General features: G+C 30.7%; 59 protein-coding genes, 1 other RNA gene and 1 riboswitch (1 of these 61 running past the window's edge). Of the genes, 23 read left to right on the top strand and 37 right to left on the bottom strand.

Features of this window, described 5'->3' with window-relative positions:
* Positions 1-46, bottom strand: partial view of a tRNA pseudouridine(55) synthase TruB gene (gene truB, locus Q0V67_RS01640; RefSeq protein ID WP_297596398.1) — the 5' portion only. The gene continues 812 nt to the left of window position 1, outside the view; only the first 46 of its 858 coding nucleotides appear in the window; the start codon lies at positions 44-46; its stop codon lies beyond the left edge, outside the window.
* Positions 47-113: 67 nt separating this feature from the next.
* Positions 114-1,685, bottom strand: a complete 1,572-nt coding sequence (locus tag Q0V67_RS01635) for a putative glycoside hydrolase (protein WP_297596396.1) — start codon at positions 1,683-1,685, stop codon at positions 114-116.
* A 130-nt stretch (positions 1,686-1,815) separates the two neighbouring features.
* Between Q0V67_RS01635 and Q0V67_RS01630 the strand changes: the two genes are divergently transcribed.
* Genes Q0V67_RS01630 through Q0V67_RS01615 form a run of 4 tightly spaced genes read left to right on the top strand, consistent with a single transcriptional unit; the run spans position 1,816 to position 6,230 of the window.
* Entirely contained in the window at positions 1,816-4,593 is a 2,778-nt protein-coding gene (locus tag Q0V67_RS01630) for a pitrilysin family protein (RefSeq protein WP_297596394.1), read from the top strand.
* A gap of 2 nt (positions 4,594-4,595) precedes the next feature.
* Positions 4,596-4,925: a DUF1904 domain-containing protein gene (locus Q0V67_RS01625; protein WP_297596392.1), complete on the top strand. Its 330-nt coding sequence runs from the start codon at positions 4,596-4,598 to the stop codon at positions 4,923-4,925.
* A 5-nt stretch (positions 4,926-4,930) separates the two neighbouring features.
* On the top strand, positions 4,931-5,449 hold the full coding sequence (locus Q0V67_RS01620) for a shikimate kinase (RefSeq protein ID WP_297596391.1): 519 nt from the start codon (positions 4,931-4,933) through the stop codon (positions 5,447-5,449).
* A 10-nt stretch (positions 5,450-5,459) separates the two neighbouring features.
* Positions 5,460-6,230, top strand: a complete 771-nt coding sequence (locus Q0V67_RS01615) for an SDR family NAD(P)-dependent oxidoreductase (RefSeq protein WP_297596390.1) — start codon at positions 5,460-5,462, stop codon at positions 6,228-6,230.
* A 43-nt stretch (positions 6,231-6,273) separates the two neighbouring features.
* Here the strand turns inward: Q0V67_RS01615 and Q0V67_RS01610 are convergent, their stop codons facing one another.
* The 4 genes from Q0V67_RS01610 to Q0V67_RS01595 all read right to left on the bottom strand — a co-directional run bounded on the left by Q0V67_RS01610 (position 6,274) and on the right by Q0V67_RS01595 (position 10,788).
* Positions 6,274-7,035 (bottom strand): formate/nitrite transporter family protein, encoded by a 762-nt coding sequence (locus Q0V67_RS01610; protein ID WP_297596389.1) that lies wholly within the window; start codon positions 7,033-7,035, stop codon positions 6,274-6,276.
* A gap of 138 nt (positions 7,036-7,173) precedes the next feature.
* Complete coding sequence (gene brnQ / locus Q0V67_RS01605; RefSeq protein WP_297596388.1) at positions 7,174-8,409, bottom strand: branched-chain amino acid transport system II carrier protein; 1,236 nt, start codon at positions 8,407-8,409, stop codon at positions 7,174-7,176.
* 161 nt (positions 8,410-8,570) lie between these two features.
* The gene (locus tag Q0V67_RS01600) at positions 8,571-9,416 is read right to left on the bottom strand and encodes a WYL domain-containing protein (protein ID WP_297596386.1); all 846 of its coding nucleotides are present in this window, start codon (positions 9,414-9,416) and stop codon (positions 8,571-8,573) included.
* A 22-nt stretch (positions 9,417-9,438) separates the two neighbouring features.
* The gene (locus Q0V67_RS01595; protein WP_297596384.1) at positions 9,439-10,788 is read right to left on the bottom strand and encodes a sodium:alanine symporter family protein; all 1,350 of its coding nucleotides are present in this window, start codon (positions 10,786-10,788) and stop codon (positions 9,439-9,441) included.
* 302 nt (positions 10,789-11,090) lie between these two features.
* On the opposite strand from Q0V67_RS01595, the gene brnQ (Q0V67_RS01590) reads away from it, so the two are divergent.
* Positions 11,091-12,347 carry a branched-chain amino acid transport system II carrier protein gene (gene brnQ / locus Q0V67_RS01590; RefSeq protein WP_297596383.1) on the top strand — a complete coding sequence of 419 codons (1,257 nt, stop codon included), beginning with the start codon at positions 11,091-11,093 and terminating at the stop codon, positions 12,345-12,347.
* A 34-nt stretch (positions 12,348-12,381) separates the two neighbouring features.
* Here the strand turns inward: brnQ (Q0V67_RS01590) and Q0V67_RS01585 are convergent, their stop codons facing one another.
* A complete protein-coding gene (locus Q0V67_RS01585; protein ID WP_297596381.1) occupies positions 12,382-13,668 on the bottom strand; it encodes an NCS2 family permease in 1,287 nt (428 codons plus the stop codon).
* A gap of 86 nt (positions 13,669-13,754) precedes the next feature.
* A riboswitch (purine riboswitch) is annotated at positions 13,755-13,851 on the bottom strand.
* A gap of 117 nt (positions 13,852-13,968) precedes the next feature.
* Here Q0V67_RS01585 and Q0V67_RS01580 point away from each other — a divergent pair.
* From Q0V67_RS01580 to Q0V67_RS01560, 5 genes are all read left to right on the top strand, one after another.
* Complete coding sequence (locus tag Q0V67_RS01580) at positions 13,969-14,991, top strand: low specificity L-threonine aldolase (protein WP_297596379.1); 1,023 nt, start codon at positions 13,969-13,971, stop codon at positions 14,989-14,991.
* 149 nt (positions 14,992-15,140) lie between these two features.
* Positions 15,141-15,638, top strand: a complete 498-nt coding sequence (locus Q0V67_RS01575; RefSeq protein ID WP_297596377.1) for a PTS glucose transporter subunit IIA — start codon at positions 15,141-15,143, stop codon at positions 15,636-15,638.
* A 90-nt stretch (positions 15,639-15,728) separates the two neighbouring features.
* The gene (locus Q0V67_RS01570; protein WP_297596375.1) at positions 15,729-16,571 is read left to right on the top strand and encodes a fumarate hydratase; all 843 of its coding nucleotides are present in this window, start codon (positions 15,729-15,731) and stop codon (positions 16,569-16,571) included.
* Entirely contained in the window at positions 16,565-17,110 is a 546-nt protein-coding gene (locus Q0V67_RS01565) for a Fe-S-containing hydro-lyase (protein WP_297596520.1), read from the top strand. Before Q0V67_RS01570 ends, Q0V67_RS01565 begins: the two co-directional genes overlap by 7 nt.
* A 25-nt stretch (positions 17,111-17,135) precedes the next feature.
* On the top strand, positions 17,136-18,311 hold the full coding sequence (locus Q0V67_RS01560; RefSeq protein WP_297596373.1) for a malic enzyme-like NAD(P)-binding protein: 1,176 nt from the start codon (positions 17,136-17,138) through the stop codon (positions 18,309-18,311).
* A 30-nt stretch (positions 18,312-18,341) separates the two neighbouring features.
* Here Q0V67_RS01560 and Q0V67_RS01555 read toward each other — a convergent pair whose 3' ends face one another.
* Positions 18,342-19,646, bottom strand: coding sequence for a hemolysin family protein (locus Q0V67_RS01555; protein ID WP_297596371.1), 1,305 nt, complete (start codon positions 19,644-19,646; stop codon positions 18,342-18,344).
* Positions 19,637-20,470, bottom strand: a complete 834-nt coding sequence (gene dapF, locus Q0V67_RS01550; protein ID WP_297596369.1) for a diaminopimelate epimerase — start codon at positions 20,468-20,470, stop codon at positions 19,637-19,639. The genes Q0V67_RS01555 and dapF overlap by 10 nt, the downstream gene beginning before the upstream one ends.
* Before the next feature lie 173 nt (positions 20,471-20,643).
* Here dapF and Q0V67_RS01545 point away from each other — a divergent pair, with 173 nt between their 5' ends.
* The 4 genes from Q0V67_RS01545 (at position 20,644) to ffs (ending at position 24,527) form a co-directional block, all read left to right on the top strand.
* A complete protein-coding gene (locus tag Q0V67_RS01545; RefSeq protein WP_297596367.1) occupies positions 20,644-22,233 on the top strand; it encodes a ClC family H(+)/Cl(-) exchange transporter in 1,590 nt (529 codons plus the stop codon).
* A gap of 78 nt (positions 22,234-22,311) precedes the next feature.
* Positions 22,312-23,037 (top strand): 3-oxoacyl-[acyl-carrier-protein] reductase, encoded by a 726-nt coding sequence (fabG, locus tag Q0V67_RS01540; protein ID WP_297596366.1) that lies wholly within the window; start codon positions 22,312-22,314, stop codon positions 23,035-23,037.
* A gap of 63 nt (positions 23,038-23,100) precedes the next feature.
* Positions 23,101-24,369, top strand: a complete 1,269-nt coding sequence (locus Q0V67_RS01535; RefSeq protein ID WP_297596364.1) for a hypothetical protein — start codon at positions 23,101-23,103, stop codon at positions 24,367-24,369.
* Positions 24,370-24,427: 58 nt separating this feature from the next.
* Positions 24,428-24,527: signal recognition particle sRNA small type (gene ffs, locus Q0V67_RS01530), an RNA gene on the top strand.
* A gap of 91 nt (positions 24,528-24,618) precedes the next feature.
* Here the strand turns inward: ffs and efp are convergent.
* From efp to Q0V67_RS01515, 3 genes are read right to left on the bottom strand one after another with little or no spacing between them, the layout of a single operon-like run.
* The gene (efp, locus tag Q0V67_RS01525; RefSeq protein WP_297596362.1) at positions 24,619-25,182 is read right to left on the bottom strand and encodes an elongation factor P; all 564 of its coding nucleotides are present in this window, start codon (positions 25,180-25,182) and stop codon (positions 24,619-24,621) included.
* Positions 25,183-25,193: 11 nt separating this feature from the next.
* Positions 25,194-26,357 carry an elongation factor P maturation arginine rhamnosyltransferase EarP gene (earP, locus tag Q0V67_RS01520; protein ID WP_297596360.1) on the bottom strand — a complete coding sequence of 388 codons (1,164 nt, stop codon included), beginning with the start codon at positions 26,355-26,357 and terminating at the stop codon, positions 25,194-25,196.
* On the bottom strand, positions 26,357-27,316 hold the full coding sequence (locus Q0V67_RS01515) for an NADH:flavin oxidoreductase (RefSeq protein WP_297596358.1): 960 nt from the start codon (positions 27,314-27,316) through the stop codon (positions 26,357-26,359). The genes earP and Q0V67_RS01515 overlap by 1 nt, the downstream gene beginning before the upstream one ends.
* 178 nt (positions 27,317-27,494) lie before the next feature.
* Between Q0V67_RS01515 and Q0V67_RS01510 the strand changes: the two genes are divergently transcribed.
* From Q0V67_RS01510 to Q0V67_RS01495, 4 genes are read left to right on the top strand one after another with little or no spacing between them, the layout of a single operon-like run.
* Entirely contained in the window at positions 27,495-29,117 is a 1,623-nt protein-coding gene (locus Q0V67_RS01510) for an ATP-binding cassette domain-containing protein (protein ID WP_297596356.1), read from the top strand.
* Positions 29,118-29,173: 56 nt separating this feature from the next.
* The gene (locus tag Q0V67_RS01505; protein WP_297596355.1) at positions 29,174-29,707 is read left to right on the top strand and encodes a chromate transporter; all 534 of its coding nucleotides are present in this window, start codon (positions 29,174-29,176) and stop codon (positions 29,705-29,707) included.
* Complete coding sequence (locus Q0V67_RS01500) at positions 29,704-30,237, top strand: chromate transporter (RefSeq protein ID WP_297596354.1); 534 nt, start codon at positions 29,704-29,706, stop codon at positions 30,235-30,237. The genes Q0V67_RS01505 and Q0V67_RS01500 overlap by 4 nt, the downstream gene beginning before the upstream one ends.
* 25 nt (positions 30,238-30,262) lie before the next feature.
* The gene (locus Q0V67_RS01495) at positions 30,263-31,027 is read left to right on the top strand and encodes a sulfite exporter TauE/SafE family protein (protein ID WP_297596353.1); all 765 of its coding nucleotides are present in this window, start codon (positions 30,263-30,265) and stop codon (positions 31,025-31,027) included.
* A 24-nt stretch (positions 31,028-31,051) separates the two neighbouring features.
* Here the strand turns inward: Q0V67_RS01495 and Q0V67_RS01490 are convergent, their stop codons facing one another.
* The 7 genes from Q0V67_RS01490 to Q0V67_RS01460 form a co-directional block, all read right to left on the bottom strand.
* Complete coding sequence (locus Q0V67_RS01490) at positions 31,052-32,362, bottom strand: TOPRIM nucleotidyl transferase/hydrolase domain-containing protein (RefSeq protein ID WP_297596352.1); 1,311 nt, start codon at positions 32,360-32,362, stop codon at positions 31,052-31,054.
* A gap of 18 nt (positions 32,363-32,380) precedes the next feature.
* Positions 32,381-32,764, bottom strand: coding sequence for an ankyrin repeat domain-containing protein (locus tag Q0V67_RS01485; protein WP_297596350.1), 384 nt, complete (start codon positions 32,762-32,764; stop codon positions 32,381-32,383).
* 94 nt (positions 32,765-32,858) lie between these two features.
* Positions 32,859-34,367 (bottom strand): glutamate--tRNA ligase, encoded by a 1,509-nt coding sequence (gene gltX / locus Q0V67_RS01480; protein WP_297596348.1) that lies wholly within the window; start codon positions 34,365-34,367, stop codon positions 32,859-32,861.
* A gap of 73 nt (positions 34,368-34,440) precedes the next feature.
* Positions 34,441-35,545 (bottom strand): peptide chain release factor 2 gene (gene prfB / locus Q0V67_RS01475; protein WP_297596346.1). Its coding sequence is split into 2 segments (ribosomal slippage): positions 34,441-35,472 and positions 35,474-35,545, totalling 1,104 coding nucleotides; the frame shifts between segments, so codons are not numbered across the junction.
* Positions 35,546-35,561: 16 nt separating this feature from the next.
* On the bottom strand, positions 35,562-35,981 hold the full coding sequence (locus Q0V67_RS01470) for an NAD(P)H-dependent oxidoreductase subunit E (protein ID WP_297596343.1): 420 nt from the start codon (positions 35,979-35,981) through the stop codon (positions 35,562-35,564).
* 2 nt (positions 35,982-35,983) lie between these two features.
* Positions 35,984-36,355 (bottom strand): holo-ACP synthase, encoded by a 372-nt coding sequence (acpS, locus tag Q0V67_RS01465; RefSeq protein ID WP_297596340.1) that lies wholly within the window; start codon positions 36,353-36,355, stop codon positions 35,984-35,986.
* A gap of 3 nt (positions 36,356-36,358) precedes the next feature.
* Complete coding sequence (locus Q0V67_RS01460) at positions 36,359-37,117, bottom strand: TatD family hydrolase (protein ID WP_297596338.1); 759 nt, start codon at positions 37,115-37,117, stop codon at positions 36,359-36,361.
* 191 nt (positions 37,118-37,308) lie between these two features.
* Here Q0V67_RS01460 and Q0V67_RS01455 point away from each other — a divergent pair, with 191 nt between their 5' ends.
* From Q0V67_RS01455 to Q0V67_RS01435, 5 genes are read left to right on the top strand one after another with little or no spacing between them, the layout of a single operon-like run.
* Positions 37,309-38,916: a putative manganese-dependent inorganic diphosphatase gene (locus Q0V67_RS01455; protein ID WP_297596336.1), complete on the top strand. Its 1,608-nt coding sequence runs from the start codon at positions 37,309-37,311 to the stop codon at positions 38,914-38,916.
* A gap of 3 nt (positions 38,917-38,919) precedes the next feature.
* Entirely contained in the window at positions 38,920-40,629 is a 1,710-nt protein-coding gene (locus tag Q0V67_RS01450) for a YgiQ family radical SAM protein (RefSeq protein WP_297596518.1), read from the top strand.
* 1 nt (position 40,630) lies between these two features.
* Complete coding sequence (der, locus tag Q0V67_RS01445) at positions 40,631-41,950, top strand: ribosome biogenesis GTPase Der (protein WP_297596335.1); 1,320 nt, start codon at positions 40,631-40,633, stop codon at positions 41,948-41,950.
* Between the two features lie 10 nt (positions 41,951-41,960).
* Positions 41,961-42,617, top strand: coding sequence for a response regulator transcription factor (locus tag Q0V67_RS01440; protein ID WP_297596333.1), 657 nt, complete (start codon positions 41,961-41,963; stop codon positions 42,615-42,617).
* On the top strand, positions 42,598-43,953 hold the full coding sequence (locus Q0V67_RS01435; protein WP_297596331.1) for a HAMP domain-containing sensor histidine kinase: 1,356 nt from the start codon (positions 42,598-42,600) through the stop codon (positions 43,951-43,953). Before Q0V67_RS01440 ends, Q0V67_RS01435 begins: the two co-directional genes overlap by 20 nt.
* Positions 43,954-43,986: 33 nt before the next feature.
* On the opposite strand, the gene Q0V67_RS01430 is transcribed toward Q0V67_RS01435, so the two are convergent.
* The 18 genes from Q0V67_RS01430 to Q0V67_RS01350 all read right to left on the bottom strand — a co-directional run bounded on the left by Q0V67_RS01430 (position 43,987) and on the right by Q0V67_RS01350 (position 57,592).
* On the bottom strand, positions 43,987-44,394 hold the full coding sequence (locus Q0V67_RS01430; protein ID WP_297596329.1) for a F0F1 ATP synthase subunit epsilon: 408 nt from the start codon (positions 44,392-44,394) through the stop codon (positions 43,987-43,989).
* Positions 44,395-44,396: 2 nt separating this feature from the next.
* Entirely contained in the window at positions 44,397-45,800 is a 1,404-nt protein-coding gene (gene atpD, locus Q0V67_RS01425) for a F0F1 ATP synthase subunit beta (protein ID WP_297596328.1), read from the bottom strand.
* A 19-nt stretch (positions 45,801-45,819) separates the two neighbouring features.
* Positions 45,820-46,671, bottom strand: coding sequence for an ATP synthase F1 subunit gamma (atpG, locus tag Q0V67_RS01420; RefSeq protein WP_297596327.1), 852 nt, complete (start codon positions 46,669-46,671; stop codon positions 45,820-45,822).
* Between the two features lie 14 nt (positions 46,672-46,685).
* Positions 46,686-48,188 (bottom strand): F0F1 ATP synthase subunit alpha, encoded by a 1,503-nt coding sequence (gene atpA, locus Q0V67_RS01415; RefSeq protein WP_297596326.1) that lies wholly within the window; start codon positions 48,186-48,188, stop codon positions 46,686-46,688.
* 32 nt (positions 48,189-48,220) lie between these two features.
* Positions 48,221-48,742: an ATP synthase F1 subunit delta gene (gene atpH, locus Q0V67_RS01410; protein WP_297596325.1), complete on the bottom strand. Its 522-nt coding sequence runs from the start codon at positions 48,740-48,742 to the stop codon at positions 48,221-48,223.
* On the bottom strand, positions 48,739-49,245 hold the full coding sequence (gene atpF, locus Q0V67_RS01405; protein WP_297596324.1) for a F0F1 ATP synthase subunit B: 507 nt from the start codon (positions 49,243-49,245) through the stop codon (positions 48,739-48,741). Before atpF ends, atpH begins: the two co-directional genes overlap by 4 nt.
* Positions 49,246-49,292: 47 nt before the next feature.
* A complete protein-coding gene (atpE, locus tag Q0V67_RS01400) occupies positions 49,293-49,562 on the bottom strand; it encodes an ATP synthase F0 subunit C (RefSeq protein ID WP_185874994.1) in 270 nt (89 codons plus the stop codon).
* A gap of 45 nt (positions 49,563-49,607) precedes the next feature.
* Positions 49,608-50,420 carry a F0F1 ATP synthase subunit A gene (gene atpB / locus Q0V67_RS01395; protein WP_297596323.1) on the bottom strand — a complete coding sequence of 271 codons (813 nt, stop codon included), beginning with the start codon at positions 50,418-50,420 and terminating at the stop codon, positions 49,608-49,610.
* A 23-nt stretch (positions 50,421-50,443) separates the two neighbouring features.
* Entirely contained in the window at positions 50,444-50,818 is a 375-nt protein-coding gene (locus tag Q0V67_RS01390; RefSeq protein WP_297596322.1) for an ATP synthase subunit I, read from the bottom strand.
* Positions 50,819-50,831: 13 nt separating this feature from the next.
* A complete protein-coding gene (locus Q0V67_RS10330; protein WP_366938431.1) occupies positions 50,832-51,041 on the bottom strand; it encodes an AtpZ/AtpI family protein in 210 nt (69 codons plus the stop codon).
* 20 nt (positions 51,042-51,061) lie between these two features.
* Positions 51,062-51,772, bottom strand: a complete 711-nt coding sequence (locus tag Q0V67_RS01385; protein WP_297596321.1) for a class I SAM-dependent methyltransferase — start codon at positions 51,770-51,772, stop codon at positions 51,062-51,064.
* A gap of 8 nt (positions 51,773-51,780) precedes the next feature.
* On the bottom strand, positions 51,781-53,139 hold the full coding sequence (gene glmM, locus Q0V67_RS01380; protein ID WP_297596320.1) for a phosphoglucosamine mutase: 1,359 nt from the start codon (positions 53,137-53,139) through the stop codon (positions 51,781-51,783).
* Positions 53,139-53,648 carry a Gx transporter family protein gene (locus Q0V67_RS01375; RefSeq protein ID WP_297596319.1) on the bottom strand — a complete coding sequence of 170 codons (510 nt, stop codon included), beginning with the start codon at positions 53,646-53,648 and terminating at the stop codon, positions 53,139-53,141. The genes glmM and Q0V67_RS01375 overlap by 1 nt, the downstream gene beginning before the upstream one ends.
* A 2-nt stretch (positions 53,649-53,650) precedes the next feature.
* Positions 53,651-55,084 carry an adenylosuccinate lyase gene (gene purB, locus Q0V67_RS01370; protein ID WP_297596318.1) on the bottom strand — a complete coding sequence of 478 codons (1,434 nt, stop codon included), beginning with the start codon at positions 55,082-55,084 and terminating at the stop codon, positions 53,651-53,653.
* Between the two features lie 24 nt (positions 55,085-55,108).
* Positions 55,109-55,540: a GNAT family N-acetyltransferase gene (locus Q0V67_RS01365; protein WP_297596317.1), complete on the bottom strand. Its 432-nt coding sequence runs from the start codon at positions 55,538-55,540 to the stop codon at positions 55,109-55,111.
* Positions 55,540-56,466: a signal peptidase I gene (gene lepB / locus Q0V67_RS01360; protein ID WP_297596316.1), complete on the bottom strand. Its 927-nt coding sequence runs from the start codon at positions 56,464-56,466 to the stop codon at positions 55,540-55,542. Before lepB ends, Q0V67_RS01365 begins: the two co-directional genes overlap by 1 nt.
* A gap of 88 nt (positions 56,467-56,554) precedes the next feature.
* Positions 56,555-56,905 (bottom strand): 50S ribosomal protein L19, encoded by a 351-nt coding sequence (rplS, locus tag Q0V67_RS01355; protein ID WP_297596517.1) that lies wholly within the window; start codon positions 56,903-56,905, stop codon positions 56,555-56,557.
* A gap of 108 nt (positions 56,906-57,013) precedes the next feature.
* Positions 57,014-57,592, bottom strand: a complete 579-nt coding sequence (locus tag Q0V67_RS01350) for a hypothetical protein (RefSeq protein ID WP_297596315.1) — start codon at positions 57,590-57,592, stop codon at positions 57,014-57,016.
* Positions 57,593-57,671: the final 79 nt, after the last annotated feature.

Genomic DNA, 57,671 nt, shown 5'->3' with positions numbered 1-57,671 from the left:
AGGAGGTGATGCCTTTTGGTTTGTCTACAACAATTATTCCTTCCAATTCCGATTCCTCCATTTAGTTCAAATGACATTATATCATACACTATACTTTTTTTAAACATTTTTTTTTATTTAGCTGTGATCTTATAATTATTACTTGGACTCCAAAGTAAATATTCTTTTACTCCCAAATCATTCATAGCTTTTATTTGCTCTCTAATCTCTTTTTCATTATAATTTATATGACCTTTTACCCACGTAGCTGTAAACGCTTGGATCCAAGGTCTTATTACAGATGGATTAGTTATATTCTCATTTCTATTAACTGAATCTTTTACCGAATGATATATTATTTTATAAGGTTGTGCATCTGGAATAGCTACTCCATAAGCTCCATTTCCATAGTGGCTCGGATACATCATTGGAGAGATATAGTCCACAACTTGACTCACAGTTTCCCAGTGTTGTCCTAGTCCCATATCGTCATTAAATGTCCCTACTTGTCCATATACATCTGCGCTTGTATAAACATTTAAAGGTGTTAATCGTTCTTTTGCATATTTTAAATATTTCTGGATAGTTTCAGGTTTAGACTCATTTTTGGTATTTCTATAATTTAACTTAGAATCCAGTTTTCCACCATTTGATGCTGGAAATCTCACATAGTCAAACTGTATTTCATTGAAACCAACTTTTGCTGCCTCTTCTGCTACTGTTAAATTATAATCCCACAAATTCCTATCATGTGCTGATACCCAAATAATCCCATCACTGTTCGTATAAGGTTTTCCTGTATCTCTTGACACAATCACTTTATCGGGATTTGATTTTGCATATGTCGGATCTTTAAACGATACTATTCTTGCTATTGTATATATGTTATTATCTTTCATTTTTTTCATAAAAACATTTATATCTTTTATTGGATAATTTTTCTTTAGTGGTATTCCAAATTTTTTAGGAGCTTCCATTTCAAAAGAAAGAACACCGTTATCATCTTTTATATCTATTACAAAAGCATTTATTTCTGTATCATTAGCTAATTTGATAAGTCTTTCTAATTTTTTTTCACTTCCTATTGTATAAATATTTAAATAGACACCCTTTACTTCTACTCTTGGATTATTTTCAAAATTGTTTATAGAATAATTTGTATCAAAATCTAAATTTTTCCAATTTGGAATCAAAGTTTCATTTAATTTATCTGCTAGTTCAATTTTACTGATCCATCCAACTTTATTTTTCAAATCTTTTTTATATTTTATTTTTAAAACCGATTTGATTTTTCCATCTTTCTCTAAATCTAAAACTTCTAAAACTTCTACTCTTGTACCTTTTTTTAATGTATCTATTTTATTTTTTTGAAAACTATCACCATATACAAAAATTGTTTGATTTTTTATAAATTTATACTGACTTATGGAATTAGTCTCTGACTTTGTTTCTATCGTTGGTACAGATTCTATGTATTTTTCCTCTTTTTTTATTTCTACACTAACATCTTGAGGTTTTTTTTTTATCTCTTCAAGATTCAATCCATTTTTAGATAAAACATCTACTTTTATTTCGTCTACTACCATTTCTGGTTTAGCTTGCTCTTTTTTGAAAACCAATCTTTTTACTCCACAAGAAATTGTAAAGATAAAAACTGTTAACAAAATAATAAATCTAAAAAATTTTCTTTTGTCTTTGACTCTCACTATAACCTCCAGTTATTATTTATTCAATATATTCTATCAATTTTATTCAAAAAAATCTACTAAATAATCCTTGTTAATGACATCTATAAAATGGTACTATCTATTCATAATTCACTAAAAGGAGGAAGCAATGAAAAAAAAATATTTATTTTCTGTATTTTTATTTTTAATTCTTAAAACTTTAATTTTTACTCAAGAAACCATCGACTTTAGTAACTCAAAAAATCTTGTTAGTGGCGAACTTAAAAATGGGTTAAAATACTACCTATTCAAAAATAAAAAACCTGAAAATAGAGCATCTTTAAACCTAGTGGTGAATGCCGGTTCTCTTCTAGAGAGTAATGAACAACAAGGTTTAGCCCATTTTTTAGAACATATGGCTTTTAATGGAACTACAAAATATAAAAAAAATGATTTAGTTAAATATTTACAATCTCTTGGACTTAGCTTTGGTGGAGATTTAAATGCTTATACAAGCTTTTCTGAAACAGTTTATGAGCTCCAAGTTCCTACAAATGAAAACGACTTAAAAATAGGTCTTGAAGTTTTAAAAGAGTGGTCTTCTGAAATAACTCTTGATCCTAAAGATATTGAAACAGAAAAAAATATTATCATAGAGGAATGGAGATTACGACAAGGTATCAATCAGAGAGTAGGCGACTTACAAAAACAAATTTTATATGGAAACTCTTGGTACTCTAAACGTTTTCCAATCGGGTTTCCCGAGACTATAAAAAATGCTGATTTTGAAAAGTTAGAAAATTATTATAAAAAATGGTATCAACCTAAAAATATGGCGATTATTGCCGTTGGGGATTTTGATGTGAAAAAAACTGAAGAATTAATTATTGAAAATTTTTCATCATTAACAAATACCGACTTCACCTCACCTAAAGAGTTTAAAATAGATTTATCCACTAAAGATAGTGTGACGATTTTTACAGATCCTGAGTTGACAACAACCAATTTCAATATTATGTGGAAGGAAAATATTTCTCCTTTAAATAATAGTTTATCTTATAAAAACTATTTAGCTAAACTAATTTTAAACTCAATACTGAATACTAGATTCTCAATATTATCAAAAACTAAAGATGCTCCATTTATATACTCTTCTATTTATAATTTTCCTTTAAACAAAGAGACTGGGATCTATGCAATCTCCTCTCTCGTTAAAGAAAATAGTTTAGATATATCTATCACTGATATTATTAATAATATCAAATCTATATCTCTTTACGGAGTGTCAGCAGATGAGTTAAATAATGAAAAACTAAATTTAATAAACAATTTAAAAACTCTTGTAAATAATAAAGATAGCATTACCAATGATATATATGCTCAATCCATACGAGATTTCATCTTAAAAGATAGCTCTTTTATTGAAAGTGATGAAGAGTTAATACTTACAGAAACATATCTAAAAGATATCTCTTCAGATTCTCTCAAAGATCTCTGCACTCGTATTTTACAGAGTAACTATGATATTTTGATTACCTCTAGAGACAATCTTAAAAGTTCTTTACCAACTGAACAAAATATATTTGAATTGGTAAATAAACTCATTAATCAAAGTAACATAAATATATCAAATAACAATTTCACTCCAAAATTAGAACCTTTGGACTTAATACCAGGTTCTAGTAAACTTATTTTATCCACAGATAATTATAAAGAATTTTTACTTTCTAATGGAATGAAAGTTCTCTACAAAAATACAGATTTTGACAGAGATAAGATTTTTATTAAACTTACCAAGCTTGGTGGAAGTTCTAATTTAAACCAAAAAGAATATATCAACGCTCTATTTTTACCAAGCATCTTAAACGATTCTGGTTTAGGTAACATTGACTATAAATCTTTAGAGATTTATTTCAAAGGTAAAAATTTCAGTGTTTCTCCATTTATTGACGACTATACACAAGGTTTTATTATCTCAACCAACAAAGAAAATCTTTTTGAATCTTTAAATTATTTTAGAACTCTTATCTCTAATCCTATTATTGATGAGGATATCCTGAGTTCTACATTGACATCAAATGTTGAACTTATTAAAAACCGAGATTTCTCTCCTAAATCTGTTTTCAAAAAAAATCTTCTATCAACTTTAAATTCGAATCACCCTAGAAGAAAAATGCTTGAACTAGAAGATTTAGACGTCGTTTCTAAACAAAATCTAACCACTGTTTTCAATAAAATTTTTACAAATTTTAAAGATTACAAAGCTACTATCACTGGTTCTATAAACGAAGATGAATTGGTTAAAGTTTTAGATATGTACCTTGCCAATCTTCCTACTCAAAATGAGTATATCGAGGCAAAAAACCTAAAAGTCGTTTATCCTAAAGATAATGTTAAAAAAAGTATCGTTCAAGGTATTGATAAAAAATCTACTGTTGTTTTAACATTTCCATACCATGGTGAATTTTCTTTAGAAAACCGTCTTCTTTATGGTGCTTTTTCCAATCTTTTAAACATTCTCTTGATTGAAGACGTCAGAGAAAAGATAGGTGGTGTTTATTCAATCTCATCCCGTTCTGAGTTAGAAAAACTAAATTTTGGAGAAAACTATCTTCAAATAGCATTTAGTACAGATACTAAAAGAACTGATGAGGTTATCAACAAAGTAAAAGAGGTTGTCAGTAATATCCAAAATGGTAACTTCCCCAAAAATAAAATTACTGATGTTCAAAAAAACTATGAACTTAACTATGAAACAGCAATAAAGACAAATTCTTTTTGGAATAATTTTTTAGAGAAAAAAAATTTAATAACAGACTATGAATTTTACACTCCTATGAGGTATAATAGTATTGTAAATTATAATTCTATTGTTAATTTTTCCAATAGAGCAATCAATAAAAATAACTGCATTGAGGTAGTTCTTCTACCTGAGAAGGAGGATTGATTATGCCACATTTAAAATTTAGAGGTATAGACAAAAAAGTTCTTATTGCAAACAGCAAGGAACTAATAGACGGATTAACTGAAATTATAAAATGCGATCGGACTTGGTTCACTGTTGAGCACATTGAAACTGAATATATATTCGATGGAGAAATTGTTTCAGGATATATTTTTGTTGATGTTGCTTGGTTTGATAGAGGTCAAGAGACAAAAGATCTCGCCGCAAAATTCATTACAAATTTTTGTAAAAAATTAAAACATAATAATGATACCACTGTTATCTTCTATCCCCTAGAAGGTTCTAACTATTATGACAATGGCGAGCATTTCTAAGATTTATGAAGGATAACATTGCTTTAATAGGCTTCATGGGCAGCGGTAAAACTACCGTTGGACGTATACTGGCTCGAAGCTTAGACATGAAATTTATAGATATTGACAGATGCATATCTATTCGTGAAAAAAAGACTATACCTGAAATTTTTGAAGAATTTGGTGAGAAGTATTTTAGAGATTTAGAAAGAGAGATCATAGAAGAAGAATCAAATGATAATAACATAGTAATTTCCACTGGTGGTGGAGCTATAATTGATAATGTTAATATAAAAAATTTAAAACAATCTTCTTTTGTTGTTTTCTTGGATTGTGATATCGAAACTATTTATGAAAGAGTTCGACGGAGCAAAAATAGACCTCTTTTAAACAACTCCGAAAATTTATTTGAAAAAATTAAGGATCTTCACGAGAAACGTCAAACCTTATATAAAATTTCTGCTGATTTTTCAATAGAAATAACTTCAGAAACAAATCTTTATGACAGTGTTGAAAAAATTAAAAACGCTTATATCCTAAGCTAAGGGGGTTTCTATGAACAAACTATATGGAAAAACTGTTTTAATTACAGGTGCTACAAAAGGAATTGGAAGAAGTTGTGCTTTAGCTTATGCTGAAAAGGGTGCAAACCTTATTCTTACAGCTAGGAGTTCTGATTTATTAGATTCTTTAAAAGAAGAACTAATGAGAAAGTATGGAATTAAAGTTTATACACTTACTATGGATGTTCGTATCAGTAAGGATGTGGAAGAAAAAATAAACTCTCTTCCTGAATCTTTTAAAAAAATTGATATCCTTATCAATAATGCGGGGTTAGCTCTTGGATTAGACAAAGTCTATCTAACATCTCCCACAGATATTGACACTGTTGTAGACACTAACGTAAAGGGAATGTTATACGTTACTAGCGCTGTTGTTCCTCTTATGCTAAAGCATAAAAGTGGACATATCATTAATATCGGTTCGATTGCTGGAGATTCAGCCTATGCTGGAGGAGCGGTTTATTGTGCCACTAAAGCAGCTGTCAAATCATTCTCGGACGGTCTAAGAATTGATTTAGTTGATACAAATATTAAAGTTACTAATATTAAGCCTGGTCTTGTTGAAACTGAATTTAGTAAGGTGAGATTTAAAGGAGATGTTGAAAAGGCCTCAAACCCTTATAAAGGTATTGACCCTTTAACTCCCGACGATGTCGCTGATGTTATAATTTATACTACTGCTCTTCCTGAAAATGTTCAGTTATCAGAAATTACAATCACACCAAATCATCAAGCCGATGGTAGAACAGTTCATAGAAAATAAAAAATAGAGGGAATCCCTTATGGGCTTCCCTCTATTATAATTATTAATCGTTCATATATAATTTTTTATAAATTAACGGTAAAAATAAAGCTCCCGATAAAAAGTTTCCAATTGTTACTGCCAAGAAATGTACTCCCATTCCTCCAAAGCTGTATGCACTAGTCATCAATATTTTACCTATACTTAAATAATACATATTTGCAACCACGTGCTGGAATCCTCCAAGAATAAATAACATAATTGGAAACCAAATAGCTAATATTTTTCCAGCTAAATCTTTAGATGCCAATGCAAACCAAACTCCTATTGCAACCAATACATTACATAAAAATCCACTAGCTATAGCTTCTATAAAACCTAAATGAACCTTATGTTGCGCAACTCCAACAACATAATTTGAAAATTCAATCGACGAATAACTTCCACCTAAATAAGTTACATATGCAATAAATACTGATCCAATAAGATTCCCAATCCAAACAGCACATAAATTTTTTATGTACGTTACTTTTTCTACTTTACCTTTTGTGAATGCTAAAAGTCCTAAACAGTCTCCAGTAAATAATGATCCTCCAACTAAAACAACAAGCATCAGCCCTGTTGGAAAAACACAAGCACCAACAAACTTTCCTGCTCCTCCACCTATTGTAAAATTAGCAATCAAATTCCCCAAAGCAGATAACGCAATGTAAACTCCTCCCATAAGTCCTAGTAACATTGTTTTTGTAAAAGAGTAATGCCCTTTGTTTTCTCCTAATAGAAGAACTTGTTCCGTTGTTTCTTTGTTTGTTAAATAAACCTTCACTTTTTTCCTCCTAATTTCTTTTCATACAGTTTGGAATTATACACCCTTTACCTATTTTTTTCAAGCAAATAATGAAAAAACCCAGCCTTTTCTCAAGCTGAGTTCCATTTCAATATATTAAGTATATATTAACTTATTCTATTCTTTATTTTTTATAAGCTTACCTATCCCATAAGCTACTAAAGCTGGAATCAACCATGCAAAGCCTACGTTTGAAAGAGGTATAATTGATAAATTTACTTTTAAAACTTCGGCACCACTTACTAGTAATGTAACTAAAGTAACCAATTTAAAACAATTTTTATTTTCAATTCCAAAAATATTTAAAACAATCAACACAATTGTAACTGGATACAATACAACTAAAACTGGAACAGCTAAACTTATTATATAATCTAATCCCGCTACTGCCAATACAGAAGAAAACACACACGTCACTAATGCCACCATTTTATAAGAAACATTTAATAGTTTTGCAAACCAATCACTCACTAAAGCTGTTAATCCTACAGATGTAGTTAGACATGCCGCTGCAACACAAACTCCAAATGCTATTTTTCCAGAACTTCCTAGTGTCAATTCTGCCAGTGTCAATGCTGTTTGAGCTGTTGATAAATTCTCCATTCCACTTATTTGAGATCCTAAGTAAATCAAACTGAAGTATATCAGTCCCAATCCAACTGCCGCTATCATACCAGAACCTGTTAAGAAACTTTTTTGTTCTCTAGAGTCCGTTATTCCTTTCGATTCCAATCCCTTTACAATTATAACACCAAATAAAACTGATGCTAAAGCATCCATAGTTTGATAACCATTAATAAACCCATAAGAGAATTGACTTCCCTCTACTTTACTCGCAACCGCTATTCCGATAGGATTCAACAATCCAATAAATGTTATCAATGCTAATATTACTAAAATAATTGGTGTCAAAAATTTACCCAGTATATCTGTTACTTTTGATTCATTTAAAACTAAAAAAAGTGTAATTCCAAAAAATATAATTGAAGTTACTATCGCTATCAATTTAGGGTCACCATTTATCAATGGTAACACTCCCATCTCAAATGTAGTAGATCCTGTTCTTGGAATAGCAAACAGTGGTCCTATAACCAAGATTAAAGTTGTCAAATATATTGTGTTAAATTTAGATGACACCTTATTTGCGAACTCATCTAAACTTCCAACTTTTGTGAATGCAAGTATTCCCAACAAAGGCAAGCCAACTCCTGTTAAAAAAAACCCTACCCCAGCCACAAGCCAACTTGTCCCAACTGATACTCCCAATGATGGTGGGAACAATAGGTTTCCAGCTCCAAAAAACATTGAGAATAATGCTAATCCCAAAATTAAGACCTCTTTTTTCTTATTCATAACTTCCTCCCCTAATTAAAATAAATTTTATAAAAAAAGCAATCTAGGTTTTAGATTGCTTTAATAAACTTTTCCCAATAGTCGATTATTTTGAATTTAAATTTTTATAATACTAACACTTTTTTTTTATTTTTTCAAGTTTTAATTATTTAATTTTCATTTTAATCTACATATATGTTATAAGCTTCTAAAAAAGAGAGTTTCATTTCATCTTTAAGTCTTTGTGGTTCTAATATTTTTGCCTCTTTTAAAAATGATGAAAAATAAACCTTTGCGTTTTCTAAAGTCATTTCAAAAAAATAAACATCCTCTTCTTTCTTTAAAAGTTTAGGCTTATAGTTTGTTAAACTCTTCAACATGCTCTCACCCACTGGGGTAAAAATAGCTTTCACCAATATTCTCTCTCCTAAAAATGGATCGAAGTTTTTTCTTATCCCATCTATATATTTTTTGTCTCTCACTAATATTTTTTCATTTAATACTCCCAAAAGATTTACATCCTTTAACTTTATACTTCTGTATTTTTTATTCTCATCATCATACGCAAATATAAAATTTTCATCCCCTTGGTCCTCTCTTTTAATGAAATATGGAGATAATGTCAAAATATCCCCTAGACAATCCACTTTTACCTTAACTTTATTTTGTATAGCATCTAACAATAATTTATATGTTTCTTGAAATATAAAAATCTCTCGTTGATATTTAAACTGAGATGAATACACTTCAAATAACCCTCTAAAAAATTCAGCTTCTACTTCAACTCTATTCTCTCTCAATATATCATAGTAAATACCTTTATTTAAAACGTTTAAATCAAACTGGATAACTTTTTTCAATGGTCGTCCTTGAGGTTCAATAAATCTATCTATATCAAACTTCTTACTATATTTAAATTTATCTAAAATAAAGTTACATAATTTATTGTTATTTATACCAAACTCTTCCGAATCTTTTTTTAAAAGTCTCCAAATATCTTCTGAAACAGTAACTCTTATTTTCTTCATTTTCCCCCCACAATACCTTCTATTATGGGTTTATTTTAGCATATCCTTTTATTTTTTGCTCATATTTTTCTAGATATTCTACAGCTTCATTGATCAAAGGACAAATTGCCCCTATATTTATGATTGTCATAATTCCTAATCCAAAGTCTGCCAAAGACCATACGAAGAAGTTTTGTTCTATTCCACCAACATAGACCATACCAACCACAAGGAGCTGATAGCATATATTTAATTTAGAACTTTCATTTATATATTGAAGTGCATTTCTTCCATAAAATGTTACACCTAGTATTGTGCTAAAAGAAAAGAAAAATAGTGTCACAACAGTAAATGGAATTCCAATCCAACCAATATGTGATCTTAAAGCTTCTTGAAAAAGAACCATCCCATTTAAACCTTCAATTGCTGTTGAGTCTGCTAACAATATAACAAAAGCTGTCGCACTACAAATTATCAACGTATCCACAAAAACACTTAACGATTGAACCATACCTTGTTTTACAGGCTCATCTACATCAGCCAGTGCTGCAGCATAGTTTCCATTTCCACTTCCAGCCTCATTCGAAAACAACCCCCTTCTAACTCCTTGCATTATAACCCCACCTAAAGCTCCACCAGCAACTTGATCAATCCCAAATGCTGCTGAGAATATTTTTCCAAACATTGCTGGAATTCCTGTTAAATTTGTTAAAATCACATATAGTACAACTGCTAAATATAAAAATGCCATCATTGGAACTATCTTATTTAATGCTGTTACAATTTTATCTTTTTTACTTTTCCCAAATATTGTTATTGCAACTATTAAGGCTAAAATAATAGCTATCAATTTAGGATTAACTCCATACGCTCCAGAGACAGACTCTGTGACTGAATTAGACATCACCTGAATAACCCCTATATAGCATATTATTGATGCTCCTGCATAAATACTCCCCAACCATTTTTTTCCTAGTCTATTTTTTATAATCCAAGGTGTTCCACCACGATAATTTCCATCCTTATCTTTTTCTCTATGAACAACTGCTAAAATTGATTCTAGAAATGCTGTAGAAGCTCCTAATAACGCAACTAACCACATCCAAAACAAAGCTCCAGCTCCTCCTATTGAAATTGCTGCTACAACTCCCGCAATATTTCCAGCACCTACTCTACATGCAGTTCCAAGATAAAAAGCTTCCAGCGAACTTATTTTTTCGCCTTTTGTACTTTCTCCCTTTAAAGTTTTAACTATATCTCCAAATAATCTAACTTGCATAAATTTTGTTTTATAAGTTGCATAAACTGCTATTCCTATTAACATTACCACCAATATATTTTTACCCCATAACAAATTATTTGTTGAATCGATCAATGTTCTTATCATCTCCATATTTTCCACCTCTTCTATATTTTAATTTTATATATGAATAATAACATCTTCTTTTTTTATTTTGTAGATAACAATTTTTTTATTTTTTTGTTCGTATTTTCATTATCATAACCCACTGATTTTAAAGGGTTTTACTCATTTCAAAAACTTTTATTTGTTCTAAGTACCATTTTATAAGTACAAAGATACCTTTTTTTCAATATTTTATTCTTGCTTTTTGTTTTTTTTCTTGGTACAATCATTCTAATAATTTAATAAGTTTTAAACTTTATATATTTTTCTTACTTTACTAGGAGGTTTTAATGAATAGAAAAAAAGAGGTTTTAGTTTTAGGTTTTGCTTTATTTTCAATGTTTTTCGGTGCAGGAAATTTATTATTCCCACCTTCTGTTGGTATTGCAGTTGGTGAAAATTGGTTTCAAGCTGGTCTAGGTTTTTTTCTAACAGGTATCGGATTACCATTACTAGGAATTCTTGCTTTTACAAAAGTTGGAAGTTTAGATGAGTTTGCAAACAAAGTTTCTAATAAATTCAATATATTGTATTCTACAATTTTAATTTTAGTTATTGGTCCATTGTTTGCTATTCCAAGAACAGGATCTACTACGTTTGAAATGGGTATTTTACCTCTATTTCCAAATTTCAATCCATTAGTTTTAGCTACTCTTACTTCAGCTGTATTCTTTGGATTAACATTATTTTTAGTTTTAAATAAATCTAGTATCACAGATATTTTAGGTAAATTTTTAACTCCTATAATTCTATCTATACTTCTACTTATAACAATTTTAGGTATCAGTAAAGATTTAGGAACTCCAGTTAGTTCAACTGTCTTAGGAAATCAATTCTCTTATGGTTTTATTAGTGGATATCAGACTATGGATGCCTTAGCTTCTGTTTTATTTGGCGTTATTATTATAAAAGGACTTGAAGGGAAGGGGATTGTAAATCCAAAGGATCAAAAATTCTTCTTAAGTAATGCTGGATTTATAGCAGCTATCGGACTTGGTTTTATCTACCTTAGCCTTATATATCTTGGTGCTCAAATTAGTAGCTTAAAAGGTCTTAGTACAGCTCAAACAACACTAACTTTAGCACAACTTACTTTAGGTAATATCGGAAAGGTAGCTTTTGGAATATGTGTTGCAGCTGCATGTTTAACTACCTCTGTAGGTTTAGTTGCACTGGCTAGTGAATGGTTTTCTAAACTTATCAATATATCTTATAAAAGTTTAGCAATAATTATTTGTTTGTTTTCAGCACTACTTTCTGTTGCAGGCCTAGATTACATTATTGCTTTATCTGTTCCTGTGCTTGTTATCTTGTATCCTGTTACTATTGTTTTAATATTACTTAATGTTTTTGGGGTTAAAAACCATCTAAGTTTTAAGCTTGTTGTTGCTGTAACCTTAACCATTAGTATTGTAGAAATATGTGGATTTAATCTTTCGTTTATACCTTTTTCTAAGGAGGGATTTAGCTGGATTATTCCTGCTATAGTTGCTTTTATTTTAAGTTCAATATTAAAAGAATATGTCCCTATCAATAAAAACATCTAATAAAAAATGGGTCCTCTGGCAGAGAACCCATTTTTTATTTAAACATTAACTCTATTATAGAGAAAAATCCGATTGCCCACATTATAGGCTTTATCTCTTTTATCTTTCCATTAAACAGTGATACTAATATGTAGGATACAAATCCAAAAGCAATCCCTATCGAAATGCTATATGTCAATGGCATCATTATTATTATTAAAAAACAAGGTATAGCAACTTCTATTTTATGAAAATTTATATCTAATAAATTTTTAAACATATATACACCTACTAAAATTAGTGCTGGGGCTGTTGCAAATGCTGGCACAACTCCTATTATAGGTGAAAAAAATAGTGAAACTATAAATAAAAGGGCTGTTGTTAAAGCTGTTAATCCTGTTCTTCCTCCCACTGCTATTCCAGATGCTGATTCTACAAACGTTGTTGTTGTTGAAGTTCCTAAAAGAGATCCAACTACTGTAGCTATCGCATCCGCTTCTAAAATTTTGCTTACATTTTTTATTTTCCCTTTTTCATCAATCATCTCAGCTTCATGAGCACAAGCCATTATTGTTCCTAAAGAATCAAATAAATCCACAAACATAAAAGAAAATATTGACCCTAAAAAAATTGGCTGAATTGCTCCTATTATGTCTAATTTAAAAGCTATTGGGGCTATACTCGGTGGCATTGAAATTACACTTGTAGGCAATTCGACTGCTCCAAATACTATCCCTAATACCGTTGTTATAACTATCCCAATTAATATTCCACCTTTTATATTTTTCATCTCCAATAAGCCCATTATGGCAAATCCTACCAACCCTAAAATAACATTTATATTAAATTTTCCAAGTCCCACCACTGTTGCGGGGTTACTAACTATTAATCCCATTCCTTGCATCCCTATAAAAGCTATAAACAATCCAATTCCTGCTCCCACAGCAAGTCTTAACTCTGACGGTATTGCATCAATTATTTTTTCTCGTAACCCTGAAAAAGTAAGCGCTAAGAAGATTATTCCAGATATAAAGACCACTCCTAAAGCTTGTTGCCAAGTAGCTCCATTTCCCAGTACTAATGTAAATGTAAAGAAAGCGTTTAATCCCATTCCTGGGGCCATTGCTAGTGGAGCATTTACCCAAAGTGCAGTTATTCCCGTTCCGATAGCAGATGCTAAACAAGTTACGGTTATCAATGCTCCTTTATCCATTCCTGTCATAGATAAAATTGAAGGATTTACAAAAATTATGTATGCCATAGTTAAAAATGTTGTCACCCCTGCTATAACTTCTTGCTTTACCGTTGTTCCATGCTGTTTTAATTGAAACAATCTCTCCATTTTTTCCTCCTAAATTTATTTTAATTTTTATCTGTATCAGTAAAAATAAAAAAGGCCTGTCATATACAGGCCACAAAAAGCCTAAACAAAGTTAAGCTACGACCCATAGAGAGCTATTTACGGTAGCTCGTAGAAACTCTCCACCAATTTGGAGTATATATGGCTTTTTTATTTATCTCTTTATTTTAATATTAGTTTATTTACACATATTTTGTCAAGTATTTTTAATTTTTTTTGCTTTTTAGCAACAAAAAAAATATAATAGATTGGAGTGAATTTTAATAGTGGGAGGAAGTATTTATGAAAAAATCTTTTGCAAGTGATAATTATAGTGGTGTGCATCCTAGAATTTTAGAAAAATTATCTGAAATCAATACAGGACATGTTTCAGCTTATGGTGCTGATGATATTACAAAAGAGGCCATCAAAGAGATTAAAAATATATTTGGAGATGTTGAGGTTTTCTTTGTTCTCAACGGTACCGGAGCTAACGTTCTATCTTTAGAAGGACTTAAAGGCAAAGCATCTGCTGTTATTTGCCCAGAGAGTGCTCATATTGTACAAGATGAAACTGGAGCACCCTCAAAAATAACTGGAATGCAACTTTTAACAGTGCCAAGCAATAACGGTAAATTAGATTTAGAAGAAGCTATGAAATGGATGTCTTTTAAAAATAATTTTCATAAACCAAATGCCGATATTATCTCTATCAGTCAAACAACTGAATTTGGAACCATCTATAGTTTAAATGAGATTAAAGCTATCTCTAAATTTGCTAAAGAACACGAAATGCTTCTTCATATGGATGGTGCTCGAATTTCTAATGCTGCGGTTGCACTAGGTTGCTCTTTTAAAGAGATGACTGGAGATTTGGGGGTTGATGTTTTATCTTTTGGTGGAACAAAAAATGGGCTTATGTTTGGGGAAGCTATTATTTTCTTCAATAAAGAACTGGCTAAAAACTTTGAATGGATTAGAAAACAAAATCTTCAACTTTATTCTAAAATGAGATTTTTGTCCGCTCAATTTATTCCATATATCAAAGAAAATTTATGGTTTGAATGTGCTCAGAATGCAAATAATATTGCTAAATATTTAGAAGAGGAACTCATTTCAATTGATATTCCTATAACAAACCAAGTCTTAGGTAATGCTGTTTTTGCTATCCTTCCACCTGCAATTATTCCATCTTTACAAGAACATTATCATTTTTATATATGGAATGAAAATAAGCATGAAGTGAGACTTGTTACCTCATTTGATAGCACAAAAGAGGATGTTAACAACTTTATAAAAAAAATTAAAGAATTACTAGGAAAATAAATATTTCGTATGATATAATTTATTTATAGTACGAGAAGTTTTCTTTTATTCTTTGTATGCTTTTTTAAAAAAATAATATTGATTTAATGAACTAAATGTGAAATAATATTACATATATTTCGCATTTTAATTCGAAAGGAGATTTGATTATGGGATTGTTTGATTTCTTTAAAAAGAAAAAAGAGGACGAGTGGTTTAATATCTATTCACCATTAAATGGAAAAGTTATTCCTCTAAGCGAAATACCAGATGAGGCTTTTTCACAAAAAATGATAGGGGATGGATGTGGAATTGATCCAGCTGAAGGCTCTATTTGTGCACCTGTAGCTGGAGAAATCGATATTTTTGCAACTAACCATGCTGTTAGTTTTGAAGTTTCTAATGGACTTGAGTTGATTGTTCACTTTGGAATAGACACAGTTAAATTAAATGGCGAAGGATTTACTAGAATTGCTGAGCCTGGATCAAATGTTGAGGTTAAAGACGAACTTATTAAATATGATTTAGCTTATATCAAAGAAAATGCTAAATCTACTAAAACTCCTGTTATTATTGCTAATATGGATGTTGTTGAAGCTATTGAAGTAGTTGCTTCTGGCAATGTCAATATAGGAGACCTTTTAATGAGAGTTAAAATCAAAAAGTAATTTTTAAGAAGGTGCCTCTTTGTTTTTTATAAAGAAGGCACCTTTCTTACTAAATAAAAAAGCATCACACGGATTTTTAAGGAGGAGAAAATGAGAGTACTAGATTTAAATTTAGTTACTGATGAGGTAGCTAGACTTTGTATTGAGGCTAACTATTTTATTGGTAGCGATGTTTTAAACAAAATTAAAGAATGTCAAAAGACAGAAACAAGTGAATTGGGGAAAGTTATTTTAGGACAAATCATTGAAAACGATGAGATCGCAGCAAATGATAACGTTCCTATGTGTCAAGATACTGGTCTTGTTGTTGTATTTTTAGAAATTGGAACAGAAGTTAAGATTGATGGGGATATCTATGCTGCTGTTAATGCCGGAGTGGCAAAAGGTTATGAAGATGGGTATCTTAGAAAATCTGTTATAAGACATCCTTTAGATAGAGTTAACACTCAAGATAATACTCCTGCTGTTATACATACAAAACTTATTCCTGGTTCTGACAAAGTTAAAATAATTGTTGCTCCTAAAGGCGGAGGTTCTGAAAATATGAGTGCTTTAAAAATGTTTAAACCAGCCGATGGAGTTAAAGCAATCAAAGAATTTGTTATTGATACAATTAAAAATGCCGGAGGAAATCCTTGTCCCCCTATTGTTGTGGGTGTTGGAATCGGTGGAAACTTTGAAAGATGTGCTGAGCTTGCAAAAGAATCTCTATTAAGAGAGATTGACGATATAAATCCAGATCCTATTGCAGCAGCTTTAGAAGCTGAGCTTTTAGATTTAATAAACAAGACTAATGTTGGACCACAAGGTCTTGGTGGGAAAACTACTGCCCTTGCCGTTAAGGTTGAAACTCAAGGCTGTCATTTCGCTTCATTACCTGTTGCTATTAATTTAAACTGCCATGCTGCTAGACACAAGGAGGTTACATTATGATCAAACTAACTACTCCATTGAGAGATGAAGACATAAAAAATTTAAAATCTGGGGATGCAGTAACTATCACCGGAATTATATATACAGCTAGAGATGCTGCGCATGCTAGACTTGTTAAACTTTTAGAAGAGGGAAAAGAACTTCCTTTTAATCCAGAGGGACAAATAATTTATTATGCTGGTCCTACTCCAGCAAAACCAGGACAACCTATTGGAAGTTGTGGTCCAACTACAAGCTATAGAATGGATTCTTATTCTCCTGCTATCTTGGATCAAGGACTAAAAGGTATGATTGGTAAAGGATCTAGAGATCAAAAAGTCAAAGATTCTATCGTTAAAAATCATGCTGTTTACTTTGCTGCTGTTGGTGGTGCGGCTGCTCTTATAGCTAAATCTGTTAAAAGTAGTGAAATTATTGCTTATGAAGATTTAGGGGCCGAAGCTATTAGAAAATTAGAAGTTGTTGATTTTCCAGCTATTGTTATAAATGACTGTGAAGGTAATGATCTTTACACTATTGCTAGAAATAGTTCAAAATAAATTTAATTTAAAGGGGTAATATATTATGTCTACAGTTTTTGAAAAATCATTGGAATTGCACGAAACTCATTTAGGTAAAATTGAGGTTATCTCAAAAGTTGCTGTAACAAATAAAGAGGACTTAAGTTTAGCTTATTCTCCTGGTGTAGCAGCTCCTTGCTTAGCTATTAAAGAAAATATTGAAAATGTTTACAAATATACATCAAAAGGAAATATGGTCGCTGTTGTTACCGATGGGTCTGCTGTTTTAGGACTTGGAAATATAGGACCTGAAGCTGCTCTTCCTGTTATGGAAGGAAAAGCTATTCTTTTTAAAGCGTTTGCAAATGTTGATGCTTTTCCAATATGCTTAGATACACAAGATACTGAAGAGATTATAAAAGCAGTGAAACTGATTGCTCCTGGTTTTGGTGGTATAAACTTAGAGGATATTTCTGCTCCTAGATGTGTTGAAATTGAAACAAGACTTAAAAATGAACTTGATATACCTGTTTTTCACGATGATCAACACGGAACAGCAATCGTTGTCGTTGCTGCTCTTATCAATTCATTCAAACTTGTCAACAAATCTTTTGAAACAGCCAAATTCATAGTTAGTGGTGCTGGGGCTGCTGGAAGTTCTATTATAAAACTACTGATTAAAATGGGAGCAAAAGATATAGTTGTTAACGATATTGATGGTATCATTAATAGAGATGACAATAATAACTATAACTTCTTAAAAACTGAAATTTCAGAAATTACAAACCCTGAAAACATTAAAGGTGGACTTTCAGAAGCTGTCAAAGGAAGAGATGTATTTATAGGTGTTTCCGCTGCTAATATCCTTTCTACAGAAATGGTTAAAAGTATGAATACTGATGCTATTGTATTTGCCATGGCTAATCCTAGTCCTGAAATTATGCCTGAAGATGCTATTGCTGGTGGTGCAAAAATCGTAGGTACTGGAAGATCTGATTATCCAAATCAAGTTAATAATGTTTTAGCTTTTCCAGGTATATTCAGAGGTGCCTTAGATGCTAAAGCTAAAAAGATTACCGAAGAGATGAAAATTGCTGCTGCAGTTGGAATTGCTAAATTAGTTTCTGATGATGAGTTAACTTCAGAATATGTTATCCCAAATGCTTTTGATTCTAGAGTGGCAACTGTTGTTGCTGATGAAGTAAAAAGGATTGCTAAAGAACAAAATATCACAAGATAAAATAAAAACGGTTAGCTCTGCTAACCGTTTTTATTTTATATCCTCATCAACTTCATTTTCTTTTTTTTCTTTTTTTATAACAAGTAGTTGGTCTATTTTAAAATTATCTACATCCACCACTTCAAAACTATAATCTGCATACTCTATAAAAGCCCCTTTTTTAGGAATGCTTTTTAACATATACATCATAAACCCTGCTATTGTTTCATAACTATCCTCTTCTGGAAACGATTCTATTTCAAGAGCTTTCTTTACATCCTCTACAGCTGTAACTCCATCTATAAGCCAAGATCCCTCTCCTCTTTTTATAATATACTCCTCTTGCATCGGATAGACAACATCTCCCATCAATGTTGAAACAACATCATTTAAAGTTATCACTCCAACAACATGTGCATACTCATTTAATATAACCGCGAAATCCTCTCTAGCTTCATTAAATCTATCTAACATATCAGACAAAGTAAGTGTATTTGGAATTATCAGTATATTTCGGATTGTTATCTCTTTTATGTTTTGAAGTCCACTTAACTCCCCTTTTAAAATTCTTGGCAAAATATCTTTAGATCCCACGTATCCATATATTGAGTCTATATCACTTTCACAAACTAAAAATTTTGAATGAGGATATTCAGCAATCTTTTGCTTTATACTATCTTCAGTTTCTTCAAGAGTAAAATAAATAATTTCATCTCTTGTTGTCATCGCTGATGAAACCCATCTTTGCTCAAGTTCAAACACATTCTCAATCAAATGATGCTCTTTTGTATGTACAACTCCCGCTTCTGCTCCAGCATCTACCATTGCAAAAATATCATCGTGAGTTATCATATCCTCTCTTGAACTCGGTGTATTAAAAATTTTAAATACTGAGTTTGCAGTCCCACTGAATACCCAAACAATCGGAGTTAAAAATTTTATAGTTAAAGTCATTGAATTAACCAATGCCATCGCAGTTGACTCTGGATAAACCATTGCCAATCTTTTTGGTATTAAATCGGCAAATTCTATAAATGCACCCGTTACAAATGTAAATGATATTAAAAATACAAGTGTTGGATTACTTATATAATTATTTATAATTGGTGATAATATTCCATCTCCAATTATACCTGCTAATATTGCAACAATATTCAATCCTATTTGAACAGTTGTAAAAAAATTCCCCGGATTATTTTGTAAATCTAAAACTTTTTTTGCTTTTTCATTTCCTTCATCTACTAAAAGTTGAAGTTTTATTTTTCTGGCTCCTGCTAATGATATCTCTGCCATAGAAAAAAATGCACTTATTAAAATCAAACAAAGTATTGATATTAATTTTCCTGTTATTCCCATATAACCTCTCCTTTAAATATAGTTTCTGCCATTCCTGTCATAAATATTTCATTTCCAGTTTTAAGTTGAATTTTTAGAATTCCCCCCTCTGTTTCCACATTTACTTTTTCTTCTACCAATCTTAAATGATTGGCTATAAATACTGCTGAGCAAGATCCTGTTCCACAAGCTAATGTCCTTCCAGCTCCTCTTTCCCAGGTCTTTATCTTTATATTATTCCTATCTATCACCTCAATAAAATTTACATTTATCTTATTCGGAAAAATATCCATTTTTTCTATCTCTTTTCCAAATTTGTTAACTTCAAAATTTTCTAAATCCTCACATATTACTATTAAATGTGGAACTCCTACCAATACTGCTGAAATTGTAAATTCCTGTCCTAAAACTATTATTTTTTCATTTAAAACATGCTCTTTTTCTATCAAAACAGGTATATCTTTAGAATTCAACCTAGCCTCTCCCATAAAAATAGTAATCTCTTTAACTATTTCACACTCTATATTTAAATACGCTATTTTTATTCCATCTCCTGTTTCTATTTTTATTTTTTTTTTATTCACTAACCCCTCATCATAAATAAATTTAGAGAAACACCTAATCCCATTCCCACACATCTCTCCTCTTGAACCGTCTGAATTGTAATAGACCATTTTTATATCAGCTATTTCACTGGATTCAGCTATCATTATCCCATCTCCACCAACACCATAACGTCTATTACAAAGGGTTTTTGCCATTTTAGAATAATCTCCATAACTATTATTTATCCCATCAAATAATAGAAAATCATTTCCTGTTCCCTGCATTTTATTAAATCTCAAATCAATCACCTCTTCAACTAAAAAATTATGTCTATTACCCTATATTCTACCTTATTGTTTCATTTAAAGCAAGCACTTGTAATTTGTTTGATTACACTTTACTTTTATTGTGTTTTATGTTAGTATTTCTCTTGGTATTGTTTAAATACTTAACACATAAACAGGGAGATTTTATGAATAAAGAAAGAGAAATCAAAAATCACGTCGAACTCCTTCACAAAGGAAACAAAGGTTTATACGCCCTTTCGATACTTGTTGGTATTACAACTGGTATAACTGTTTCTGTTTACAGATACGGTTTAAATTTAGCTGGAAATTTAAGAGAACATTTTCTAACAAAAGATGTCCTTTCAAATCCTTCAAAATTATTTTTTATATGGACTATATTTATAGCTATCGGTATTTTTGTTGACTATTTAACGCGAAAATTTCCTGTGACGGGTGGAAGCGGTATTCCTCAAGTTAAAGCACTTATGCTCAAAAAATTAGACTATCTATTTTGGTTAAAAGAATTTGGTGTTAAATTCTTAGGTGGTTTATTAGGAATTGGTGCGGGGTTATCTTTAGGAAGAGAAGGCCCATCTGTACAGCTAGGTTCTTACCTAGGATACGGGTGCTCTAAAATTTTTAAAAGGGACTATACTGATAATAAATACCTTGTAACTGCTGGATCTAGTGCTGGACTAGCTGGAGCTTTTGGTGCTCCACTGGCTGGAGTTATATTTAGCATGGAAGAACTACATCGTTTTTTTTCTTCTAAACTAATTGTTTGTACTTTTTTAGCAAGTATTTCATCTAACTTCATAGCTAGAAGAATATTTGATATGAATCCAGCATTTAGCCTAGCTGTAAAATATCCTTCTGATGTTAATCCATACCTACAATTTGCTTTGTTTATTATATTTGGTATTGTATTGGCATTTTTTGGAAAATTCTTTACCGTTTCATTGACTAAATCACAAGATATTTTTAAAAATATAAAACTGCCTAGAGTCATTAAAATATCTTCTATTATGACACTTTCGTTTATTATTTGTTTTATTATGCCTGATATGGCAGGTGGAGGTCATCATCTTGTTGAGGGACTCCCTTTTAAAAATCAGACTATTTTATTTTTAATATTTATTTTTTTTATTAAATTATTTTTTACTACAACATCTTACGCCACTGGATTTCAAGGTGGAATTTTTTTACCGATGTTAGTTCTTGGAGCTGTTTTAGGAAAAATATATGCACTTATATTGATATCTATTTTTAATTTTAATCCAGAATTTATTATACATTTTATGATTTTAGGTATGGCAGGATTTTTTGTGGCCGTTGTCAGAGCTCCAATTACTGGTATAATTCTTATATTAGAAATGACCGGTAGTTTTGATCATCTTTTGGCTATTGCAACAGTTTCAATCGTTGCTTACTACATAACTGAACTTCTAAAATTAAAACCTATTTATGATATTCTTTATGAAAGAATGCCTAAATTTGAATCTGAATATGATTTAGAAAATGAACACCATGAACATCTGGAAAAAACACTTATTTGTATTCCCGTTGCTGCTGAGTCAAATTTTGATGAAAAGTTTATTAAAGATATTAGTTGGCCTAAAAATACTCTTGTCGTTGCCATTCGAAGAGGTGAAAGTGAATATATTCCAAAAGGAAGTACTAAAATTTTAGCAGGAGATGTTCTTGTTTTACTCCTTCCTAAAAACCAAGCTAATAAAATTAATGAAGATTTATTCAAAATGGGAACAGTTCATTGAGGTTAAAAATAATTTATTGACTTTTTTAAGAAATGATTATACTATTAAATGACACATGTATTTTATAGGAGGTCTATTATGAATAGAATAGAAGGTAAAATTGCCTTAGTTACTGGTAGTGCTAGAGGGATAGGGAGAACAATCGTTGAAAAACTTGCTTCTGAAGGTGCTGAATTAGTTATCTCTTGTGATATGGGAGATACAACTTTTGAACAGACGAATGTTAGACACGAAATTTTAAATGTAACAGATAGAGAAGCTATTAAAGAACTTATTAAAAGAATAAAAGATGAATTTGGAAGAATTGATATTCTAGTTAATAATGCTGGAATAACTAAAGATGGTCCTTTTATCAGAATGAGCGAGGATGCTTGGGATGCTGTAATCAATGTTAATCTTAAGGGTGTTTTCAATGTAACTCAAGCTGTTGCACCTTTGATGACAAAAAATAAAAAAGGTTCGATTGTTACAATTTCATCAGTTGTAGGTTTATATGGAAATATTGGCCAAACTAACTATTCTGCTACAAAAGGTGGGGTTATTGCTATGACAAAAACTTGGTCTAAAGAGTTGTCTAGAAAAGGCGCTCAAGTTAGAGCTAACTGTGTAGCTCCTGGATTTATATCTACTCCTATGACTGATATTTTACCAGAAGATGTTATACAAGGTATGCTTGATAGAACTTCTCTTGGAAAGCTTGGAATGCCTGAAGATATCGCAAATGCTGTTTTATTCTTGGCAAGTGATGAGTCTTCATATATAACTGGGCAGACGATCGAAGTTAGTGGTGGATTAGCTTTATAATTAAAAAATAATTTTAAAGCAAGAATAGCTAATATTCTTGCTTTTTTTATTTAGGAGGATTTTATGAAAAAAAATAATATTTTAACTTTTTCAATACTTATACTGTTTTTACTTTCTTTTGTTCTTGGAAAAGATTTTTATATTAAAAATCTTTTAACACAAAATTTATCTAAATCTTTTAACCAAAACATAGAGATTCAATATGCTCATCTCAATATTTTTTCTCAGAAAATAACTTTAAAAAATACAACTTTTAAGAAAAATCATATTTTAATAAAAGATGTTAATTTCACAATTGATTTTAAAGATATTTTGAGCAACAATATAGTTATAGATACCCTTAATTTAAATGGAATCTCTCTAATTGAGGCTCCTATAAAGAATAAAGAAGAGATATCAACAAGTGATAATACCACGGGATATTTTTTCAAAGAAATTGAAAAAAAAGTTGCTTTAAAAGATAATTTTTCTAAAATAGTTTCTGCAAAATTTAACAAATCTAAAATTATCAACTCAGTTTCTGAAAATTTAATAGATTTTTTTATTACAAATACAGACTACATCGATATAGTTATTCAAAAAGAAATAAATCTACATTTGAAAGATGATATTGTTGGTCTCTCAACTTTTTATAAAGATATTTTTCAAAATTTAGAAAATGAAAAAGCTAATCCTACAATCCAGAAAAATATTGATATCAACAAAGTTAATTTTAATGGAAATATTAAAAATATTGATTTTGATGGATACATAGAAAATTTGTCTAATAACTTTTCTAAGGTTTCTATTTCACCTCTAAAAATCAATATTTCTCAACAAAATGCTAAAGGAGAAATTTTTGGAGATATTGATTTAAATCTTTTTAATAGCTCCATTTACTTTAAAATATTCAACTTTGATTTAAGAGAATTCCCTATTTTGTCGAAGTATGTTTCTCAAGGTAATATCTCCTTTGATCAAATTATTTCTATGAATAAATCTGTATTTTCTATAAATGGTTCCGCAGATATTTCAAATCTTGAAATAAAAAAAGAAGATATTATTAATAGTTTAAATACTACCAATTTAAACAAAAGTATCTTAAAAAATATTATTTCATCGAGTGAGCCTAACCTAAACAATATCTTTATTTCCAATAATTTCTCAACAAATTCAGAAATTATTAGTATTAAAACATCTTTACCAAATCAATTGAAAAGTTCATTAATTAAAAATAGAATTGAAATAACTAAATCTTTTGAAAAAAATATTGAAACTCATCATAAAGATTCTTTTGAAGAGAAGAAGAGTAGTTTTAAAAACTTTTTTAAAAACATCAAAGATATTTTTTAAAATTTCTACTTGTATTTAAAGTTTTTTAATGATATAATTACTCTAGTCACAAGCGTTGTGGCAGGAGCCTTATGGCGGATTATTATCGAACCGTGTCAGATCTGGAAGGAAGCAGCACTAAGGTATATAATCCGGGTATAAGATTACTCTTGTTACATCCTTGTGGCTTTTTTTATATGTATTATATTACTAGTAAGTGTATCTTACAAAAAATAATAAAAGCCAGATTAAAAAATCTGGCTTTTTATTTTATCTTTTTATTCTCTCTACATACTCATTTGATCTTGTATCAATTTTAATCCACTCATCTTGCTCTACAAATAGAGGAACTTGAATTTCAAATCCTGTGTTTATTTTAGCTGATTTAAGAACTTTCCCTGAAGTATCTCCTCTTAATCCTGGCTCTGTATAAGTTATTTGTCTCTCAACAAATGTAGGTAACTCTACTGCAACTGGAGTTGACTCATAGTAAACAACCTCTAATTCCATTCCTTCTTCTAAATAGTTTAAAGCGTCTCCTAAATCCTCATCTTTTAATTCGATTTGATCCCAAGTTACTGGATTAGAGAATACATAAAAATCTCCATCATTATAAGAGTATACTGCTTTAACTTTTTCAAGTCTGATATCATCCATTTTATCGTCAGCTTTGTAAATAGAATCTGATATATTTCCATTTAATAAGTTCTTCATTTTGTACTTCATCATAGCTGAGTTTCTTCCTGATTTGTTATATTCTGCTTTTAGAATTACATATGGTTCGTTTCCGATTCTTACTGTACTTCCTGCTCTTAATTCTTGAGCGTTTTTCATAATTAAACCTCCTAATATTTTAAAATAAATCTATTTAATTTATCTATAAGATTACACTTAGAAATAATAAACTCTGAGTATTTTTCAGAAAATTTCTTAATCTCTTCAAAATTTTTGAAAAAATCATTGAAATTCTCAGAACCAACCTCAAAAGAATTACTCTCTCTGAAATTATAATCTTTTAATAGCCCTGCATATTCCTCTAAAAAATTTATATCTTCCTTTTTTAGAACTTCTTTAAATCTATCTATAAACCCTTCTATTTTATCCATATGTGCTAACTCATTCTGTAAATAAATATGCCATACAAAAGGTTTTCCTGCCAACAATGCACGGACAAAAGAGTCCTCACCTCTAACAAAATTATAATCAACTATATTTATTAACTCTTCATATTCCTCTTGTTCTAAAAACGGCATAAATTTAATTGTTATATTTTTTATCTTATAAATTTCATTATCTAATTTTACAATATCTATTTTTTTAAATAGCTCTAAAAAACTAGTTTGACTTTTCTCTCCTAATATCAATAGAAAATTCTCTTTCCCATTATTTATCAAAGCTTCTATTAACGGAGAAAAGTTTTTTTCATAGCTAAAGACTGTTCCCAATAACATATCTTTATAATTTAAGCCTTTTAAATATTTTTCTAAATAGATCTCTTTGTTTAATAAAACTTTATTTTTTCTTTCTAAAAAAAGACTGTCCACAACTACTCCACCTGTTTTTTCAGTAAATCCAGGCATGAAGAAATATTTCTTTAATTTAGGAGCTCCCATCTGGGATTCCATCAAATGAATATCCTCTATCCATTTTTCTCCTGAGAGATATTCTAAATTTATTAGAAGAGAGGATTCTGTCTTTGCTTTTTCTATATACACCTCTAAAACATTACATCCAAAGGCCTCTATTATAACATTTGCAGGAGAAAAAGTACATATATTTTTAGCCAAAAAACCCTCTGTGAGATAAATAATATTGTCTATTTCTTGATATTCAATATTCTTTGCTTTTTTATTTATTTCCAGAAATTCATCAAGCCTATTTAAAATAACCCTTATTTCAACTTCATCTCCATGAACTTTTTTCATTTCTTTTGCTAATCTATAAACGACTCCAACATCTCCATAATTATCTATTATTTCACAGAAAATATCTAAACTTTTTATTAACATCAATTCACCTTTATTCCTGTTCTTCTAAAATAATCTTTCTTTGCATGTTGAACCCAATTAGGTCTAGCAATCATAGCCCTTCCAATTGCTACTAAATCCAACAGTTCATTTTCTATTAAATAACTTGCTTGTTCCTCTGTCTTTATATTTCTTACACCTATAACAGGAATTCTCACATGTCTTTTTACCTCTACCCCCATATAAACAACCCAATCTAATGGAAACTCTTTTGGAACGTCCACCTTTTCTAATTGTTTTTTTTCTGGATCTGGAACTCCAGAAGATACATGTATTAAATCTACTCCTATCTCTTCTAAATATTTAGCAATTTCTATTCCATCATCTAATGTCGGTTCATTTCCTCCCATTCTATATCCCAGAATAAAATCATCACAAAACAGCTCTTTTGTTCTTGTAACTAATTCTTTTGTAAAAAACATTCTCTTTTCAAAATTTCCCCCATATTTGTCTTCTCTTCTATTCCAAAGTTTCGAATTTAGTTGAGATATTAAATAAGTATGAGCTCCATGTATTTCTATCCCATCAAAACCAGCCTTTTTAGCCCTTTTAAAAGCTAAAATAAATTTTTCTAGAATATCATCCAATAATTCCTCTGAAACTGTTGCAATTTCATCTTTAAACCCTGCATGATGAATTTGAATTAGCATTGGGACACTATATTTTTTTCCTATTTCAGCTATTTTAGAAAGTCCATCTATAAAGGAGTCATCCCAAATTCCAATCTGATTCTCCCTTAGTTTTCCATCTTCAGAAACACAGCTCGCCTCAACAATTATAAGCCCCGTTTCTCCCTCTGCAACATCTTTATACCACTCTAGAAGTTCACCCGTAACATATCCATCTTCTCCTACCATTGAAAACCTAACCAGTGGCGGTAATACAACTCTATTTTTTAACTCTATATCTTTTATCTTTAAAGGAGTAAATAAATTTAACATTTTTCCTCTCTTTCATTTAATTTTTATATTGTATTTTATCATAATTTTAAAAAAAAAGAAAATATAATATATTTCCTATTCTTAAAATTCATGGTATAATATTAAAGATATATGGTAAAAAAAATACGTGGTTAAAATTAAATTAATATTATATAAATGTTTAGGAGGAAATTTTTAAATGATAGCAACTAGCAATCTTGGTATGAGATTTTCTGGTAGAAAGCTTTTTGAGGATGTAAGTGTTAAATTTACACCTGGAAATTGTTATGGACTTATTGGTGCTAACGGTGCTGGAAAATCAACGTTTGTAAAAATTCTTTCAGGGGATCTTGATCCTACTGAGGGAGAGGTAATATTTGATAAAAAGAAAAGAATGGCCGTTCTTCAACAGGATCACTTCTCTCATGAAGATGACTCTGTTATAAATGTTGTTTTAATGGGTCATACAAAACTTTGGAAAATTATTGAAGAGAGAAATGAAATCTACTCTAAAAGTGAATTTTCTGATGAAGATGGTATGAGAGCAGCTGAACTTGAAGGTGAGTTTGCTGAATTAAATGGTTGGGAAGCTGAAACGGAAGCTGAAATGCTTTTAACTGGACTAGGAATCCTTGCTGATTCTCACTATAAATTAATGAGAGAATTAAACGAACCTGAAAAAGTTAAGGTTTTACTTGCACAAGCTTTATTTGGAAATCCAGATGTTTTACTATTGGACGAGCCTACAAATGGACTTGATATTCAAGCTATTTCTTGGTTAGAAACCTTCCTAATGAGCTTAGAGGATACCACAGTAATCGTTATATCACACGATAGACACTTCTTAAATAAAGTGTGTACTCACATTGCTGATATCGATTACGGAAAAGTTAAGATGTATGTTGGTAACTATGACTTCTGGTATGAGTCAAACCAATTAATGCAAACATTAATTAATAATAAAAATAAAAAATTAGATCAAAAAAGACAAGAACTTCAAGAGTTTATTGCTAGATTTAGTGCTAATGCGTCTAAATCTAAACAAGCGACATCTAGAAAAAAACAACTTGAAAAATTACAACTTGAAGATATGCAAATATCTAATAGAAAATATCCATTCATTGAATTCAAACCTGAAAGAGAAGCTGGAAACAATCTTCTTAGAGTTGAGAATCTTACAAAAATTGTGGACGGAGTTAAAATTCTTAACAATGTATCGTTTACTATAAATACTAACGATAAAGTTGTATTTATATCTCAAAATGATATTGTTAAAACTACTCTTTTCTCTATACTTTCTGGTGAGATGGAAGCTGATAGTGGAGAGTTTACATGGGGAGTTACAACTACTCATGCATATATGCCAAAAGATAACACAGCGTTTTTTGAAAACCCTGATTTAGATCTTATTGACTGGTTAAGACAGTATTCACCTGATCAACATGATGTTTTTGTTAGAGGATTCTTAGGAAGAATGCTATTCTCTGGAGAAGAAGCTACTAAAAAATCTAAAGTTCTTTCTGGAGGAGAAAAAGTTAGATGTATGTTATCTAGAATGATGCTAACTAATGCAAATGTTTTATTATTTGATAACCCTACAGATCATTTAGATCTTGAGTCTATCACTTCTTTGAATAAGGCTTTAACAAGTTTCAAAGGAACTATTCTATTTGGAGCACACGACCATGAATTTATTCAAACTGTTGCAAATAGAATCATTGAAATTACTCCTAGCGGTATTGTTGATAAGTTAGTTGAGTACGATGATTATATTGCCGATGAAGAGTTACAAGAAAAAATAAAAGAGATGTACAACGTTTAATTTATAAAAGAGCAGAGGTCATATGACCTCTGCTTTTAATCCATAAGGGGGTTTTTATGTTTGAACTTTTTTTTACTTTTTTTAAAATAGGTTTATTTACTTTTGGTGGGGGATATGCTATGATTCCTCTAATTGAAAGAGAGATGATGTACAATAAAAAATGGATTGATAAAGATGAACTTCTTGAAATTATCTCTATTTCTCAAATGACTCCTGGACCTATAGCAATAAATGCAGCTACTTTTATCGGTAAAAAAAAACTAGGTTTTTTAGGTGCTCTTGCTGCTACTATTGGTGTTGTCACTCCATCTTTACTTGTCATTACTATTATTTCAGCATTTTTTTCTCAAAGTTTTTTAAATCCTATCATGCAAAAATTGTTTATTGGCTTAAGAGCTGGAATTGCTGCTCTTATTTTATCCTCAGTTCTAAAGCTATCTAAAAATACACTTGTAGATTTTTTTAGCTACTCTGTTTTCTTTATATCATTTATAGGTTTAATATTTTTCAATATCTCTCCTATTCTTCTAATTTTATTTTTTGGAATTGGTTCAATTGTTTTTTTTAGCTTTTATAAGGGGGGACAATGATTTATTTTATACTTTTTTATGAATTTTTTAAAATTGGGATGTTTTCTTTTGGTGGGGGACTAGCCATGCTGCCACTTATGCAAAATGTAGTTTTTAAACACGGTTGGCTAACTGAACAACAATTTTTAGATATTATCGCTATCTCTCAAGTTACTCCTGGACCTATCGCAATCAATACAGCAACTTTTGTTGGTCATCAAGTTGCCGGAATTCCTGGAGCTATAACAGCTACTTTCAGTTCAGCTTTACCATCTTTTTTAGTAATTTTAATTGTTGCTACAATATTTTATAAAATTAAAAATAATCCCAAAAAAGAATTTTTTTTCAGAGGTGTTAAACCCGTAACATTAGCCTTAATAGCCTTTGCAGGAATTATCATTGCTAAGCCAACTTTTTTAGTTGATAACTATCTTCAAAGTTTAAAAGCATCATTTATTTTTATTTTGGTTCTATTAGGGATTAAATATATCAAAATAAATCCGATTATTATTTTGATAGCCTCATCTTTTCTCGGAATATTTTTATTTTAATCAATATATCACAATGGAGGTCTCAATGTTTTTTACTTATTTTTTAACAGCAATAACTGCTACAATTTTGGGTTCATTAGCGGGTTTAGGGGGAGGAGTTATTATTAAACCTGTTCTTGATGCTTTCGGCCATTACGATCTTTCTACAGTTGGAATTCTATCATCTATTACAGTTTTTTTCATGGCCGCTGTTTCAACTTTTAAACAAATAAAATCTGGTTTTAAAGTTGAAACTAGTATGATTGTACTTTCCCTCGGATCTATTTTAGGGGGTGGAATTGGGAGTAAAATATTCGATTTGTTTTTAACTTTTTTTAGTGATCAATCTACTGGCAAGGGAATTCAAGCTATTATAATCGCTGTTTTATTGCTGGGGGTTTTATTTAAAAATCAACTTCCTAAGTATTCTATAAAAAATAAAGCTCTCATCTTTACAGCCGGTCTTTTTTTAGGTACTATTGCATCTTTTTTAGGAATAGGTGGGGGTCCAATAAATGTGGCTATCCTTATTATGCTTTTTTCATTTACAACTAAGGAAGCTGCTGTTAGTTCTGTTTTCATTATCTTGTTATCTCAGCTTTCAAAAATTCTTCTGATTACAATCAATACTGGATTCGCTGCATATAATCTTGAAATGTTGCCTTTTATGGTTGTGGGGGGAATAATAGGTGGATTGATTGGAGCTCAATTGAATACAAAATTAGAAAGTACACATATTGAAAAAATTTTTAATATTTCTATTATTTTGATTATTTTTATAAATATTTTTAATGCCTATAGTGTATTTTAGTAAATAGAGACTAGACAATAGTCTCTATTTATATATTTTCTTTATTTTATCCTGTAGTTGAATCGGAAGGTTATAATCATCTTCACTTATTTTTTGAAGAGTAAAATATGGTTTGTTTTTATAATTTTTTTTCTCTCTATCTTTTGAATATATCTCTTCTTCAATATCATTTTCAAACTCTATATAGTTTCCTATATACGTATTTATCATTTTTCTAATTCTTTTATTTTTATCATTTGAACTCTCTAACTCCATTTCATTTCTCCAAAGATGGTTATCCTTATCATAAACAGCTACATATGGTATTCTGTAAGCATTTAAAATCTTTATGAATTGTGGAATTGTACTCTTACTACCGCACTCGACTATAGAGTAATTATAATTATAAATCTCTAATTTTTTTGCTAGATATGATATCGCAATTTTATCTGTTTGCCCTTCTACAAGAATAACTTTTTTAGCAAAAAACATCTCTCCTCTATCTGGATTTATCCAATAGTTCATATTAAAATTTTTAATCTCATCCCCATTAAAAAGTTGTCCTGTATGCTGAAATACTATAACCTGCTGTCTTACTTTTTTTACAAGACATATAGATTTATATTGCTTTAATCCTACAAAATAACTCGAATGTGTTTCTATAACTATTTGAATACCTATATTGGATAGCTTTATTAACTGAGAATATAGTTCTCTACTGATTTGAGGATTTAAATGTAGTTCCGGTTCTTCGAAAATTAATATTGTGTTATCTAGTATATCTTGTTGTTTGTTTGGATAACTTTTCAATTCATTCAATGTATTTTTTAAGAAACTAAATAACACTCGTCTTTGAAGACTTGGAGATGATCTATTTTTATCTAAAAATTCTATTTTACCAGCTAAGTCATTCAATATTTTAAAATTTTTAGTTTTATTCATATTCAAAATATCTTTTATTTTTATCAAAGACTCCTTTACTTCCATCTCTTTAGATGAAATCTTTATAACTTGTGTTGTGGAAAACCTCGATTTAAACTCCTCTTTATTTAACTGTTTTTCAATCCCCCGATTTATATAGAAATATTTATCTTCTAAATCTGTATTTTTTATAAATTTAATTGTGGAAAACCCCTCTGTTTTATCAAAAAATTTTATTTTTATCTCAATTTCTTTTGTTTTATCTTTAAAATCTGACTTCTCTACCTCATAAAATCCTAATCCTGCTGATAAGGCATTTATTATGCTCGTTTTACCATGATTGGACTCCCCTATAAAAATCATCATTTTTTCAAAACTTAGAGTTAAAAAATCTATACATTGCCAGTTTTTAATCGTAACTTTTTTTATATCCATAGCTCACTCCAACAAAAATTATTTTAAAATCTCTATTATATTATCTATTTCTATAATATCCATATTTTCCTTTAAATAATTAGCTTGATCTAACGGTGCCATTCCATAAGCATTTTGTTTTCTTATATCAGCACCCATATCTTTTAAAAATTTTACCATTTTGATATCTTGATTAAATACAGCTAGATTTATTGCAGTATTCCCCCCCATTGGCTCTTGAACATCTATATCTGCACCATTCTTTAGAAATAATTCTACTATTTTAATATTTCCTAATAACACAGCTTTATGAATTGGGTATCTATACTCTCCCGCTCTATCATTTACATCTACGCCTTCTTTTAATTTTTCTTCCAATTTTTTAAAATTTTCATTTTTTAATGCATTTTTAAATTCTATCATTTTCCCCTCCAAAAATCTTTTTTATATTCTACCCCTAATCACTTTTTTTGTATATAAAAAAGTCCTCAAATTTGAGGACTTTTGTTTTAATATCTTAAATATTATATAATTTTTTCATTCTTTCTATTCTAGCAAGAGTTCTTTCCTTCCCTATAATAGAAACTAGATTGAATAGATCCGCACCTTTTGGCAATCCTGTAAGTACTGCTCTTAAAGGCATATATACCTTTCCAGGTCCCTCTCCTATTTCATCTAATGTTTCTTTTAATAACTCTTTTGCTCTTTCAATAGAGATTTCTTCTTCAGAAGCAACTATTTTTTCTTGGAATAAATTTATAGCTTTTTTCCCAATCTCATCTTGAATTACTGTATAAAGTCTTTCAATTCCTTTAACTTCTTTTTTATCTGTCTCTTCAGTTACTACTGGTAATGAATATTCATCTTTAAAATAAACTTCAGATTGCTCAACTATTTCTTTCATTGTTTGACACCCTTCTCTTAAAATGTCTACTATTCTTGAAATTGTATTGAACTCTTTTTCAGATACTTGCTCAGTTATAAGCCCTGCATTCTTAAAGAACGGCAAAGTCAGCTCTGTTAATTCTTTTAAGTCCTTCATTCTCATGTGCTGATTATTAACCCAACCTAGCTTAACTAAATCAAATACTGGCCCTCCTAAAGAAACTTTATCAATATCAAAATTCTCTTCAAATTCCTTTAATGTAAATATCTCTTTATTTTCTCCAAATGAGTATCCCATTAATCCTAAGAAGTTTACGATTCCCTCTTTTAAATACCCTTCTTCTTTATACCAATTTAATGATACTGGATTTTTTCTCTTAGAAATCTTTGTTCTGTCTGAGTTTCTAAGAAGAGGCATATGTATAAATTCTGGCTCTTGCCATCCAAATGCCTTGTATAATTGGATGTGTTTAGGTGTTGATGCAATCCATTCCTCTGCTCTTATAACATGAGTTATATTCATTAAGTAGTCATCCACAACATTTGCAAGATGATAAGTTGGATATCCATCTGCTTTTAATAGAACTTGGTCATCTATCTTATTATTTTCAAATACGATATCTCCTCTTAGTCTATCTTTAATTATTGTTTCTCCCTCATAAGGCATCTTTAATCTTATTACATAAGATTCACCAGCAGCTAATTTAGCTTCTACTTCTTCTTGAGTTAAAGATCTACAGTGTCCATCATAACCTGGAGCTTTTCCCATAGCTTTTTGTCTTTCTCTTAATTTTTCCAATCTATCTTGTGTACAGAAGCAGTAGTACGCTTCTCCTTTATCTACTAATCTCTTCGCATACTCCCCATACAGGTGAAATCTTTCCGATTGTCTATATGGACCTACTGGTCCTCCTACATCCGGTCCCTCTGCATAGTCCAGTCCTAACCACTTTAAAGCATCAAATATCATTTGCTCTGATCCATCAGTGTATCTATTCTGGTCTGTATCCTCTATTCTTAATATAAAGTCTCCACCATTTTTATAAGCAAAAGCTAAGTTGAATAACGCAATATAGGCTGTTCCTACATGTGGATCTCCTGTTGGAGAAGGTGCGATTCTTGTTCTTACTCTTCTTTCCATTATAATCTCTCCCTTTTTTGTAATTTGTACCCTATATTATAATCCATATAAATAATAATTTCAAGATTAGTTATTAGTTTTTATTTTTACTCCATCTTAAATATCCATTTATAAAGTTGTCTATATCTCCATCCATAACAGCTCTTATATTTCCAGATTCAACACCTGTTCTATGATCTTTTACTAAAGTATAAGGTTGGAAAACATAAGACCTTATTTGACTTCCCCATCCAATTTCACTTTGTTCACCTTGAATTTTTTTAAGCTCTTCCTCTTTTCGTTTCATTTCAATCTCTAATAATTTTGATTTTAAAAGCTTCATCGCAGTTTCTCTATTACTTAGCTGTGATCTTTCCCTCTGGCATGTCACAACTACTCCAGAAGGTATATGAGTTATTCTCACTGCTGAATCCGTCATATTAACATGTTGTCCTCCAGCTCCTGAAGCTCTATATGTGTCAACCCTTAAGTCTCCTGAGTCAATATTTATTTCAATTGTTTCATCAACCTCTGGCATTATATCTACCGAGGCAAATGACGTGTGTCTTTTTTTATTAGCATCAAATGGAGATATTCTAACAAGTCTATGTACACCCTTTTCTCCCTTTAAATAACCATACGCTCTGGTTCCCTCTACCAAAAGAGTAACTGACTTTATACCAACAGAATCTCCTGACATGTAATCCATTTCTGTAACTTTAAACCCTCTAGAATTAAACCATCTCATATACATTCTATAAAGCATATCTGCCCAATCACAAGCTTCTGTTCCACCGGCTCCTGAATGTATTGTTACAATTGCATTATTTCCATCATACTCTCCATCTAAAAGCATTTTTGTATCAAAATTTTCTATCATATGATTTAAATTTTTATGTTTCTCTTCCAACTCTTCCGCAAAATCTTCTTCTCCTGAAGATACAAAATCTATCAAAATCTCTTCATCAAAAAATAATGTTTCAATATTTTCAAACTCTTTAACTATATCCTTTTCTTCATTCATTTCTTTTATTATCTTTCCACTAGTGGCTTTATCATTCCAAAACCCCTCTTTTATAGTTTGTTCTTCTAACTTAGCTATTTTGCTATTCCTTTTAGGTAAGTCAAAGAGACCCCCTTATCGCCTCTATTTGCTCTTTATATTGAGCATACTCTCTTTTTAATTCTAAAATATCCATTAAAAACCTCCCATACTTATTTTAAACTCAATAATATTTTCTCTAATTCATCTAAGTTTTTATATTCATAAATTTTATTTCCAACAGCTAATTTTCCATTTTTCCCACATTTTCCTAAACAATTTCTCTCGTCTATATCAAAATTAACTTTAGTTCTTATCTCTTCTATTTTTTCTTTCAAACCTTTTTGATAGCAATTTCTTCCTATACATATCTGAACATAATCTTTTTTTCTAGCCTTTTGTAACTTAGGATAATATTTTATTGTCCCTTCTAAAGAAAATGGGAACATATCAATTTTTCTAGCAATGTGATTTAATACTTCATCCGAAATATATCCAAGTTCATCCACCACAAATGACAATATTTTATAATCATTTTTTTTGTCCTCTAAACTATCAATAAATCTATCTAGCTCTTTATAAAAATCCTCCAAATTTATCTCTCCTTTTCTATAACAATAGCTACTGCTGTTGCATATTCCTTACAATGTGATATTGAAATTTGTATCTCTATTTTTTCTTCTCTCTCCTTGAGAGATCCAAAAAGATTTACTACGGGTTTTCCTAAATCATTATTTAAGATTTCAATATCCACCAACTCAAAACCTCTGACTCCAGTTCCAAAAGCCTTTGAAATAGCTTCTTTTGCCGAAAATCTTCCAGCATAACTCTCTATTTTTCCACCTTTTTTTTCTATTTGGGCAATCTCTTCAAGTGTAAAAACTCTTTCTTTAAACCCTTTTCTTGACAATGCTTTTTGTATTCTAGATATTTCAACTATATCATTTCCTATTCCCAGTACTTTCATAGCTTAAACTATCCCATATAATTTTTTAGCATTTTCTGTTGTGACTTTTACCACTTCTTCCAATGACACTTCTTTTATCTCGGCTATTTTTTGTGCCACATACTCAACATATATAGGCTCATTTCTTTTTCCTCTAAATGGTTCAGGAGTTAAATATGGACAATCTGTTTCAATTACAATTCTATCTAACGGGATATCCTTTACTACTGCTACTGTTTTTTTAGCATTTTTAAATGTCAATGTCCCACCAATTCCTAAATAAAATCTATCCACTAATTGCTTTGCAGTCTCTATTGATCCCGGATAACAATGAATGACACCTTTTATATCTGGAAATTCATTCAAAACTTCAATCGTATCTTCCATCGCATCCCTTGTGTGTATTACAACCGGTTTTTTCACTCTCTGTGCCAATGACAGTTGTTTTCTGAAGCCATTTTTTTGAATCTCTTTAGGTTCTGTCATCCAATGATAATCTAATCCAATCTCTCCAATAGCTACAATTTTAGGGCTTTTAGCTAACTCTTCTATCTTCATCTCCACATCTTCATTATACCCTGTTATATCTATGGGATGAACTCCAACTACACCATAAACAAAGTCATATTTTTGACACAGCTTTAAAGTTTCCTCTGAACTTTTTAAGTCATATCCTATATTTACACAAAACTCTAAATTATCTTTTACTCTTTCTATTATTTCTTCTCTATCTAAGTCAAATTTTTCATTGTCCAAATGACAATGTGTATCCACTAGTCTCATATTTTTTCACCTCTTTAAATTATAAAACTTTTGTAATATTCTACCATATTAATCACTAATTTTCCATAATTCCATTGATCGGATTTTTTATTTGTGTTTTTTTATAAGAAAAGTAAAGATTTTGTTGTTCTATTTTCAAAAAAATGATAAAATAATAAATAGACTTATGAATAAAAAGGAGAGTATTTTACATGGAACCAATTTTAATTTTTGGACATAGAAATCCAGATACAGACTCTATCTGTTCTGCAATTTCATTAGCTAAACTAAACGAATTAAAAGGAGAATCTGCACTGGCATGTAGATTAGGAAATATCAGTAAAGAAACTGAGTTCGTTTTAAATAAATTTAATATAGATGCACCAAAACTACTTTCAACAGTAAGTGCTCAGATATCAGACCTTACTCATATCGAAAAGAAAACAATTAATCATAAAGATTCTTTGAAAAGAGCACTTGAAATTATGACAGAGGAAAATTTTTCAAGCTTACCTGTTGTAAATAGTAAAAACCATTTAAAGGGTATGATTCATATCTCTGATATTGCTAATGCTTATTTAAATATTGATTACTCTGATCTTTTCTCTAAGTATTACGCTACTTATGAAAATTTGAAAGATGTTCTTGATGGAGAAATAATAAGTGGAGAATATCCTTGCGGTAAAATTGAAGCTAGTTTAAAAGGTGTGAGCGAATATCGAAATCTTCTTGCTGGAGATATTGTTATAACGACAACACTTCTAGATTCAATAGATGATTTAATTGAATTAGGTGCTAAAATGATTATTCTTTGTTGTGATAAAGATGATGTTATCCTTCCAAGAGACTCTAAAACACCTATTTTAAGAGTTAATAAATCTTTATTTAGAGCGATACCTTTAATTTCACAATCTGTTTCTATTCTATCAATATTAGGAAATGAAAAATTCTACTCATTCTCTACTGATGATTACCTTGCTGATATAAAAGATATTATGAAAGAATCTTCGCAAACAAATTTCCCTGTTATTGATAAAAATGGTGAAGTTTATGGAACTATTAGAACTAAAAATCTAATTAATTTTACTAGAAAGAAAGTTGTTCTAGTTGACCATAATGAAAGTACTCAATCTGTAGCTGGGCTAAAAGATGCTAAAATAATTCAAGTTGTTGATCACCATAAATTTGGTAGTTTTGAAACAAATGAACCAGTTAAGATTAATGCTGAAACTGTAGGATGTACCTGCACTATAATTTTAGATTTATACAGAGAAGCTGGTCTCACTCCACCTAAAGAGATTGCAGGTCTAATGATGAGTGCAATTTTATCGGATACTCTTATGTTCAAATCTCCAACTTGTACAAAAAAAGATATAATAGCTGTAGACGAGTTATCAAAGATTGCTAAAATTGAAAACTTTGAAGAGTATGGAATGGAAATGCTTATCGCTGGTACTTCTCTTTCTGATAAAACACCTGATGAGATTTTAACTATGGATCAAAAAGAGTTCTCTATGAATGGTATAAAACTAGCTATTTCTCAAGTTAATACTGTTGATGTTAAAGGAGTTTTAGATCAACAAGCCGCTCTTGAAAAAGCTATGTCTGATACAAATTCTAAAAATGGGTATCAACTATCAGTTCTAGTTATTACTGATATAGTAAAAGCTGGTTCTATGTTGCTTGTTGTTGGAGATTCAACTATTGTTGAAAGAGGATTCCATACAACTTTAACAAACAGCACCGCTTGGGTTGATGGTGTTGTTTCTAGAAAGAAACAGGTTGTTCCTTTCTTAATGGCTGCTTCTCAAGGAGTGTGATAAATAATGTTTCTACCTACTACAATGGAAGAGGTTAGAAAACTTGGGTGGGATTCTCTAGATATCATTTTAATTTCTGGAGACACTTACTTTGATACCTCTTATAATGGTACTGCCATTATTGGTAAATGGTTACTTAAACATGGATATAAAGTTGGAGTTATTACACAACCTGATATTAATTCGGATAAGGATATCACCAGATTAGGAGCTCCTAATCTATACTGGGCTATATCTGCTGGTTGTGTTGACTCTATGGTTGCTAACTACACTGCAACTAAAAAAAGAAGAAAAAGTGATGATTTTACTCCAGGTGGTCTCAATAATAGAAGACCTGATAGAGCCACTATGCAGTATACAAATTTAATCCGTCGTTTCTTTAAAAATAGTCCTGTTCCAATTGTTTTGGGTGGAATAGAGGCTAGTTTAAGAAGGGTTGTACATTATGATTACTGGAGTAACTCGCTTAGACGTCCTATTCTTTTTGATGCTAAAGCTGATATCCTTTCTTATGGAATGGGTGAAAAATCAATGCTTGCTCTTGCCGAAGCTCTAAAATCCAATAAAGATTGGAAAAATATAAGAGGGCTTGGATATATTTCGAAAGAACCTAACACAAATTATATTGAGCTTCCTACCTATGAAGAGTGTCTTGAAAAAACAGAAAATTTCGTTAAAGCTTTTGAAATATTCTATAGTAATTGTGATCCTATAACGGCTAAAGGAATATCCCAAAAAAATGCTGATCGTTACTATATACAGAATCCACCCTCTGAAAACTTTACATCTGAAGAGATGGATGATATATATGGACTTGATTTTGAAAGAGATGTCCACCCTTTCTATAAAAAAGACGGACATGTAAAGGCATTGGATACAATTAAATATTCTGTAACCACTCACCGTGGATGCTACGGAGAATGTAATTTTTGTGCCATAGCTGTCCATCAGGGAAGAACTGTTATGTCTAGATCAGAGGACTCAATAGTTAAAGAGGTTACACATCTAGCAGGATTAAAAGGATTTAAAGGAAATATCTCAGATGTTGGTGGTCCTACTGCTAATATGTATCAACTAGAGTGCTCTAAAAAACTTAACCATGGAGCTTGTTCTCACAAAAGATGCCTTTATCCTGAGACCTGTTCGGCACTTAAATTAAATCATTCAAAACAGATTTCACTTTTAAGAAAATTGAAATCAATTGATAAAATAAAAAAAATATTTATTGCATCTGGAATCAGATATGATATGATTTTAGATGATGATAAATTTGGTGATAAGTATCTTGAAGAAATTATAAAAGATCATATCTCAGGACAAATGAAAATAGCTCCTGAACATACAGAGGATAAGATTCTTTCTCTTATGGGAAAACAAGGAAAGAGTTTGTTAAAGGATTTTAAAAATCGTTTTTATGAGTTAAATAAAAAACATGATAAAAAACAATTTTTAACTTACTATCTTATTGCAGCTCATCCTGGGTGTAACGAAAAAGATATGTTAGATTTAAAAAGATTCGCATCCTCTGAACTTAAAATAAGTCCAGAGCAGGTACAAGTTTTTACTCCTACTCCATCAACTTATTCTACACTTATGTATTATACTGAAATGAATCCTTTCAACAATCAAAAATTATTTGTTGAAAAAGATAATGGTAAAAAGCAAAAACAAAAAGATATTATCACACAAAACAATAAAACTAGGAGGTATTAAATTGAAACCAATTGTTGCAATCGTCGGAAGACCAAATGTTGGAAAATCAACACTATTTAATAAATTGGTTGGGGATAGAGTCGCTATAGTTGACGACCAACCAGGTGTTACAAGAGATAGACTTTATAGAGAAACAGAATGGGCAGGAAAAGAATTTGTTCTTGTAGATACAGGAGGACTAGAGCCTAGAAACAATGACTTTATGATGACTAAAATAAAACAGCAAGCTGAAGTTGCTATGAATGAAGCGGATGTTATCCTTTTTATCGTGGATGGAAGAAATGGACTTAATCCATTAGATGAAGAAATTTCTTATCTATTGAGAAAAAAGAAAAAACCTGTAATTTTATGTGTTAATAAAATTGATAACTTCCACGCTCAGCAAGATGAAGTTTATGATTTCTGGGGACTTGGATTTGAACATTTAATTCCTATATCTGGAGAACATAAAGTAAATCTTGGAGATATGCTTGATTTAGTTGTTACTTTAATCGATGAGCATGTTGAAGAATATGAAGAAATTGATGGTTTAAAACTGGCTATTATTGGAAGACCAAATGCTGGAAAATCATCTCTTGTTAATAGATTATCTGGAGAAGAAAGAACAATAGTGAGTGATATCGCTGGTACAACAAGAGATGCTATAGATACACTGATTGAATATGATGGAAACAAATACGTTCTTATAGATACCGCTGGAATTAGAAGAAAATCTAAAGTTGAAGAGAGTTTAGAGTACTACTCTGTACTAAGAGCTATTAAAACTATAAAAAGAGCAGATGTTTGCATCTGGATAATAGATGGTAGTGAAGGATTAACTGAACAAGATAAAAGAATAGCTGGTATTGCTCATGATGAGAAAAAACCTATTATCATTGTTATAAATAAATGGGATACTATTCCTAATAAGAAAAATGATACCATGAAAAAAATGAGAGAGGAATTATATGCTGAATTACCTTTCCTATCTTATGCACCAATTGAATTTGTTTCAGCTTTAACAGGGCAAAGAACTACAAAGTTATTAGAGCATTCTGAAGCAGTATTTGCAGAATATAACAAAAGAGTTTCAACAGGACTACTAAATACAGTTATCAGTGAAGCTATCATCATGAATAAACCACCTACAAGAAAAGGTAGAGTTGTTAAGATAAACTATGCTACACAAGCTGCAACAGCTCCACCTAAGTTTATTTTATTCTGTAATTATCCTGATCTTGTTCACTTCTCTTATGGAAGATATATTGAAAATAAACTTAGAGAAGCTTTCGGATTTGAAGGAACTCCTATCAATGTTATTTTTGAACACAAACATAGTTAAGGCTTAATCTATGAAAAAAGTTCTTATTGTTGAAGATGAAACTGCTCTTGCTAAAGTAATCTCTGACTCATTGATAAAGGATGGGTTTTCAACTTCTATAATCAGTAGAGGAGATCTTGCTTTAGATAATTTCTATTCTGAAAAACCAGATGTTATTCTACTCGATATAAATCTCCCAGGAATGAATGGATGGGATATTTGTAAACAGATAAAAGCTATTTCACAAATACCAATAATAATGATTACTGCAAGAGATAATGAATTCGATGAGATAAAAGGACTGGAGTTAGGGGCTGATGATTATATCACTAAGCCCTTCACTCCAAAACTTCTTACAATAAAATTAAAAAAAATATTCAAGTTGGAGAGTGCTACATTTTTTAAAGCTGAAGAAATCACCTTTGATTTCAACACTTATAAGCTTATAAATCCTGAAGAAGAATACATTCTTCCAAGAAGAGAAGCTCAACTTTTAGAATTTTTATTGAGAAATCAAAATATAATTTTTTCTAGAGATACTCTTTTAAATGAAGTTTGGGGATTTGAGTTTTTCGGCGACGAAAGAGCTGTAGATACTATTATTAAAAGACTACGAAAAAAAATGGGGTCATGTGACTCATATATAAAAAGTGTAAGAGGGGTTGGATATGTCTTTAAAACAGATTAATTTTCCAATAAAACTAAATTTTTTTAAAAAACTATTCCTATTAACTATAGGGGTAGTTTTTTTAACTATTATTATTGGATTTTCTTTCAATCTAATGTTTTTTGATAAATTTTTTATTCATAGAAAAAAAGAGAATATTATAAATATTAGAAATCAAATTTTAAAAAATATTGATAATCGTGAGGAGTTAGAGTACTACATTCAATTTGCTCAAGATAGTTATGGTGTTAAAATAGATCTAACTTCCATACAAAATAATCGAACACACATGATGGGTTCTAAAAAAATATATAACTCTTTAAAAATCAATGAATCGATTTTTAAAATGAAAGAGATGGATGGATCTTCTGGAGTTATGTTTTTAAGATATTATGAAAAATTTCCCAACGGATATCTTTTGAGCATTCGAAGCTCTCTAGCTGTTATAGCTGAACATATTCACGACATGTTTATTTTTAATATTTTTACTGCTTTTTTTTCTCTTTTAATCAGTGGTATTTTAGTATCTATTTTTTCTAGAAAAATTACAAAAAATATTACTCATCTTAAAATAACCGCTAAAAAACTTGCTAAACTGGAACATCCTGAAAATATAATAATTAAAAGTGGGGATGAAATAGAAGAGCTCAGTTATAGTTTAAATGATATGTCTCAAGAGCTTTCTATCGCTATTGAGAATTTAAAATCATTTGTTTCTAATGCTTCTCATGAATTAAAAACTCCAATTTCTGTTCTTTGCCTTTATTCTCAAGCACTTGCTAGGGATAGTGTCAAAGAAGAAAATAGAAAAGAGTATTATAAAATCATGTTAGAAAAATCTCTTGAAATGAGAACTTTAACTGAAAGTTTATTAACTTTATCTAAAATAAATTCCCCGGATTATAGATTAAATTTTGAAGAGATTGATTTAGAAAATTTAATATCTTCATCTATCGAACAATATGATTATTTAGAATTTGAAAAAAATATTGATATTGAAATAAATATTTCGAAATCTTTTATAAGAGGAGATTATAATCTTTTTAAAATCGCTATAAATAATCTTATACAAAATATGTTAAAATATTCTCCTGAAAATGATAGCGTTAAAATTGATTTAAGTGATTCTTCTATATCTTTTGAGAATACAACTTCACATAAAATAAAAGGAACTATCGAGAATCTTTTTCAACCTTTTTATAGAGATGAAACTGCATTAGATGAAAAAATTGAAGGGAGCGGTCTTGGATTATCTTTAGTTAAAAAAATTCTTGAACTCCACAGATTTAATTACACTTTAAGCATTCATAATAATATTTTTAAATTTATAATTTATTTAAAAGAAAAGGCTGATTAGAAATTTCTAATCAGCCTTTTTACTTAAAAGTTATTATAACATTCTTTCAGCCATTTTAACTTTTGTTAGCGCTTGAGTTAAAGTTTTTTGCACATTAGCAAAATCTATATCTTCCGCCACTTTTTCAAGTTTTTCTTTAGCAATTTGAGCTTCTTTTCTAGCAGCTTCAAGATCTATATCCTTAACGTCCATAGCTTCATCTGCTAAAAGTGTCACTATATTATTAGAAATTTCAACGAAACCTCCAGAAACATAGTAATAACTTTCTTGCCCATTAATTCTAACTTTCATCTCTCCTGTAGATAATCCGGCTACAAAAGGCGAGTGATTAGGTAATATACCCATATCTCCTTCTGTTGTTCTGATCATTACAAAATCAACATCTTGTGATAATATTTTTTCTAAAGGTGTTACTAGCTCTAGCTTAAAAGAGTTTGCCATAATTATTCAGCTCCCTTCATAAGGTCTCTTCCCTTAGCTATTGCCTCCTCGATTGTTCCAACATAAAGGAATGCTTGTTCTGGAAGAGCATCGTGTTTACCTTCGATGATCTCTTGGAAAGCTCTAATTGTTTCTTTTACTGGAACATATTTTCCTTCCATTCCTGTGAACTGCTCAGCAACTGCAAATGGTTGAGAGAAGAATCTTTCAATTTTTCTTGCTCTAGAAACTGTTTGCTTATCTTCATCAGAAAGCTCATCCATTCCTAGGATAGCAATAATATCTTGAAGTTCTTTATATCTCTGAAGAATCTCTTGAACTTGTCTTGCAACATTATAATGCTCACTTCCAACAACAGCTGGATCTAGAGCTTTAGATGTTGAGTCTAGTGGATCTACTGCAGGATATATTCCTAAAGATGCTATTCTTCTTGAAAGAACTGTTGTTGCATCTAAGTGAGCGAATGTTGTCGCTGGAGCCGGATCAGTAAGGTCATCTGCTGGTACATATACTGCTTGTACCGATGTTATTGATCCAGATTTTGTCGATGTAATTCTCTCTTGTAATTTACCCATTTCTGAAGCAAGTGTTGGCTGATATCCAACTGCTGAAGGTATTCTTCCTAATAAGGCAGAAACCTCTGCTCCAGCTTGAGTAAATCTGAATATATTATCTATAAATAGAAGAACATCCTGTCCTTCTTTATCTCTAAAGTTTTCTGCTACCGTTAGTCCAGTAAGTCCAACTCTCAATCTTGCTCCAGGTGGCTCATTCATTTGACCATAAACTAGAGATGTTTTATCAATAACTCCTGATTCTCTCATCTCATCATAAAGGTCTCTTCCTTCTCTAGTTCTTTCTCCAACACCAGCAAATACAGATAAACCTCCGTGCCCTTTAGCGATGTTATTGATAAGCTCCATTATAAGAACTGTTTTTCCTACTCCAGCTCCTCCAAATAGACCAATTTTTCCTCCCTTGATATATGGAGCAAGAAGGTCAATTACCTTGATACCAGTTTCAAATATTTCTACTTCTGTTCCCTGCTCATCAAAGTTAGGTGCCTCTCTATGTATTGGTAGATACTCTTCTGTCACTACTGGTCCAGCTTCATCAACTGGTTCCCCTAGTACATTTAAGATTCTTCCTAAAACTGCTTTTCCTACAGGGACTCTTATTGGAGCTCCTGTATCTACTACTTCCATTCCTCTTTGTAGACCTTCAGTAGCATCCATCGCTACTGTTCTTACAACGTTGTTTCCTAAGTGCTGTTGAACTTCAAGAACTAATTCTCTTCCCTCTTCGCATTTAACTTTTAAAGCGTTGTAAATATCTGGCAATTTATTATTAAATACTACGTCTACAACAGGACCTATTATTTGTGTAAGGGTTCCTTTGTTTTCCACTATTGCCTCCTCATTTTTCTTAATTTAGTGCCGCCGCTCCACCAACAATCTCTGAAATTTCTTGAGTTATTGAAGCTTGTCTTCTTCTGTTATATTCTAAAGTTAGTCCTTTAATCATATCTTCAGCGTTATCCGTTGCACTTTTCATTGCATTTTTTCTTGCAGAATGCTCACTTGCAGTGTTATCAAGTAAAGCTTTATATAATTCTATATTCAGATACTTTGGTAAAAGAGATGATAATATCTCTTCTGGACTCGGCTCAAATATATAAGCTTTGTTTTCACTTCCCTCAGCTCTTTCAATAGGAATTAATTTTCTTACTGTAAGATCACTCACTAATGCTGATACAAACTTATTATATATTACATAAACTTCATCAAATATGTTGTTGTAGTAATATTCAACAATATTTTCACTAATCTCTTTAGCTTTATCAAACATTGTCTCTGGTATAAGTTGAGTATACTCAGCTTTAACATCATAATCTCTCTTAGCACAGTATTCTCTTGCTTTTCTTCCAACTGCAATTACAGAGACCTGTTTCTCACTATTTTCAATTCTTAATCTTTCTAGTGCTTTTAATGTATTACTGTTAAAACTTCCCGCTAATCCTCTATCTGAACACATAACGATAATTCCAACTTTTTTTACATCTTCTCTACCATCAAAAAGTGGGTGTTTTTCACTTTTAACACCTGCTGCTATATTTTGTAATATATTTGCTATACTTTCTGAATACGGTCTAGATTGAGCTACTATTGTAGAAAATTTCTTGAATTTAGTTGTAGAAACTATTTCCATGGCCTTTGTAATTTGGTGAGTAGACTGAACACTTTTAATTCTGTTTTTTATCTCTCTAGTTCCAGCCATTTTCCCACCTCTCTTTAATTAAAATTCTTTTTAAATGCTATAATAACCTCTTCAATTTTAGCTTCAATCTCTTTTGTTAAGCTTTTCTTCTCAAGGATTTCATCTAATATTGTAGTTGTATTTCTCATTTCTGTGATCATTTCTTTTTCGAATCTTCTAACATCAGAAATAGCAATTTCATCTAAGAATCCATTGATTACTGTATAGAAAGAAACTACTTGCTCTTCAACTGGATATGGACTGTATTGTGGTTGTTTTAAAACTTCCATAATTCTATGCCCTCTCTCTAATTGAGCTTTAGTTGCTTTGTCTAAGTCAGATCCAAACTGTGCGAATGTCAATAGCTCAGTATATTGAGCTAATTCTAACTTAACTTTAGCAGCAACCTGTTTCATAGCCTTTATTTGAGCAGATCCTCCAACTCTTGATACAGATATTCCTGCATTGATTGCCGGTCTGAATCCTGAGTTAAATAGTTGTGCATCTAGGAATATCTGTCCATCTGTTATCGAAATAACGTTTGTAGGGATATATGCTGATACATCTCCTGCTTGAGTTTCGATAATTGGTAAAGCTGTTATTGATCCTCCACCTAATTCATCTGATAACTTTGCAGCTCTCTCAAGAAGTCTTGAGTGAAGATAGAATACATCTCCTGGGTAAGCTTCTCTTCCAGGTGGTCTCTTAAGTAATAGAGACATCTCTCTGTACGCAACAGCGTGCTTAGAAAGGTCATCATAAACTATTAAAACTGCCTCTCCCTTATCCATGAAGTACTCTCCCATAGCTACTCCTGAATATGGTGCTAAATATTGTAAAGGAGCTGATTCTGAAGCTGTTGCTGCAACAACTATAGTATATTCCATAGCTCCTGCATCTTCTAATCTCTTAACGATCTGTGCTACTGTTGATCTCTTTTGACCAATTGCAACGTAGATACATTTTACTCCTGTTCCTTTTTGATTTAAAATAGCGTCGATAGCCACTGCTGTTTTACCAGTTTGTCTATCTCCTATTATAAGTTCTCTTTGCCCTCTACCGATAGGTACCATTCCATCTATTGATTTGATTCCTGTTTGTAGTGGCTCAGATACTGGTTTTCTTGAGATGATTCCTGAAGCCTTTCTTTCAACTTCCATATACTTCTCAAACTTCATTTCACCTTTACCATCAATTGGCTCACCTAAAGCGTTTACAACTCTTCCTAGTAAAGATTCTCCAGCAGGTACTGATGCAATTCTTCCTGTTGCTCTAACCTCGTCGCCTTCTTTGATCTTTGTATAGTCACCTAGTATTACAGCTCCAACGTTGTCTTCTTCTAGGTTTAAAACCATTCCTGTTATTCCGTTAGGAAACTCTAAAAGCTCTCCCGCTTTTGCACTGCTTAGTCCGTAGATTCTCGCAATACCGTCTCCTACTTCTAATACAGAACCTGAAGTTTTGACATCAAGACTCTTTTTGTAATTCTCGATCTCAGTTTTGATTATATTACTTACTTCTTCTGGTCTGATTTTCAACTGATTACACCTCCTAATTTTACAAGTAGTTTTTATTTCTGTGTTAGAGTTTCTAACTGTCTACGGATACTTCCGTCTGTTATTTCATCCCCTATTTTGATAATTCCTCCACCAATTAGAGTTTTATCTACATTAACTACTAGCTTTATCTTTTTACCTGTTTTTATTTCAAGATTTTTAGAAAGTTTCTCTTTTTGCTCTTCATTTAATTCAATAGCAAAAGTAGCTTCAACATCTAAAATTTGATTTTTTAAATAATCTATTTTCACATATTCTGCTACTATCTCTCTAATTTGGGCAATTCTTCCTTTTTCTAAAATATAGAAAAGAATTTCTACACCCTCACTAGATTCTGTGAAAATTTTCTTTAACGTTTCTTTTTTCTCATTCTCTTTTATTAAAGGATGAGTTATAAAATTTCTAAAATCAATGTCATTTTTATAAAGCTCCATTACAGAGTTTAAAACTTCATAAACCGATTTAACTTCATTTTTAGCTTCAGCAACCGAATAAATTGCTTCAGCATATCTTTTACCAATCTGGTTACCTATCATTTTACTCCCCCTACCTCATCTATAAATTTATCAGCTAGGGCAGCTTCTAAGTTAGAGTCTAAATTCTCTTTTATAATTTTCTCAGCTAATTTAACTGCTAATCCGTTCATCTCAACTTCTAGCTCTTTCTTAGCTGCATGCATCATTTTCTGAATTTCTAATTCAGCTGATTTAAGCATTTTATCTCTTTGAATAGTTGCTTCTGAAACAATGTTTTCTTTTCTTTCATCAGCTTTTTTTTCTGCTAATTGAACTATTTTAGTAGCTTCATCTTTAGCATCTCTTAATATTTTTTGAGCTTCTTTATTTTTTAAAGCAGCTTCCTCTTTACTTTTTTGAGCTTCTGAGAATTCTGCTGCTATCTTCTCTTTTCTAGAGTCCATTAATTTTAATAATGGAGCCTTAAAGTATTTATTGAATATAAAAACTAAAATGAAGAAGTTTATTATTTGCCAAAACATGTTAATATCAATCGATACTGCAGGCATATTTGTTAGTGCCAAGTGTCATACCTCCTTCCTAAAAGTATTTGGTTTGTTTATTTTAATAATTATCCTAACATTCCTACAAATGGGTTAGCGTATAATAAAATAAGTGCGATTACTAGTGAATAGATACCTGTTGACTCAGATACTGCTTGTCCTAGTACCATTGTTGAAATGATATCTCCTTTTGCTTCCGGTTGTCTAGCTACTGCTTCTACCGCTTTACCAGCTGCATATCCTTGTCCTACTCCTGGTCCGATACCAGCGATCATTCCACATCCTGCTCCTATTGCTGATGCTGCTAATACTATTGTTTTTGCTAACATTAAATCCATATTGTTTACCTCCTAGTTATTTTTAAAATTTAATTTTTTAGTGCTCTATTTTTCATCGGGACACTGAGCATCCCCTAATGAACCTTGGATATATACCATACTTAGCATCAAAAATACAAAACTTTGTACTACTCCACTAAATATGTCAAAATATAGGTGTAACGGTGCTGGTATAACCATCGGTGCTGCTTTATAAATAAGCCCCATTATTACCATTCCCGCAAACATATTTCCAAACAGACGTATAGAAATATTTGTTGGTTTTGCTAACTCTCCAACTAAGTTTATTGGTAGCATAAAAGGCATTGGTTCTAAAAGTCCCTTTAAATATCCTAGTATACCATGTAATTTGATGCTTGTTCCTAAAAATGTTAGCGTCGTTAACATTGCTAAAGCAACTGTTGTGTTAAGATCTGCTGTTGGAGCTCTAAAAGCTGGTGCTATTGTAAACACTCCATCTTCAAAGCCACCCCATGGAATTGGAGCAAACATAAGTAAATTACATCCTAAAATAAATATAAATAGTGATGCTAAATACGTAAAGTAAGTTGCTGTCCATCCTCCTAACATCTGATGAATTATTCCGTGTAAAAAATCATAAACTGACTCAGCAACAACTTGTGCTCTTCCTGGAATCATTTCCAATTTTTTTGTTCCCTTTTTAAATAGTAGAGTTAATACAAGTATTACAAACCATGTACTTATTACTGTTATTGTAACTGGTAATCCAAATTTTCCATCTGCATATTCCATTGCGAACGGAATTTGATGAAGAAAATTAGGCAATGGTACATAAAACATAATTGCAGGTCCTTCTACTAATGGGGGTGTTATAAATTGTATCGGTCCTATTCTCATAAGTTTCGCCTCCTTTCAATAGTTTATTTTAAATGCTTAGATTTAAACTTTTTTATATTGTCAAATAGAGTTACAGCCAGTATATTAATTTTTATGCTCAATAAACCTATAACTCCACTAACTAACATTGGAAACCCATAATATTTTGTAGCTACTGCTAAAAATATACCGTATAACAAATATCTTTTTAAATAGCCTACAACTCCAACTTTAAATGGAGAACTAGAGGCTAGACTTGCTTTTGCATCCAAACAAATCATATAAAAACCAACTACTGAAAAAACAGAACCCAAAAACATTCCAATATAGACATATTTATTTAAAGACAATACTCCATAAACTAAAATTATTATCGATGTTATTATTCCACGCCTTATTATTTTTTTTAACTCATCCATATATCACTCAATCCTATTTTTTCATTATTAACTTATAGGCATTATAAAAGCCACTAAAAACTCCTATGACTACAAATAATACAAATAGTGGTGTGCTTTTAAAAAAGTATCTTTCTATAAGTTTATATAAAAATATAAATATTCCTATATTTCCAACTATTAAAAACCCTAGAAAACCCAACAGTGAAAAATAATGTATAAAATCTTTATTAAAAAATATCATATCCTTCACTTCCTATAAAATTATTTTTTTACTATGTAAAAAAATCTCTCCCCAGCTATTTTATCATTTTTACTAATACTTAACAAGTTTAAATTATTTTTTTCAACAATTTTTCTAATTTCGAACTCTTGAAAAATTCTTTTTTCATACACCTCTTTTAATTTTTCATAGTGTCCTGCCTTATTTTTAACAAAGTATACCGCTTCCACTATATCTAAATCTTCTTCTTCAAAATGTTCCCAAATTATAGTCATATCTTTCCTGTTATCGTAATAAATTCCTCCTGGAAACATTTTTTCCATAAATTCTCTATTGATTACATCGAAAATATATACGCCTTCAGGATTTAAACTATCTTTTATTGACTTCATCAAGTCATCTAAGTCTTCTATAGAAGTTAAATGATTAACTGTATCAAATAAAGATATTATTATATCATATTTTTCTCCTGTATTAAATTCCCTCATGTCCCCTAAAAATAATTTCACACCCTTATTCTTAAGTTTTTTATTAGCAATTGTTAACATATCTGCAGAAAGATCTAATCCCGAACACTCATAATTTTCTTTTAATCTAATAAGTGTTTCCCCTGTTCCACATCCTAAATCTAATAATTTTTTTCCTTCTACTTTAGATTCTTCAATCAAACCTTCTATTAATTTAGCCCATTCATCGTAATCACAATGCTGCATAAATTTATCATATACTTTTGCAAAATTTTTATAATACATCTTTACTCCTATACCAGTTCTTTTTCAACAACTACAGCTATCTCTTTAGCAATTTTTTCCACTAAATCCATCTCTTTTCCCTCTACCATAACTCTTACAATAGGTTCTGTTCCTGATGTTCTAACCAATACTCTTCCTAGACCTTTCATCTCTTCTTCTTTTTCTTTTATAAAATTTACTACATTTTCATTTTTATTCCAAATATTTTTTTTATCATTTGAAACACGTACATTGATAAGAAGTTGTGGCCAATCTTTTATATCTCCCACAAGCTCATCCAATGATTTTCCAGAATCTCTAATAGCTTCAACTAACTTTATTGATGTTAAAACTCCATCTCCTGTAGTTCCAAAGTCTGATAAAATAATATGACCTGACTGTTCTCCACCTATATTTATACCTAGTTCCTTCATTTTTTCTAGAACATATCTATCCCCTACATTGGCTCTTATCAATTCAATTCCTTTGTCTGATAGATATTTTTCAAATCCCATGTTACTCATTACTGTTGTAACAACCTGATTGTTAGTAAGCTCATCTCTTTCTTTCATCTCTAGAGCTAGTACAGCAATTATTTTATCTCCATCTACAATATTTCCATTTTTATCTACAGCTATAAGTCTATCCGCATCTCCATCATAAGCCAGTCCTAAATCTGCTTCATATCCCATTACAACTTTTGATAAAATTTCTGGATGAGTAGATCCACATCTCACATTTATATTTTTTCCATTCGGAGCATCATTTATTATAACAATCTCTGCTCCTAACGCTAAAAATACCTCTTTAGCTACCCTATAAGCTGATCCGTTTGCTGCGTCTAAAATTATTTTCATTCCTGAAAAATCTCCCTTTACAGTAGAAATAACATGGTCTCTATATAAATAATATTCATCCTCTGCATACGTAAATCTTCCAACATCATCTCCTGCAATTGGATTTTCAGTTATCTTTTCCACGTTATCCATTAATTTTTCCAACTCTAGCTCCACTTCATCTGGAAGCTTATGTCCATCTTCCCAAAATATTTTAATTCCATTATCTTTAGCTGGATTGTGAGATGCTGATATCATTATTCCCGCTTTAGCTGTGCTCTTTTGTGTTAGATAGGCTACTCCTGGTGTTGGAATTACTCCTACAAAGTCTATATTTATTCCCATTGAATTTAATCCAGCTGTCAATGCTGATCTCAACATATAACCTGACCTTCTTGTATCTGACCCCATAATAACTCTTATCCTCTTTTTTTCAGGATATTTCTGTTTTAATGTGTAACCTAATGCATAACCTAATTTTAAAGCAAGCTCTACAGTTAACTCCCTATTAGCTTCTCCTCTTATTCCATCCGTACCAAAATATTTTCTCATTATCCCCTCTCCCTTCTTAATTTCAATCTTTCACATATAATCCCTGTAATAAATCCTGAAATACACCCCATAAATAAAAATCCCCAAATAAAAATAAAGATTGATCTACTCATTATACTTATGTTTCTAAACAATAAAAAATAAACTACTACTAGCTGTGTTGCATTATGTATAAAAGCTCCTGCTATACAAATAGCTATCAATGATAAATTTTTTCTGCATCTAAATAGTAAAATGGTCAAGAGGGTACTAGCCCCTCCTGAAATTAAACTTATTATAAAACTTGGCGAAAAAAGTGTTCCTAACATCATTCCCTGAATAAAAACTCTCAAAAATAAAATTTCTATAGCCATTTTTTCATCAAATTTTTCTAAAGCTATAATTATTGCTATATTAGCTAATCCTAACTTCATCCATGGAAAAGGTTTCGGTATCAAGGTTTCTATCAGTGATAAATAAAGAGCAAGAAGTACAAACGCAGTTAAGTATCTTCGCCTTTTATCAGTCATAACTACACCTTTAAATCTGCGTCCATTCCTAACAGCTCTTTATATCTTTCTAATATTGGATTTACTTCTAAATCTAAAAAATCTGTTACTTGTTCTGGTGCGAATCCAATAAAGTTTTTTGGGTCTAAAATTTCCATCAATTTATCTCTATCTATATCAAATGAATCATCATTTGTTATTCTTTCTATCAAATCATTTTCTAAACCTTCAACCTTTACATTTCTTCCCGCTTCCATAGAATGAACTCTTATTAATTCATGAAGCTCTTGTCTATCTCCACCTCTTTTAACGCCTTCCATTATTATATACTCTGTCGCCATAAATGGAAGTTCAGCCATTATATGCTTTTCTATCATTTTTGGATAAACAACTAATCCTTCTAAGATATTCTTCCATATAATTAATATTGCATCTATTGCTAAAAAGGCTTGAGGCAACGCTAATCTTTTATTTGCTGAATCGTCCAAAGTTCTTTCAAACCACTGTGTTGAAGCTGTCATTGCAGTACTCTGTTGCAATGCAATCACAAATTTTGCAAGAGATGAAATTCTTTCACTTCTCATAGGGTTTCTTTTATAAGCCATCGCTGATGATCCTATTTGATTTTTTTCAAAGGGTTCTTCTATCTCTTTTAAATGCTGAAGAAGTCTTAAATCATTCGTGAATTTATGTGCTGACTGAGCTATATTGGATAATAGGTTCGATACTTCTGAATCTATTTTTCTATCGTAAGTTTGTCCTGTTACTAAAAATCTTTTATTGAAGCCCATTTTTTCTGCAACTTTTTCATCCAACTCTTTAACTTTTTTGAAATCACCATTAAACAGTTCCTGAAAACTAGCTTGAGTTCCTGTTGTCCCTTTAACTCCTCTAAATCTAAGAGTATCCTGTCTAAACTCTAACTCTTCTAAATCTAAAAGTAAACTTTGTAACCATAAAGTCGCTCTTTTTCCTACTGTTGTCAATTGTGCGGCTTGAAAATGTGTGAATCCTAATGTTGGTAAATCTTTATATTCTTTTGAAAATTTTGCCAAACCATCAATCACATTTATCATTTTCTTTTTCGTTATTTCCAATGCTTCCTTTATTTGGATAAGATCTGTATTATCTCCAACAAAAGCACTTGTTGCTCCCAAATGTATTATCGGCATTGCTTTTGATGCCACTGTTCCAAATGTATGTACATGTGCCATAACATCATGTCTGAATTTTTTTTCCATTTCATTTGCTAAATCATAATCTATATTATGAATGTTTTTTTTCATCTCTTCTAACTGCTCATCAGTTATATCTAATCCTAATTCTTTTTCTGTCTCTGCCAAAGCATACCAAAGTTTTCTCCAAGTTGAGAATTTAAATTTTGGTGAAAATGTCTCTAACATCTCCTTCGAACTGTATCTTTCTGCTAATGGATTTGAATAAATATCTCTACTCACTAATTTGTCCTCCTAAAATATATATTAATTTCTTTCTAATAACATTAAAATGGCTGATTCACCATTTGAATAATAATTCTTTCTCTTTCCAACTACTTTAAATTTTAATTTCTTATAAAAATTTTGAGCAACAATATTCCCTTCTCTTACTTCTAAAAAAAGATTTTTTTCCTCTAACTCCAAATAAAACTGAACTAATTTTTCTGCCACGCCGCTATTTCTATACTCTTCTTTTACTGCAATTTTCATTATTTCAAAAATATCATATGAGTCATGAATTATTAAATAACCTTTAATCTCCTCATTTTTTACCACTAAAATTCTATAATCCTCACTTTTAAGTATATCTTTTAACACTTCAATAGAATAATAACTTTCTGTAAAGATTTTTTTTTCTAGATTTGCTATCTCTTCTAACAAAAGCTTATCTGTCTTATTTAATATATACATCTGCATTATTTCAACAGACCTATCCTATTTAAAGGCCAGAACCTAACAAAAGCTTTACCTTTTATTCTCCCATCCTTTACAAATCCCCACATTCTCGAATCATAGCTACCATTTGTATTATCTCCTAAAGCTAAATAATAGTCTTCGTCCAATACTCTTTCTACTGTTTCTCCTCTTAATAAGGCATTCACAATATTTTCATCATGAATATAATCTAAAATCATCCCTGTTTGAACTCCGTTGACATAAAATTTAACATTTGGTAAAAGTTGAGACACATAACCACTATTTTCCTTTAACAAACTCTGAACTTTTGCCACATCAATATTTTGATTCATAAAAGTTTCATTATAATTTTGTCCCGGAACTATTTTTACTGTATCGCCTTTTTTAGGCACAACCCATTCATTTGAAGCTAATTCTCCTAATGGAGTATACTCTCTATCCGAAATTTTTTCTCCGTTTATAAATAATCTATCATATTTTATTTCAACTTTCTCTCCTGGAAGACCCATCAATCTTTTTGTGTATAAAACTTTATCTTCAATAGGCTCTTGAAAAACTATTATATCTTCTCTTTTTGGAGCTTTAAAATTATATATTACCATATTCCCAAAAAGTCTATCTCTTGGAACTATAGTTGGAATCATTGATCCTGTTGGAACTAAAAAATTCCCTATATAAAACTTTTGAATAATCAATACTAGAATTAACGCACTTCCTAAACTTTCGATTATTTTTATAATTTTTCTTATAACTTTTTCCGAAGTTTTTCCTTGAATTTTTAATTTATTAACAACTTTATCCTCAATTTTTGTTCTTTTTTCATCTATTTTCGCTACTATTTTTTTTTCTTTTATAAATATATAGATAAAAAAGGCTGTCAATAGTACATAAAAAATGCTATTAATTATTAAATTCTCTCTGCTCATTCTTTCACTCCTTTGGTCAGTTTAAGTATATTTTATCACAAAAAAAAGAAAAAAGCTAAGGAATTGTTCACCCTTAGCTTTTGAAGTACTATCTTCTGATTTCTTTGATTCTTGCTTTCTTTCCAGAAAGTTCTCTTAAGTAATAAAGTTTTGATCTTCTTACTTTTCCAACTTTTAATACTTCGATCTTATCGATCATTGGTGAGTTTACAGGTATGATTCTCTCTACTCCGATTCCACCAGTTACTTTTCTAATTGTAAAAGTCTTAGCGATTCCTCCACCACTTACTCTGATTACTACACCTTCGAATAACTGAACTCTTTCTTTGTTACCCTCGATTACTTTGTAGTAAACTCCAAGCGTATCTCCAGCTTTGAATGCTGGAATGTCGTTTCTTAAGTAGTTTTGCTCTACTAATTGAATTAATTTTTCTTTCATCTTTGCCTCCTGAATATTCATTTAATATTCCCATTAAAGCGGAATATTCGTTATAATAACTAAAGTATTGTATCATATTTTCATAATTTTGTCAATTTAGAAGATTAACTAAAATTTAAAATTAAAGTTTAAAATTGGAAGAACCTCAAACAATTCACTATTTTCTGCTATATTCACAAGCCCTATTTGTAAACCTTGAAGATTTTCAGCCATATTTACAAATCCAAATTGAAGCCCTTTAATTTTATCGGCTTTGTTAAAGAAACCTAATTGAGCACCTGTTGCTGTCCCCGTAAAGTTAACTCCTCCGAGCTGAACTCCTTTAGTATCTTTTTCTACCATATTTACAAGCCCTAATTGAACTCCTGTCATATTCCCACCAACACTATTAAATGTTATTGGTAAAAAAAACCAACCTAATTTTGCTCCCACAAAATTACCTTCGGTTCTATCATAGAATGATCCTATTGATAATCCTTTAAAATTTTGCTTTTTATTGGCTATAATATTTATATCTAATCCTTCTACATTTTGATTTTCAGTATATAGAAGCCCTAATCTTATTCCTTTAACACTCGTTTGGGGACCATGCAATTGAGTTGGTGAAAGTAATCCTAACTCAAAATTTTCAGCCCCAAAAGCAGCTAGTGACAATCCAAACATCAATGTTGCTAATTTTTTTTTCATCATTTCCCCTTTTACTTATTTTTTATATTTTTACAAAAAATAAAAAAATGGCGCTTCTTGCTGGGCTCGAACCAGCGAC

This window comes from uncultured Cetobacterium sp. (assembly GCF_947072685.1).
Taxonomy (GTDB): domain Bacteria; phylum Fusobacteriota; class Fusobacteriia; order Fusobacteriales; family Fusobacteriaceae; genus Cetobacterium_A.
This window is presented reverse-complemented; position numbering and strand designations above follow the sequence as displayed.

Coding starts and splice junctions, on each gene's coding strand:
- Q0V67_RS01630 (WP_297596394.1), top strand. CDS start 1,816: ATGAAAAAAAAATATTTATTTTCTGTATTTTTATTTTTAATTCTTAAA.
- Q0V67_RS01625 (WP_297596392.1), top strand. CDS start 4,596: ATGCCACATTTAAAATTTAGAGGTATAGACAAAAAAGTTCTTATTGCA.
- Q0V67_RS01620 (WP_297596391.1), top strand. CDS start 4,931: ATGAAGGATAACATTGCTTTAATAGGCTTCATGGGCAGCGGTAAAACT.
- Q0V67_RS01615 (WP_297596390.1), top strand. CDS start 5,460: ATGAACAAACTATATGGAAAAACTGTTTTAATTACAGGTGCTACAAAA.
- brnQ (WP_297596388.1), bottom strand. CDS start 8,409: ATGAATAAGAAAAAAGAGGTCTTAATTTTGGGATTAGCATTATTCTCA.
- Q0V67_RS01600 (WP_297596386.1), bottom strand. CDS start 9,416: ATGAAGAAAATAAGAGTTACTGTTTCAGAAGATATTTGGAGACTTTTA.
- Q0V67_RS01595 (WP_297596384.1), bottom strand. CDS start 10,788: ATGGAGATGATAAGAACATTGATCGATTCAACAAATAATTTGTTATGG.
- brnQ (WP_297596383.1), top strand. CDS start 11,091: ATGAATAGAAAAAAAGAGGTTTTAGTTTTAGGTTTTGCTTTATTTTCA.
- Q0V67_RS01585 (WP_297596381.1), bottom strand. CDS start 13,668: ATGGAGAGATTGTTTCAATTAAAACAGCATGGAACAACGGTAAAGCAA.
- Q0V67_RS01580 (WP_297596379.1), top strand. CDS start 13,969: ATGAAAAAATCTTTTGCAAGTGATAATTATAGTGGTGTGCATCCTAGA.
- Q0V67_RS01575 (WP_297596377.1), top strand. CDS start 15,141: ATGGGATTGTTTGATTTCTTTAAAAAGAAAAAAGAGGACGAGTGGTTT.
- Q0V67_RS01570 (WP_297596375.1), top strand. CDS start 15,729: ATGAGAGTACTAGATTTAAATTTAGTTACTGATGAGGTAGCTAGACTT.
- Q0V67_RS01560 (WP_297596373.1), top strand. CDS start 17,136: ATGTCTACAGTTTTTGAAAAATCATTGGAATTGCACGAAACTCATTTA.
- Q0V67_RS01555 (WP_297596371.1), bottom strand. CDS start 19,646: ATGGGAATAACAGGAAAATTAATATCAATACTTTGTTTGATTTTAATA.
- Q0V67_RS01545 (WP_297596367.1), top strand. CDS start 20,644: ATGAATAAAGAAAGAGAAATCAAAAATCACGTCGAACTCCTTCACAAA.
- fabG (WP_297596366.1), top strand. CDS start 22,312: ATGAATAGAATAGAAGGTAAAATTGCCTTAGTTACTGGTAGTGCTAGA.
- Q0V67_RS01535 (WP_297596364.1), top strand. CDS start 23,101: ATGAAAAAAAATAATATTTTAACTTTTTCAATACTTATACTGTTTTTA.
- efp (WP_297596362.1), bottom strand. CDS start 25,182: ATGAAAAACGCTCAAGAATTAAGAGCAGGAAGTACAGTAAGAATCGGA.
- earP (WP_297596360.1), bottom strand. CDS start 26,357: ATGTTAATAAAAAGTTTAGATATTTTCTGTGAAATAATAGATAATTAT.
- Q0V67_RS01515 (WP_297596358.1), bottom strand. CDS start 27,316: ATGTTAAATTTATTTACTCCTTTAAAGATAAAAGATATAGAGTTAAAA.
- Q0V67_RS01510 (WP_297596356.1), top strand. CDS start 27,495: ATGATAGCAACTAGCAATCTTGGTATGAGATTTTCTGGTAGAAAGCTT.
- Q0V67_RS01505 (WP_297596355.1), top strand. CDS start 29,174: ATGTTTGAACTTTTTTTTACTTTTTTTAAAATAGGTTTATTTACTTTT.
- Q0V67_RS01500 (WP_297596354.1), top strand. CDS start 29,704: ATGATTTATTTTATACTTTTTTATGAATTTTTTAAAATTGGGATGTTT.
- Q0V67_RS01495 (WP_297596353.1), top strand. CDS start 30,263: ATGTTTTTTACTTATTTTTTAACAGCAATAACTGCTACAATTTTGGGT.
- Q0V67_RS01490 (WP_297596352.1), bottom strand. CDS start 32,362: ATGGATATAAAAAAAGTTACGATTAAAAACTGGCAATGTATAGATTTT.
- Q0V67_RS01485 (WP_297596350.1), bottom strand. CDS start 32,764: ATGATAGAATTTAAAAATGCATTAAAAAATGAAAATTTTAAAAAATTG.
- gltX (WP_297596348.1), bottom strand. CDS start 34,367: ATGGAAAGAAGAGTAAGAACAAGAATCGCACCTTCTCCAACAGGAGAT.
- acpS (WP_297596340.1), bottom strand. CDS start 36,355: ATGAAAGTACTGGGAATAGGAAATGATATAGTTGAAATATCTAGAATA.
- Q0V67_RS01460 (WP_297596338.1), bottom strand. CDS start 37,117: ATGAGACTAGTGGATACACATTGTCATTTGGACAATGAAAAATTTGAC.
- Q0V67_RS01455 (WP_297596336.1), top strand. CDS start 37,309: ATGGAACCAATTTTAATTTTTGGACATAGAAATCCAGATACAGACTCT.
- Q0V67_RS01440 (WP_297596333.1), top strand. CDS start 41,961: ATGAAAAAAGTTCTTATTGTTGAAGATGAAACTGCTCTTGCTAAAGTA.
- Q0V67_RS01435 (WP_297596331.1), top strand. CDS start 42,598: ATGTCTTTAAAACAGATTAATTTTCCAATAAAACTAAATTTTTTTAAA.
- Q0V67_RS01430 (WP_297596329.1), bottom strand. CDS start 44,394: ATGGCAAACTCTTTTAAGCTAGAGCTAGTAACACCTTTAGAAAAAATA.
- atpG (WP_297596327.1), bottom strand. CDS start 46,671: ATGGCTGGAACTAGAGAGATAAAAAACAGAATTAAAAGTGTTCAGTCT.
- atpH (WP_297596325.1), bottom strand. CDS start 48,742: ATGATAGGTAACCAGATTGGTAAAAGATATGCTGAAGCAATTTATTCG.
- atpE (WP_185874994.1), bottom strand. CDS start 49,562: ATGGATTTAATGTTAGCAAAAACAATAGTATTAGCAGCATCAGCAATA.
- atpB (WP_297596323.1), bottom strand. CDS start 50,420: ATGAGAATAGGACCGATACAATTTATAACACCCCCATTAGTAGAAGGA.
- Q0V67_RS01390 (WP_297596322.1), bottom strand. CDS start 50,818: ATGGATGAGTTAAAAAAAATAATAAGGCGTGGAATAATAACATCGATA.
- Q0V67_RS10330 (WP_366938431.1), bottom strand. CDS start 51,041: ATGATATTTTTTAATAAAGATTTTATACATTATTTTTCACTGTTGGGT.
- Q0V67_RS01385 (WP_297596321.1), bottom strand. CDS start 51,772: ATGTATTATAAAAATTTTGCAAAAGTATATGATAAATTTATGCAGCAT.
- glmM (WP_297596320.1), bottom strand. CDS start 53,139: ATGAGAAAATATTTTGGTACGGATGGAATAAGAGGAGAAGCTAATAGG.
- Q0V67_RS01375 (WP_297596319.1), bottom strand. CDS start 53,648: ATGACTGATAAAAGGCGAAGATACTTAACTGCGTTTGTACTTCTTGCT.
- Q0V67_RS01365 (WP_297596317.1), bottom strand. CDS start 55,540: ATGCAGATGTATATATTAAATAAGACAGATAAGCTTTTGTTAGAAGAG.
- lepB (WP_297596316.1), bottom strand. CDS start 56,466: ATGAGCAGAGAGAATTTAATAATTAATAGCATTTTTTATGTACTATTG.
- rplS (WP_297596517.1), bottom strand. CDS start 56,905: ATGAAAGAAAAATTAATTCAATTAGTAGAGCAAAACTACTTAAGAAAC.
- Q0V67_RS01350 (WP_297596315.1), bottom strand. CDS start 57,592: ATGAAAAAAAAATTAGCAACATTGATGTTTGGATTGTCACTAGCTGCT.